Source organism: Actinomycetospora sp. (genome assembly GCF_036497585.1).
Taxonomy (GTDB): domain Bacteria; phylum Actinomycetota; class Actinomycetes; order Mycobacteriales; family Pseudonocardiaceae; genus Actinomycetospora.
Genome location: NZ_DASXJD010000212.1, coordinates 1 through 52152, shown reverse-complemented (window position 1 = coordinate 52152; position 52152 = coordinate 1). Strand labels below are relative to the sequence as shown.

The following is a 52152-nucleotide window of genomic DNA, read 5'->3' as shown; positions in this document are numbered from 1 at the left end:
TGGTGGAAGGTCCAGGCGACCTGCACCTCGGTGTCCGACAGACGCGCGATCGCCAGCCTCAGCAGCGGGGCGGTGCTCAGATCCATGCCGGCGGCACGGTCCTCGTCGAGCAGCCGCGCCAGCTCGTCGGGCCGCGCGGCCGCCGGCAGCTCCGTCCAGTCGAGGTGGCGCACCGGCACGGTGGCCGTTCGGTGCACGACCTGCACCGGCTCGTCGACGCCCTCCCAGGCGATCGACGTACGCAGCACCGGGGTGCGGTCGACCACCTGCTGCCAGGCCGCCGCCAGCGTCCGCGGGTCACGGACCCCGTCGAGGATGAACGTGGCCTGTTCGAGGTAGACGCCCTGATCGGCCTGGGCCAAGCCGTGGAACACCATCCCGGCCTGCATGGGCGTGAGCGGGTAGATGTCGTCGACGTCGCGACCGTCGCCGGCGAGCCGGTCGACGGTCGCCTGGTCGATGTCGGCGAGGGGGAAGTCGGAGGGCGTGCGGCCCCCGGCGCCGGGTCGGGCGCAGTGCTCGACGATCCCGACGAGGGCGGCGACCATCTGGGCGGCCAACCGCCGGATCGTGGCGTCGGCGTGCACGCCCGCGGCGTAGGACCAGCTGATCTCCAGGCGGCGGTGCTCGACGCGGGCCAGCACGTCGAGGGCGTGGGAGCGGCCGGCCCGCGGGTCCGCGTCCCCGCCCAGCCCGCCGGGGGTCCCGGCGAGCAGGCCCCCGTCGTCGGGAGAGGCCCAGTCGAACTGGCCGAGGTAGTTGAAGCTGATCTGCGGCCCCGGGTGGTCGGCGAGCCCGCTGGTCGGGGTGAGGTAGCGCAGCGCCCCGTAGCCCAGGCCGCGGCGGGGCACTGCGCGCAGCTGCTCCTTGACCGCCTTCAGCGCAGCGCCCCACCCGTCCACGGGCCGGTTCCGGTCGAGGGGCGGCAAGTCGAGTGCGACCGGGAACATGCTGGTGAACCAGCCCACCGTGCGGGAGAGGTCGACGTCGTCGAACAGGTCCTCGCGGCCGTGGCCCTCCAGGTCGACGAGCACCCGGTCGTACCCGGTCCAGTCGGCCAGCACCCGACCCAGTGCGGCGAGCAGCACGTCGTTGATCTGGGTGCGGTAGACCGCCGGCACCGCCTGCAGCAGCGCGGAGGTCTGCTGTTCGTCCAGCGCCACGGTGACCGAGTGCTCGTTGCCGGTCGCCTCCGCGGCACCGTCGACCGGCAGGCTCGGGTCAGCACCGTCGACGATCCCGGTCCAGTAGTCGCGCTCGTCGTCGAACCCGCCGCCGGCGGCGTGCTCGGTCAACCGCAACGCCCAGTCCCGGAACGAGGTCGTCTTGATCCCGAGCCGCACCGGGTCGCCCCCGGCGGCCTGGCGGTACGCCGTGACCAGGTCCTCCACCAGGATCCGCCAGGACACCCCGTCCACCACCAGGTGGTGGACCGCGAGGAACAGCACCGGGCGGCGGGCGCCACCCAGGTCGAACAGCGCCGCCGCGAGCAGCGGGGGGTGACCGAGGTCGAACCCGCCGTACACCTCCTCGGTGACCTGCCGGATGCGCGCGTCCTTCCCGGTCGGGTCCAGCCCCGACAGGTCGTGCCGGCGCAGCACGTCCACCGGCTCGACCGGCCCGTTCTCCTGTCGCCACTGCCCGCCGGCCCTGTCGGCCCCGTCGGCCCCGTCGGCCCTGTCGAACCGCATCCGCAACGCGTCGTGCTGCGCGATCACCGCGGCCACCGCCGTGGCCAGCGCGGCCTCGTCGAGGTCCTCGACCAGTTCCACCAGCAGCGATTGGGTGAACCGCTGCGGGCTGCCCGGGGCGGACGCGAAGAACCACCGCTGGATCGGGGTCAGCGGCACCGCACCGGTCACCGGGCCCTGCTCGACCGACTTCGGCGCCGCCCGTGTCAGGCCGGAGACCAGCGCGCCCACGGTCTGATGCCGGAAGACGTCCCGTGGCATCACGTCCAGTCCCGCCCGCCGGGCCCGGGACACCATCTGGATGCTGAGGATCGAGTCGCCGCCGAGTCCGAAGAAGTTGTCTTCCACGCCGACCCGGTCCACCCCGAGCACCGCCGCCCAGATCTCGGCCAGGGTCTGCTCGGCCTCGCTCCGCGGGGCCACGTAATCGGTGTGCGCTGCCTCCACCGGCTCCGGGGCGGGCAGCGCGCGCCGGTCCACCTTCCCATTCGCGCTCAGCGGGAATCCGTCCAGCACGACGAACACCGACGGCACCATGTAATCCGGCAGGCTCACCCTCGCGAGCTGACGCAGCGCCGCCGGGCTCACCTCCGTCCCGGCCACCGGCACGACGTAGGCCACCAGTCGCTTGACTCCTGGCTGGTCGTCGCGGGCGAGCACCGCCACCTGGGCCAGGTCCGGGTGCGCCCCCAGGGCGGACTCGATCTCGCCGAGCTCGACGCGGAACCCGCGGATCTTCACCTGCTCATCGGCCCGCCCGACGAATTCGACGGTCCCGTCGCCGGTCCACCGCACGACGTCGCCGGTGTCGTACATCTGCGAGCCCGGCTCGCCGAACGGGTTGGCGACGAACCGCTCCGCGGTCAACCCCGGCCGGCCCAGGTAGCCGCGGGCCAGCCCGGCCCCGGCGATGAACAGCTCGCCGGGCACGCGGGGCGGCACCGGCTGCAGGTCCTGGTCCAGCACGTAGACCTGCATGTTGTCCAGCGGGCCGCCGATCGGCACCACGTCGGGTACCGGTCCCGCCCCCGACATCCGGTACGACGTGGCGAACGTGGTCGTCTCGGTCGGCCCGTAGCCGTCGACCACCACCAGCTCCGGGCAGGCCTCCAGCACCCGGCGGACCGCGGTCGCAGGCACCACGTCCCCGCCGGTCCAGACCTCGCGCACGCCCGCGAGGCACTCCGGCGCGTCCTGTGCCACGACCCGGAACAGCCCAGCGGTCAACCACAGCGCGGTCACCCGGTGCCGGGAGATCGCCCGACCCAGCGTGTCGACGTCCAGGTCCCCCGGCGGGAGCACGACGACCCGGCCACCGCGCAGCAGCGGCACCCACAGCTCGTAGGTCGAGGCGTCGAAGGCCAGCGGCGAGTGCAGCAACACCCGCCGGTGCGCGGTGTCGTCGAAGCGCCGGTCGAAGGCCAGCGCCACCGCGTCCCGGTGGCGCACCGCCACCCCCTTGGGCATGCCGGTCGAGCCAGACGTGTACTCGGCGTAGACGAGATTGTCCGGGTGCACGTCGGGCACGGGGGAACCCGGCTCGTCGGCCGGCGGTGCGGCGGCGTCCACCACGACGAGCTGCCCCGGGTGGGCGGCCCTGGCGGTCGACTCCCAGCTCAGATCGGTCAGCAGCACCGCGGCTTCGGCCTCAGCCAGCACCAGCCGCATCCGGTCGACCGGGGCGCGCAGGTCAAGCGGCAGGTAGGCCCCACCGGCCCTGGCCACGGCCAGCACGGCCACCACGAGCCCAGCGGAGCGGTCCAACAGCACGCCGACCCGGTCCTCGAGGCCCACCCCGAGCCGGATCAGATGGTGCGCCAATCGGTCCACCCGGGCATCCAGCTCGGCGTAGGACAACTCCACGTCCCCGTCCACGACCGCGGTTGCACCCGGGGTGCGGCGCACCTGCTCGGCGAACAGGCTCGCCACCGTGCCGGCGGGGACGTCGTGCTCCGTGTCGTTCCAGGCCGCCACGACTTGACGCCGCTGTGCCTCGCTCAGCATCGGCACCTCGGCGATCGGGCGATCCGGGCCCGCGGCCAGGCCGTCCAGCAGCATCTCGAGATGCCCGGCCACCCGCTCGACCGTGTCGAGGTCGAACAGGGCGGGGTCGTAGTCGATCATCACCGACAGCCGGTCGCCGGGCGACACCACCACGCCGAGCGGGTAGTGCATCGGCTGGACGTCGTGCATCTCGCGGATCGCCATGCCGTGCGCCGCAATGGCCTCGTCGTCGAACGGGTAGTTCTCGACCACGAGGATGCTGTCGAACAGGTTCGCGCCGGCGGGCACCCCGCTCCAGGCCTGCAGCTGGGCCAGTGATGCGGCGTCGAACGGGCGCGACTCGGCCTGCTCGGCCTGCAGGCCCCGCAGCCACGCCACCACGCCGTCTCGGCTCGGCACGCTGACCCGCGTCGGCACCGTGTTGATGAACAGCCCGACCGTCGACTCCACGCCGGGCAGATCGGCCGGGCGGCCCGACACCGTGGTCCCGAAGACCACGTCGCGCTCGCCGCTGTAGCGAGCGAGTAGTAGCGCCCACGCCCCCTGCAGAACGGTGCTCAGCGTCAACCCACTGGATTGGGCGAACTCGCGGAGCCGGGTGGACTGCTCGGCCGACAGCACCCGCCGCACAGTGTCGCCGGGCGCGCGTTGCCCCTCGACCGGTTGCCGGTCGTAGGGCAGCGGGGTGGGCGAGGAGACCCCGTCGAGCACCCCTCGCCAGTACCGCTCCGTCTCGGCGGAGTCGCGTTCGCCGAGCCACTGCACGTAGTCGCGGAACGGGCGCCGTACGACCGGCGTCAGCTCCTGGCCGCCGACCATCGCGGCGTACCGCTCGCACACCTCCCCGAACACGTGGGCCGAGCTCCACCCGTCGAGCAGCACGTGGTGGAAGGTCCACAGCAGCAGGATCTCGTCGCCGGGCAGCGCCGCGACCGTCAGTCGCAGCAGGGGGGCCTCGGTCAGGTCGAACGCCTCGGCGCGGTCGGTGGCGAGCAGCGCGCGCGACCTCTCCCGCCACTGCGCCTCGGGCAGGCCGGTCCAGTCCTCGTGGCGCACCGGGACGGCGACGCCGCGCTGCACCACCTGCAGCGGTTCGTCGACGCTCTGCCAGACCATGCGGCTGCGCAGCATCGGGGTGCGGTCGACCACGTGCTGCCAGGCGACGCCCAGCGCCTCGGGGTCGGCGACCCCGGACAGCCGCAGCTGCACCTGGTTGAGATAGACCCCGGAGATGCCGTCGACGAGGCCGTGGAACAGCATGCCGGCCTGCGTCGGCGTGAGCGGGTAGATGTCCTCGACGCAGCGGCCGTCTCCGACGAGGCGGTCCACGCCTGCCTGGTCGAGGCGGGCCAGGGGGAAGTCGGATGGGGTGCGGCCCCCGGCCCCGGGTGCGGCGCAGTGCCCGATGATTGCGCGCAGCGCGGAGAGCATCTGCTCGGCCAGGCTGCGGACGGTGGTCTCGTCGTGAACGCCGGCGGAGTAGTTCCAGTCGATCTCCAGGCAGCCGTGCTCGACCCGGCCGACCACGTCGAGCAGGTGCGCCCGGCGGGCCGCGGGGTGGGCATTCCCGGCCAGTCCGCCGCGCAGCCCGCGCAACAGGCCGTCGTCGTCGCCGGTGGACCAGTCGAACTGGCCGAGGTAGTTGAAGCTGATCTGCGGGGTCGGCCCGTCGGCGACGCGGCCAGCCTCCGTGAGGTAGCGCAGCGCGCCGTAGCCCAGGCCGCGGCGCGGCACCGCGCGCAGCTGCTCCTTGACCGCCTTCAGCGTCGCCCCCCAGTCGTCACCGGACAGGACGTCGAGCGCGATGGGGAACATCGTGGTGAACCACCCCACGGTGCGGGACAGGTCCACGTCGTCGAAGAGGTCCTCGCGGCCGTGGCCCTCCAGGTCGACCAGCACCTGGTCGCGTCCGGTCCACTGGCCGAGCACCCGGCCCAGCGCGGCGAGCAGGACGTCGTTGATCTGGGTGCGGAAGGCCCCTGGCACGTCCTGCAGCAGCGCCCTGGTCAGGTCCGGGTCGAGGTGGACAGTGACGGAGCGTTCCGAGGCGGTCGTGCTGGGACCGTCACCGTCGGTGGGCAGGGCAGGGTCGGCGGCGGCTTGCCCCGTCCAGTGGCCGAGCTCGTCGTCGAATCCCCCGGCGCGGGCGTGCTCGCAGAGGCGCATCGCCCAGTCCCGGAATGCGGTGCTCTTGACTCCGAGCTCCACCGGCCGGCCGCGGAGCGCCTGCCGGTACGCGCTGTCCAGGTCCTCCAGCAGGATCCGCCAGGACACCCCGTCCACCACCAGGTGGTGGATCGCCAGCAGCAGCACCGGGCGGCGGGCGGTCCCCAGGTCGAACAGCGCCGCAGCCAGCAACGGAGGCCGGCTCAGGTCGAAACCCGCGTGCACGTCGTCGGTGACCTGCCGGACGCACGCGGCCTGCCCGTCAGGATCCAGCGTGGACAGGTGGTGTCGGCGCAGCAGATCCACCGGCTCGACCGGCGCGTTGTCCTGGTACCAGCGCCCGTCGCGATGCTCGAAGCGCATCCGCAGCGCGTCGTGGTGCTCGACCACGGCGGCCAACGCAGTCACCAGCGCGGCCTCGTCGAGCTGCTCCACCAGCTCCACCGTGATCGTCTGGTCGACCTGCTCCGGGTACGCCGGCTGCGTCGCGAACAGCCAGTGCTGGATCGGGGTCAGCGGCACCGCGCCGGTCACCGGGCCCTGCTCGTCCGCCCGGGGCACCGCCTCGGCTGTCGTCGCGACCAGCGCGGCCACCGTCGGATGGTGGAACACGTCACGGGGCATCAGGTCCAGCCCCGCCTGCCGGGCGCGGGATACCATCTGGATGCTGAGGATCGAGTCGCCGCCGAGCTCGAAGAAGTTGTCCTCGACGCCCACCCGGTCCACCCGGAGCACGTCGGCGAGGATTCCGGCCAGCACCTGCTCGGCCGCACTCCGCGGGGCGACGTACCCCCGGCCCACGACCGTGGTCACATCCGGGGCGGGCAACGCCCGCCGATCCAACTTCCCGTTCGAATTCAGTGGGAACGTCCCCAGCACGACGAACGCCGAAGGCACCATGTAGTCGGGCAGGACATCCGTCAGATGCGCCCGCAGGGCCGCGACGTCGACCCCGTCGCCCGCCGGCACCACGTAGGCCACCAGCCGCTTGTGCCCGGAGTCCTCCGCGCGCGCGACCGCAACGGCCTCGGCGACGGCCTCGTGGGCCAGCAGCGCCGCCTCGACCTCGCCCAGTTCGATACGAAACCCGCGGATCTTCACCTGGTGGTCGGCACGGCCCAGGTACTGCAGCTCGCCGGCGGTGCTCCACCGCACGACGTCCCCGGTGCGGTACATCCGGCACCCGGGCTCGTCGAACGGGTTCGCCACGAATCGCTCGGCCGTGAGGCCGGGGCGGTTGAGGTAGCCCCTCGCCAGGCCGGCGCCGCCCAGATACAGCTCGCCGGGTACACCGGGTGGCACCAGCCGCCGCGAATCGTCGAGCACGTAGGCCCGCGTGTTCGTGATCGGCCGCCCGATCGGCGGTGTCTGCGCCGGGTCGGTGCCGTCGGACTGCCAGGCGGTCGCATACACCGTGGCCTCGGTCGGCCCGTAGATGTTGGCGAGCCGGCTACCCGGGATGGCCGCCTGGATCTCGCGCACTGCGCGTGCCGAGAGCCCCTCGCCGGCCAGCACCACGTTCTGCGCCGCCACCGCCACGGCGCCCTGGGCCAGGACCTGGGCCAAGGCTGACGGCACGGCACTGACCAGGCTCGCCGCCCACCGACCGGCTCGCGGTTCGGCCAACGTGAGCAGGTCCCGGACCACCTCGATGCTGCCGCCGAGCATCAGCGGGCAGAAGATCTCGAACACCGAGACGTCGAAGTTCAACGACGTCGACGCCACCACCCGCGACAGTGCTGAGGCACCGACGTCCGAGGCCGCCCAGCGCACGAGATTCACCACGTTCTGGTGAGCGACCACGACGCCCTTGGGCCGCCCGGTCGACCCCGAGGTGTAGATCATGTACGCGGGGTGGGCCGGCGACAGCGGGCACGCCCGGTCGGTGTCGACCACGTCGTTGCCCGGGAGACCGGCCAACGCCTCGGTGGTCTGCACGGCGTCCAGGACCAGCCGGGCCACTCCCGGCACCGCGGGCACCCGCTCGCTCAACTCGCTCGTGGTCACCACGAGCACCGGCCCGGCGTCCTCCAACAGGAACGCGATGCGCTCCGCCGGATAGGCCGGGTCGATCGGCAGGTAAGCCGCCCCCGCCTTCACCACCGCGAGCAAGGCCACGATCGTCTGCGCCGACCGGGACAGCGCCAACGCCACGAACCGCTCTGGTCCGGCCCCACACTCGATCAGCAGCCGGGCCAGCCGGTTCGCTCCGTCGTTCAGCTCGGCATACGACAGCTCGACACCCTGGAAGACCACCGCCACGGCGTCCGGTGTCCGCTCCACCTGCGCCTCGAACAGCTCCGGCAGGGTGGACGGAGCGACGGCGAGGTCCGTCTGGTTCCACTCCACGAGTACCCGGTGCCGCTCGGCCTCGCCGAGCAGATCGATCTGACCCACCGCGATCGTGGGCTCGGTGGCGATCGCGCTCAGCACGTGGACCAGGTGATCCGCCAACCGCTCGATCGTGGCGGCATCGAACAGGGCCGGGTCGTAACCCAGCTCGATCGACAGCTGCCCGGCCGGAGACACCATCACGCTGAGCGGATAGTTGGTGGTCTCGATGGCCTGCAGCTCGCGCAACCGCAGGCCGCGCGCCGCCGCGGCGTCGTCGGTCATCGGGTAGTTCTCGAAGATCACGATGCTGTCGAACAGGTTGATCCCGCCGGGGACGCCGCTCCAGGCCTGCAACTGCGTCAGCGGGAGATGCTCGAAGCGCCGGGCCTCGACCTGGGCGGCCTGCAGTTCCCGCAGCCAGTCCCAGACAGGGGCGGCGTCGTCGACCTCGGCCCGAACCGGCAGCGCGTTGATGAAGATCCCCGCGATGTCGTCCACCCCGGGCAAGTCGCCCGGGCGCCCGGACACCGTGGCACCGAAACAGACGTCCCGGCGGCCGCTGTACCGCGACAGGACCAGCGCCCACGCTCCCTGCACGACGGTGTTGACCGTGACGCCGTGCCGCTGGGCGACCGCCCGGAGCCGGTCGAACTCCTCGGTGCCCCACTCGACCGCGATCCGCTGCGCGGACCGTGTGGTGTGCGACTGGGTCGGCAGCCGGTCGTAGGGCAACGGTGTGGGCGAGTCGACGTCTCCGAGTACCCCTCGCCAGTACTGTTCGGCTTCGCGGTCGTCCTGGCCCGCCAGCCACTCGAGGTAGTTCCGGAACGGAGGCCTGGCGACCGGTTCGGGCGACCGCCCCTGGGCGAGCGCGGCGTGGCAGGCGCTGACGTCGGAGAGCACCTGGAACACGCTCCACCCGTCGAGCAGCACGTGATGGAAGGTCCACACCACCTGGACCTCGGTGTCCGACAGGCGGGCCACCACCAGGCGCAGCAGCGGAACGGCGCCCAGGTCGAGGCCGGCGGCGCGGTCCTCGGCGAGCAGCCGCATCAACTGGTCTCGCCGCACGTCCTCGGACAGCCGTGTCCAGTCGAGGTAGCGCAGCGGCATGTCGACGGTCCGGTGCACGACCTGCAGCGGCTGGCCGACACCTTCCCAGACCACGCGGCTGCGCAGCACCGGTGTCCGGTTGACCACCTGCTGCCAGGCTGCCCCGAGCATCCGTGGGTCGCGGACGCCGTCGAGCACGAACGTCGCCTGCTGGAAGTAGACGCCCTGATCGCCCTGGGACAACCCGTGGAACAGGATTCCGGTCTGCATCGGTGTGAGGGGGTAGATGTCCTCCACCGCGCGCCCGTCTCCCACCAGCAGGTCCACCGTGGACTGGTCGAGGCAGGCCAGGGGGTAGTCGGAGGGGGTCCGGCCTCCGGCGCTGGGTTGGGAGCAGTGCTCGACGACGCCGCGCAGCGCGGCGAGCAGCTGCTCGGCCAGCGTGCTGATGGTCTCGTGTCGATGCAGGTGTTCGGAGTAGTACCAGGTGATCTCCAGGCACCGGTGCTCGACCCGGCCCACCACCTCCAGCACGTGCGCGCGGGGCGCCTCCGGGCTGACGTCCGCCTCCAGTCCGCCCAGCGAGTGCAGCAGACGGCCGTCCCCGGTGGGTGCCCCGTCGAACTGACCGAGGTAGTTGAAGCTGACCTGGGGGACGATGTCGTCCGCGGGATCGAGGCTGCCGGTGAGGTAGCGCAGCGCTCCGTGGCCGATGCCGCGCCGGGGCACGGCGCGCAGCTGTTCCTTCACCGACTTCAGCGTGGTTTCCCACCCGGCACCCGCGGGCACGTCGAGGGCGACCGGGAACACGGTGGTGAACCAGCCCACGGTGCGGGAGAGGTCGACGTCGTCGAAGATCTCCTCGCGGCCGTGGCCCTCCAGGTCGACGAGCAGCCGGTCGCGTCCCGTCCGCTGGCCGAGCACCCGGGCGAGCGCCGCGAGCAGGACGTCGTTGACCTGGGTCTGGTAGACCCCCGGCACCCGCTGCAACAGCGCGGCGGTCTCCTGCTCATCGAGGTGTGCGGTCAGTGAACGGCACGCGGAGACGGTGTTGGGGCCGGCACCGTCCAGCGGCACCGTGGGGTCTCCGCCCTGACCGACCCGCAGCCAGTGGTCGAGCTCGTCGTCGAACCCGCCGGCTGCGGCGTACTCGGTCAGGCGTGAGGCCCAGTCCCGGAAGGAGGTCGACTTCGGCCCGAGATGGACGGCGTCGCCTCGTGCCGCCTGGCCGTAGGCGGAGTCCAGGTCCTCGAGCAGGATCCGCCAGGACACCCCGTCGACCACGAGGTGGTGCGCCGCCAGGAACAGGACGGGCCGCTGCCCGGGTCCGAGGTCGAACAGCACCGCCCGCAGCAGCGGGGGCCGGCCGAGGTCGAAGCTCGCGTGAACCTCCGAGCACGTCGCGGCCATGCTCGCGGCCCGGTCGCCAGGCTCGGCGCCCGACAGGTCGTACACGCCCAGCACGTCGGCCGGCTCGCACGGCGCGTTGTCCTGCCGCCACCCCTCGTCGAGGTGCTCGAAGCGCATCCGCAGCGCGTCGTGGTGCTCGATGACCGAAGCGAGCGCGGCGCGCAGGGCCGCCCGGTCGAGGTCCTCGCTCAGCTGACCGGTCACCGACTGGTCGAAGCGCTCGGGACCCGCGGCGTGGTTGGCGAGGAACCAGTGCTGGATCGGGGTCAGCGGCACGGCGCCCGTCACGGGGCCCTGTCCGACGCGCTCGCCGGTCGCCTCGACGAGGATCGGGGCCAACGACGCGACGGTCTGGTGCCGGAAGACGTCCCGCGACGTCAGGCGGAAGCCGGCCTGCCGGGCTCGGGACACCACCTGGATGCTCAGGATCGAGTCGCCGCCGAGTGCGAAGAAGTTGTCCTCGACGCCCACCGGGTCCACGCCGAGGACCTCGGCCCAGATCCGGGTCAGGGCCCGCTCGGTCTCGGTGCGCGGCGCCACGTAGCCGGCCCCCACCGCGACCCCGGGGTCCGGGGCGGGCAGCGCTCGTCGGTCGAGCTTCCCGTTCGGACTCAGCGGGAGCTCGCCCAGGGTCACGAACGCCGACGGCACCATGTAGTCCGGCAGCGACCCGGCCAGCAGCTCCCGCAGTTCAGCGGCCGCCGGCGGGACGGTGCCGCCGGCGGGGACGACGTAGGCCACCAACCGGGTGGCATCGGGCCGGTCGCCACGGGCGACGACCAGCGCCCTGGCGACACCTGGATGCTGGACCAGCCTGGCCTCGATCTCGCCGGGCTCGATCCGGAACCCGCGGATCTTGAGCTGCTCGTCGGCACGGCCTCCGAACTCCAACTGCCCGTCGGCGGTCCAACGGACGACGTCCCCGGTCCGGTACATCCGTGACCCCGGCTCGGCGAACGGGCAGGCGATGAACCGTTCGGCGGTCAGCCCCGGCCGGTTGAGGTATCCGCGAGCGAGCCCGACCCCCGAGATGTACAGCTCCCCTGTGACGCCCGTCGGTACCGGGCGCAGGGCCCCGTCGAGCACGAAGGCCCGCGTGTTCCAGATCGGTCGACCGATCGCCGGGGTGCCACCCGGGGCCAGCGGCTCGCTCCAGGTCGAAACGACCGTGCACTCGGTCGGGCCGTACGAGTTGATCATCCGGCGACCCGGGGCCCACCGGTCGACCAGCTCGGCCGAACACGCGTCCCCTCCCACGATCACCGTCCGGAAGTCCGGGAGCCCGGTCCGCGCCACGTCCTCGGCCACGGTGGCCAGGGCGGCCGGCGGAATCAACGCGTGGGTCACCCGCTGCCCGGCGAGGACCTCGGTCAGCTGCTCACCCACCAGCGGGCCCGGCGGGGGCACGACCAACGCCGCGCCCACCGGCAACGCCATGCACAGCTCCAGCACCGACGCATCGAAGCTCGGCGAGGAGAACTGCAGCACCCGGTCCCCCGCCCGCACCGCGTAGCGCTCCACCTCTGCCGCGGAGAAGCTCGCCAGCCCGGTGTGCGAGACGACGACCCCCTTCGGTCGCCCGGTCGAGCCCGACGTGTAGATCACGTACGCGGGGTGTTCCACCTGGAGCGTCGACCTGAGATCCCCGCCGGTCGGGGCGCGGTACGGCATCCGGTCGACGACGGCCCGCGTGCCCGGATCGTCCAGGGTCAGTACCGGGGTGCCCGCCGGGCCGGGCAGCCCCGGTGCCACCTCGGTCGTGGTGAGCACCGCGACCGGGTTCGCGTCGGCCAGCATGAACGCGATCCGCTCCGAGGGATACGCCGGATCCACCGGCAGGAAGGCAGCCCCCGCCTTGAGCACCGCCAGTTGAGCCACCACGATCTCGACCGAGCGTGGCAACACCAGCGCGACCACCCGCTCCGGCCCGGCTCCCCGCGCGATCAGCAGGTGGGCCAGGCGGTTGGCGCGGGCCTCCAGCTGTGCGTAGGTCAAGGCCCCACCGTCGAACAGCAGCGCGGGAAGGTCCGCCGCACGGGCCACCTGTGCTTCGAACATCGTCGACAGGGTCGCCGGAGTCACGGGGCGGTCGGTCTCGTTCCACTCCACCAGCACCTGGTGCCGCTCGGCCTCATCGAGCAGCGGAAGCTCGGCAAGCAGGCGATTCGGCTCGGTCGCGATGGCCGCCAGCAACACCTCCAGGTGGCGGGCCATCCGCTCGACCGTGCCGCGGTCGAACAGGTCGCTGTTGTACTCGATCACGAGGCTCAGGGCGTCGTCCCGCGGCACGAACTCCACGACGACGTCGAACCGGGCCGACGGGCGGGGCAGGTCGTGCTCGACGATCCGCAGGCCAGCGGTCTCCCGGGGCCGCACCATCTCGTTCTGGAGCACGACCATGGCCTGCACCAGCGGCGTGCGGCTGGGGTCACGCTCCGGACGGAGCACCTCGACGAGGCGGTCGAACGGGAGCTCGTCGTGGACGAACGCCTCCAACACGGTCTCCTTGACCTCGTCAAGGAAGGTCCCGAAGAGCCGGGTCGGCTCCACCCGGGAGCGCAGCACGAGCGTGTTCACGAAGAACCCCACCAGGTTCTCCAGCTCGGCCCGGTCCCGACCGGAGGTCACGGTGCCGACGGCGATGTCCCGGTCCCTGGTGTAGCGGGACAGCAGCACCTGCACGGCCGCGACGAGGGTCATGAACAGCGTGGCCCCGTGCGCCTGCCCCACCCGAGTCACGCCTCGGACCAGCTCGGCGGGCAGGTCGTGATGGTGCACGCCGCCCGCGGTGGTGCGGACGGGGGGCCGCGGCCGGTCGGTCGGCAGGTCGAGGAGGTCCAGGTCGGCGAGCTGGGATCGCCAGTACTCCAGGTGCTGCTCCATCGCCGGGCCCGTCACCAGCTCCCGGTGCCAGACCGCGAAGTCCGGGTACTGGATCGGCAGCTCAGGTAGCTCGACCGCGGTCCGGTCGACAGCTGCCGCGTACATCGCGGCCAGTTCGTCCACCAGGATCCGGACCGACCAGCCGTCGGTGACGACATGGTGCTGACTGAGGAGCAGCACGTGCTCGTCCGCGGCGAGCCGCACCAGCACCGCCCTCGTCAGCGGACCCTGCCGCAGGTCGAACGGGCGGGCGAGCTCTGTGGTGAGGGCCTCCTCCAGTGCGTCGTTGCGGTCGGCCGGGTTCGTCCCAGACAGGTCAACGGTGTCGAACGGGATCTCCCCGTCCGGCGCGACGATCTGAATCCCGCGCCCGTCGAGGGTGTCGAACGTCGTCCGCAGGGACTCGTGCCGGGCGACGAGGGCCTGCAGCGCGTGATGCAGCGCGTCCGGGTGGAGGTCTCCGGAGAGCCGAAGCCCGATCCCGGTGTTGTACTCGGTTCCCCCGGCGCTTAGGTCGTCGTGCACCCAGAGCCGCTGCTGGGCGGGGGACAGCGGCAACGGCCGCACACGCGGGACGCGCGGTATCCGCCCAACCGAGCCGGCGCGCGCAGGGGCAGGCAACGCCTCCGCGATCCGCGCGACGGTCCGCAGGTCGAACACCGTCCGGGCGGGCAGGGGCACCCCGAAGACCTCTCGGACGCGTGACAGCACCCGGACGTTGAGAATCGACTCGCCGCCGAGTTCGAAGAAGTCGTCCTCGACCCCGACCCGCTCCAGGTCGAGGACCTCGGCCCAGATGTCGGCCAGCGCCCGCTCGGCGTCGGTGCGGGGCGCGGTGGCTTCGGGCCCGACCACGGCCGTGACCTCCGGTGCCGGCAATGCGCGCCGGTCCACCTTCCCGTTGGGGCTCAGCGGCACGACGTCGAGCGTCACGAAGGCCGCGGGCACCATGAAGTCCGGCACCGCAGCCGCCACGTGCGCCCGCATGTCAGGGGGATTCAGCGTCCGGCCCGGCGCCGGCACCAGGTACGCCACCAGCCGCTTCACGCCGGGGCGGTCCTCGCGAGCGATCACTACGGCGTCGCCGACCTCGGGGTGCCGCCGGAGCAGGCTCTCGATCTCGCCCGGCTCGACGCGGAACCCGCGGATCTTCACCTGCTCGTCGGCGCGCCCGACGAACTCCAGCTCGCTGTTCTCCCCCCATCGGACCAGGTCCCCGGTGCGATACATCCGCGAGCCCGGGCCGCCGAACGGGTCGGCCACGAACCGCTCTGCGGTCAGCCCGGGGCGGGCCAGATAGCCCCGGGCGAGCCCGATCCCGGCGACGTACAGCTCGCCCGCGACGCCCACCGGCACGGGGCGCAGGCGGTCGTCGAGCACGTGAACCCGGGTGTTCCAGATGGGGCGGCCGATCGGTGGGGACCCGCCGGGTACGAGGGGTCGGCTCCAAGTCGAGACCACCGTGCACTCGGTCGGACCGTAGGAGTTGATCATGCGTCGACCCGGCGCCCACCGCTCGACCAGCGCGGCCGGGCAGGCGTCACCACCCACGATCACGGTGTGGAACTCCGGCAGTGCCGACCTCGCTGTCTCCGCCGGCACCGTGGCGAGCGCCGCCGGCGGGATCAGCGCATGCGTCACCCGCTGCCCGGCGAGCACCTGGGCGAGCTGATCACCCAGCAGCGGGCCCTGCGGCGGCACGACAAGAGCCGCGCCCACGAGGACCGACATGCACAGCTCCAGGACCGAGGCGTCGAAGCTCGGTGAGGAGAACTGCAGGACGCGGTCGCCCGGCCGCACTGAGTACCGGACCACCTCGGCGGCCGAGAAGCTCGCGAGGCCGGTGTGGGACACGACCACGCCCTTGGGGCGTCCGGTTGAGCCGGACGTGTAGATGACGTAGGCCGGATGCTGCACCAGCAGCGGCGAGACCCGGTCCGCGTCGACCGGCGAACGGTCTGATGTTCCGTCCGCGGCGGACACGACGCTCGGATCGTCAAGCACCAGCACCGGGATGTCCTCGACGCCGGCGAGGACCGAGGCGACATCACGGCGGGTCAGCAACAGCCCCGGGCGGGCATCGGCCAGCATGACGGCGATCCGCTCCGCCGGGTACGCCGGATCGATCGGTAGGAAGGCCGCCCCCGCCTTCATCGCCGCCAACTGGGCGACGACGATGTCCACCGACCGTGGCAGGGCAAGCGCCACGATCCCTTCCGGGCCCGCCCCCCACCCGATCAGGAGATGGGCCAGCCGGTTGGCTTGGGCGTCCAGTTCCGCATAGGTGATCGCCGCGCCGTCGACGAGCACGGCCGGCAGGTTCGGAGTCCTCGCCACCTGGGCTTCGAACAGGTCAGGAAAGGTGGCCGGAGCGACGTTGCGGCCGGTGTCGTTCCACGCCACGTCCCGGTGCCGCTCGGCCTCGCCCACCGAGCCGATCCCGTCCAGAGGCACGTCGGGGTGGGAGGCGCCGGTACGCTGGCCGAGCACCCGCGCGCCGTCGAGGGGTTCCTCGCCGTCCGGGAAGACCGTCGATCCGCGTGACACCATCAACTGTCAAACCTTTCGCGGCACAGTTCGCCGCCAGTGGGCAGGGAGGACATCCAGATCAGGAGGTACCGTCAGGCGACCTGCTGGACAGCATGTCCCGACCGGCGAACGAGACGGCCATTGATCTGAATTCCGTCGATCATTCCGGTGTGCCGATCTGCCGTGAAACGGCCGCCGACCACGTGCCGCCCCGAGCTGGGGTCCGCGAAGGTGAACGTCAGACCGTCGTGGCACGTCAGCAGGGCGACGTCGCCGTCAACGACGAGGCGCAGGTCCCCGTCCTCGCCGCGGGTGACCGCATACTCGAGGTCGCCATTGGCGTACTCGCCGATGCAGTTCTGTGGAGGTTCGATCGGCGGTCCCTGGGAGGCCCACACCCGGGGGCCGATCGGGATGTCCTGACTCAGCTCGCCAAGAAGGTCCTGCCACAGGACCATTCCGATGTTCGCGTTGCTGGTGAGCGCCACGATCCGCTCACCTACCGGGTCGACCCGTAAGTGACAGGACGTGCCGTCCGCATTGCCGTCGTGGCCGACCCAGTCGGTGGCCCCCTCGTGGAAGACGGCCAGACCCGCGCCCCATCCGTCGGCAAGTCCGAACGGATCGGCGCCGGAGACCGCCCGCCGCATCTCCTGGGCACACTCCGCCGGGAGCAGGTCGGGGACGCCCCGGCCGACATGCATCAGCCCGAGGGAGACCAGATCGACAGCGCTCACCGCCAGCGCCCCGGCTGGCGCCTCGGCCGATGCCAGTGATTGGCGCACGGGGCGGGTCCTTCCGACGGCCGTGTTCACCGAGTGACCGCTGGCGACCGGGCGGCCGGTCTCTTTCCACTGCGGTCCGGCAATGAAGGCGGGGTCCACTCCGAGGGGCCGAAGCAAGATCGACTCCATGGCCGCGCCCCAACTCATCCCGGTGATCTTCTCGATCAACAGGCCGGCCAGGATGTAACCGGCGTTCGAATACGAAAAGCCGCCGCCCGGTGGTAGCACCCGCTCCTGACGGCGACAGTGGTCCAGGACGTAGCGCCGCAGCGAAGCGGCGACCACGTCCTCGGAGTCAGGGCCGGAAGCGAGACCGCTGGTGTGGCTCAGCACCTGACGAAGGGTGAGCTGGTCGCCCCACCCGACCAGCTCGGACAGGTGCTCGACCAATGGTGCATCGAGCTCCACGTCCCCGTCCGCAACAAGGATCATGGAAAGGGTCGCGGTGAAGACCTTGCTGATCGACCCGATGGGGAACGCGGTCTCTGGACTGACGGGGCGTCCGCCTCCATGCTCCAGCTCACCGAACTCGGCGGTGACGGTACTGCCGTTTCGGTGCACCGCGAGTTGGACACCGGGGATCCGGTGGCGCCGAGCCAGGTCTTGGAGCGTTTCGGCGAGGTCGCCCGCCGCACCGGGCGCCCGCTGGCCGCGGTCCGATGCCCGTCCCGGGCCACAGCCGAGCGTGCTGCCTCGGAGTCGGACGCGCCCGTCCGGCCGCGACGCCTCAGTGAGGATGCTGGCACTGCCCTCTGCCATGTCACTCCCTGTTACGCTCACTCACTCCCCGACAATCCCGGTCCGGGCAGGAACGATAGGTACGGGCGCCCGCAGCGACCTTTGGGTTCGCTTAGCGATCCCCCACCGCGACTGTCGGAGGTCTCGCCGCGAATCGCTCCCGTTCGGGCGTGACCTGCGACTTCCCGAAGCCAACGTCCATCACCAAAGATCCTTGCTGGCCTGCGGCATAGGTCAGGTAGACCGCGGCGGGTCTCGAGCCGCGAACCGCCCGCCCCTCGTTTCGAGCAGCCGGTCCGGTCTCGGCTTCCCCAGCGAGCTGCCCGACCCTGTGGTGGGCCTACCTCCGGCGCCGCCAGCCGCAAGGTCACGAACTGCGACTGGCGTGCTAACCGGGGCCGCGCCCAGCCCCACCAGGCATGCCGTGGTTGGCTTCCAGCTTCTGGGCAGGCCGCACACGGGACCCGCGGTCAGTGTGGCGACCGCCACCACCTGCTAGCGATCCTTGGTCGCTAGGCCGAGATCAGTTGACCTCTCGCGACCACATCTGTAGCCGCAGGTCATCCCTGAAGGAGCGGGGTCGGTCAACCCCGTCGAATTGGGTTCTTGATCTTGTTTTTGCGATCTCCGGCGGGGTGCGGGCGCGCCTGTAGCCGGCGTCGGGGTCAAGGATCGATCGGAGATCGACCGCGTCAGCGGCCAGAGGTCCTTGAGGTCGACGTCGGTGAGCGCACGATGTTCACCGCGGACGAGCGAAAGATCGAGGTGTCAAGGCTCCTGGAGAGTGATCGGGGACGAGGCTGGGTGCGTGGCTCCATCGCCGGTGGCCCGGCAACACGACATGGCCCCCGGTGGGGCTCTGTCGGTGTCATCCCTTCGCCCCGCAAGGAGGGCATGGAGTGCTGCGACAGGTGCGGCCGGTCGGGGTCAATCAGAGAGGGCGACCACGCCGAGCCCGGCGGACTCGGGGGTCATGACCTGCGGCGACCCGCGACCGACCACGTATGAGCCATCAGCCGGCGCGGGAGCTGGGCAGGCAGCGGATGTCGCGATCACGTAGCCCGTAGAACACCATCCCGATCAGCTTGCGGGCCGCGGCGACGGTGGCGATGTTGCGCCCGCGGCGCGCGGCGACCCGCTCCTTGAGCTGCTCGCCAGCCTCGGTCATCCGCACCAACACCGACCCACGCCGATGGACGTCGATCCCGACGACCTGGCGTCCCTCATACACTTCCGACACGGGGCCTCCCCAACTCACGGACGCAGCCCCCCGAGAATCACTCGGGAGCCACGAGGAGCGGGAGGCCCCGCTCCTTCATCGCATCAGGTCTGCTGTCGTTGCGCTGTGGTACAGGCGTCAAAGAAGGGAGTCCCCCATGAAGCCGGCCCGCGAGCAGCAAACTTGACTCGATCTCCCGACTTCCTCGTGGCTAGCTTGGCTAGCGCCGCTCGAGAGCTCGGTCACCCGGACGCCCGCCCGCAACACCGACAGTAAGGGTATCCGCGGATCCCGCGACCCGGTTGGCACTAGCGCCACTCGACCGAAAGCGTTGCAATAGCCGCCTCATGAGCGGCCGAATAGGGGACTAAATCGGCTCGAGCACCGGGGTCTGGATCTGAGATCTGATTCGCGCGACAGCGGAGGTGGGCCGTTCGGACGTACTCACTTGCAACACTCGGACGCTGGCCCGACAACCGCGGCGGGGCTAGCTTTCTTTGGCAGGGGGGATGCAGATGCTGCATTGTTATAATTCGGTTGCTGGAGAGCAACCTCGACGAGGCGAGGACCACTTTGCCTACGGCGCCAACGCCTAGCATCGGAAGCGTCGCCGATTCACCGGCTCTCCTTCGCATTCCTTCTCTGCAGCGACCGTCGGTGGAGGCACGACTAGACCTCGCCACCGAGCGCCCGATCTGTCTGGTCACCGGGTCGGCCGGGTGGGGCAAGACGACGGCGGTCAGGATGTGGGCGCGCGGGAGGCCGGCGGCGTGGGTTTCGGCCCGCGACCACCGGCTCTCGTCTCGCCGGCTGCTGCCGAGCCTGGCGGGGGCCTTGGATCCGTTCGTGCCGGCACCGCGGGGCGACCTGGTGACCGGGGCGTCGGGCGATGAGCCACCGGCTTGGGACCATGTCGTGGATCTGGTTCGATGGCTTGAGGCCGGTCTGCGCGATGACGTCGTGCTCGTCGTGGACGATCTGGTGGAGTTGTCTTCGGATGTGAGTGCGGTTCACCTTCTCGGCGCGCTGTGTCAGCTGCTGCCCGAGCGTCTCCATCTGGTTCTGCTCACTCGGAGCGAGCCACCTCTGCACCTGGAGCGGCTGCACGGGCAGGGTCTGATCGCCGAGATCGACGCGACCCAGCTGGCGTTCGGGGTCGAGGAGATCGGGGAGCTGTTGCGGGTCGCGATGGGCGAGGATTGCCCGGGGCTCGCCGCGCAGCTCTTCGAGCAGACCGGGGGGTGGCCCGCCGCGGTCTGTCGAACGGTCGAGGTCCTTGGTGGCGCATCGCTGGAGGAGGGGCGCCGTGCGGCGCTGCGGGTGACCGCCCCGGGCCAGCGGTTCCGGATCTTCCTGGGCGGGGAGGTGATCGGCGCGGAATCGGAGCGGGTTCGCGAGCTGCTGAGTCGTCTCGCCGTGCTGGGGACGGTCGAGCCTCCGGCCGAACCCGCGCTCGGGGTCGCGGACGCGGACGGCCAGCTCACCGAGCTGGCTCGCCGGGGGCTCGTGCGGCAGCCCGACCCGCCGGGCGTGGGCTGGTCGCTGATCCCGGTGCTGGGTCGGTTCATCGCCAGCGAGCTGGAGCACTCGCCGGCCGAACACGAGTTCGTGCACCGTCAGGTCGCACAGCTGTCGGCCAACCAGAACTCATACGCCCGGGTCCTGCGGCTACTACTGGCCGCGAACGACTACGAGGGCTGTGTCACCGCCCTGGCCGAGCACGGATTCGCCCTGCTGAACGGCGGGCAGATCGACGTCGTGCTCGAGGTCGTCGAGCAGTTGCCGTTGCGCTATCTCGATGACCGCCGAGTACAGCTGGTGCTGGGACGCGGCCGACAGCTCAAGGGCCAATGGGCCCGAGCGTTGGAGTGCTTCAGGCGCGCTCAGGACGACAGTGATGAGCTCGACCCCCAGCTTGCCTGGAGTATGGGTCTGGTGGCCTACAGCGTCGGCGACTTCGCCGACGTGCTGGCCTTCTGCCGCCGCGGTCGCCTCGGCACCGGAGACGTCGCAGACGAGTCGCGGCTGTTGTCGATGGCCGCGAGCGCCAGCCGGATGATGGGGGATTACGAGCGATCGCGGGCGCAGCTAGAGCGCGCGCTCGTGCTCGCCGAGCGGTGTCACGACCCGGCGGCCTGGGCGGATGCGTACGGCGTGCGCGCCATGCTGGCGGCGGCCGATGGCGACCGACGGCGGGCGGAGTCCTACAGCATCGCGGGGATGGAGGCGGCCGAGGCAGCTGGCGACCTCCCGCAAACCCATCGGTTGCGCGTCCTGCGGGCGTTCCACCTCGTCGAGCAGGGGCGCGCGGCGGATGCCCTCGCCCAGGTCGAGACTGCGGCAGCGGTCGCGGAGCTGTGCGCCGAGGCGCGCCTCACCGCGCACACGCTCGCCGTCCGCGGCGTGGCGAAGGCCCGCCTGGGTCGGCTCGCCGAGGGGGTGGACGACCTGTCGTCCGCGCGAGACCAGTTCGAGCAGGTCGGCTCGCGCTTCCTGGCCTGGCCGCTGTGCGCACTAGGGGACGTGTATCGGCTGCGCGGCCAACTGGCGCGCGCCCGCGCCGCCTACGAGGAAGCCATCGGCATCGCCGAGCCTGCCCGCGACGTGTTGGTCCTCGCGTCCGCGCTCGCCGGCCTGGCGCGGGTGCGGGCGATAGACGACGTCTCCTTGGCTCGTGACCTCGCGAAGCAGGCCGTGGCGCTGGGCGAAGGGCTGCGCGAGATACCCTCCCTGCTCGCACGCGGGTGGGTCGAGCTGTCGGCGGGGTGCCGGGATGCGGCGACCAGGTACGCGGCCCGTGCCGCCGCCGCCGCCCGCATGCGGGGTGAGCAGCCGGGGTTGGCCGAGGCCCTCACCCTCAACGTCCTCGCCTCGGAGAGCCCCGCCTCTCACGTCGGTCTGCTCACCGAGGCGATCGAGATGTGGCGCTGCGCCGGCTGCCGGATCGAAGAAGGCATCGCCCGACTCGTCGCAGCCCGCCTCACCGGCGCCCTCGGCGACAGTGCTGTCGAGCTCTCGGCACAGGCTTTGCGCGACCAGGGCGTGAGCCTCGGACCCGCGCCGGCCGCAGGCCCGCTGGCTGCGCTCGTCCGGACGGGCCCAATCGTGTCCATCCGAGCGCTCGGGGTATTCCAGATCTACCGCGATGGGGAGGCCATCCCCAAGGCAGCGTGGCAGTCCAAGAAGGCCCGCGACCTGCTCAAGATCCTGGTGGCGTGGCGTCGGCCGGTGCGGCGCGAGCAGCTCATGGAGTTGCTGTGGCCGGGTGTGGCACGCGCCACGGCCGCGCCGCGGTTGTCGGTGCTCCTCTCGATCGTTCGCGACGTGCTCGCTCCCGGCGCGGCGCCCACCGACGACGGCCCGCTCGCCAGCGACGACAACGTGGTCTGGCTGGTCAATGTTGTCGTCGACGTCGAGGTCTTCCTCGCCCGGGCCCAGGCCGCCCGCACCCAACACCAACGAGGCGCCGGTGACCCGCTCACCGCGCTCGCCGACGCCGAAGCCCTCTGCACCGGCAGCTTCCTCGAGGACGACCCCTACCAGGACTGGGCCGCCCAGGTGTCCGACGAACTGCAGGAGATGCACGTCTTCCTTCTGCGAGCTCTCGTGGAGCGGTTGCGGGATCACAACGACGTCGACGGCGTGAGCTACTATGCGCTCCGGTTGCTCGAGCACGACCCCTTCGACGAACAGATTCATCTGGATCTCATCCATGCGCTGCTCCGCGCTGGTCGATTCGGTGACGCCCGCCGCCGCTACGCAACCTACGTCCGCCAGATGGCAGAGATTTCCATCGAGCCACGCCCGTTTCCGAAGGCACGATTGAACCCCGAGCGCCCCGCGGTGGCCCAGGCTAAGCCTGGCTCTTCGGACACCGCGATCACCAGTCGATTCGGTCGACCCAGAGGCACCTCGTAACGACCCGGATCCCCCAGAGGGTCTGCACACGCCCGTCGCTCTTCTCGCCTCTCTGGTCGGCGCCACGTGGTCTGTGGCGCCACTCCCGCACCGACTCGTTCGCCGTCGTCTCCGACCCGGTCATCCCACCGCTGCGGGTCTGGGCCGGCGCCCTACTCCGCGTCCGCGCCGAGGTCACCGCGCTGGCCCTGGTCGTGGTCGGGCTGTCGCTGCTGCACCGGCTGCTGCCGTGGGCCGCGGTGATCGCCGTCGTCGTCCTGGTCGGGGTCGTCCTGCTCGGTGTCCCGGCCGCCCGGCACCCCGTGACCCACCGCGCCCAGGCGGTGATCACTCGCCACGAGCTGCGCGCGAAGCTGGTCGAGGCCCGCTGTTGGAACGCCTCGGGGCAGCTGCCTTGGCTGCTGTGGTCGCGGCCCTCGCCGGTCGGGGAGACCGTGTGGCTCCTACTCCCGCCCGGCCTCTCCCCCGCCGACGTGGTCGACGAGGCCGACACCAGCGCCTCCGGCTGCTGGGCCCGCGCCGCCCGCGTCGCCCCGGCCCGCTCGAACTCCGCGCTGATCCGGGTCGAGGTGTTCCGCCGCGACCCGCTCACCGCGCCGTGATCCGCTCCGCGCTCGCCGACTACGACCACCGCCACGGCCACCCGAAGCCGCGCGGGACCACGCTCGTGACCCGGTCGACTCGACGCTGCACACCGTCGGCTCCCGCTTCCGCCACCCACGGCGCGAACGGCCGGCCCCCGCAGCCCGAACCGCTCGGCGACCCCGACCACGACCTCGTCACCGCCGCCCAACGCGCTACAGCGCAGGACGACGACGCTTCCGCTGCGGACCCGGTGATCCCGCTGCCGCGCACGACACTGGTGCGCAGCGAGGGAGCGCAGGACGCCCCCGCTGAGCCCACCGTGGTGGCTGGCCGAGGCGGGGACTGGTCGGACTATGTCTGAGCCGACCCGCCCGCTGCGCCACCTCGCCCGCCTCGTCGCCCACCTTCAGGCTGCCACCGCGAACCGGCCACGCCCCGACGGCGAGGAACGCGGTCCGTCGATCTGGGCGCCGATCCACCTCGGGGTCGACGAGTACGGCCACCAGGTCTCGAACACCCTCGCCTACCGGAACCTGCTCATCGCCGGGGAGCCCGGCGCGGGCAAGTCGGTCGGGCTGAACAACGTCGTCGCCCACGCCGCTACCGCGCTGGTCGCGCGTTCGTCCGAGGAGTTCCCAGGCTGGGGCCGTGTGGTGATCTTCGCGGCGTCGGCCGCGGCCCGCATCGGGGAGGTGGCCGGCGTGCGGGTCGGTGACATCGACACCGCCTCGTGGACCTGGACGGTCCGCCGACAGACCACCCCCTCCCCCGGAGGGCTCGTGGACAACTGCACGAAGGGCGAGCGGGCCCGCAAGGTGCCGCTCATCGTCGAAGTCCGGGAGCTGGTCACCGCTCGGCTGGCCGCCATCGGCGGCGACCCGGATGCTCGACTGTTCACCGGGCCCCGGGGTGGGCGGATCACCACGGCGATCCTGCAGGATGCCACGCACTGGGAGGAGGTCGTGACCGCGCTCGGGTTCGAGCACCTGCGCCGCCACGATCTGCGGCACACCGGTCTCACGTGGATAGCGGACGCCGGGGTCCCGGTCCATCACCTCCGCAAGATCGCCGGACACGGCTCCCTTACGACCACCCAGCGGTACCTGCACCCGGACCACGACGCCGTCCTCGGCGCAGGCGAACTGCTGACCAACTACCTGCGCGGGTCCCAAAGTGGTCCCAAGCTCCGGGCGGTGTGATCACCCATGATCGTGGTGCAGACAGACGAAAGCCCCGCTGACCTGCGTCAACGGGGCTCTGTCGGTGTGTCGGGACGACAGGATTCGAACCTGCGACCCCTTGACCCCCAGTCAAGTGCGCTACCAAGCTGCGCCACGTCCCGAACCGCTGCCCGACCGCTGCAGCGTCCCGCACACTACCCCACGCCGCCGCCCGGGCCGCTTGCCGGGTCGCGGCCGGAGAGCTTGAGCAACCGGTCCAGCCCGGAGGCCTCCTGGGCGTCCGGGAGGGGGGTCCCGAAGGGGCCGCCGGACATGCCGGAGAACTGCTCGACGAAGGGCAGGCAGACCTCGACGTCCTCCGGGATCACCGTGAAGGGCGCGCCGATGGCGGTCGCGAGGTCCCAGCCGTGGAGCACCACCTCGTCGAGCGCGACGACGCCGAGGGCCGCGCGCGGCATCGTCATGCCGCCCGCCTCGTCCTGGCCCTCCCAGGCCTCGGGCTTGCGCCACGCGTCCGAGAGGTCGGCGAAGGACTCGGCGAGCAGCTCGCGCCAGCCCTCCGGCAGCCCCGACGCCGGCGGCTCCCCCGTCAGCTCTTCACGGCGGGCGACCGCCGCGAAGTGCGCGGTGAAGCCCGCCATGTGCTCGATCAGGGAGCGGACCTCCCAGGCGTGGCAGGGGGTCGGCAGGTCGAGGTGCTCGTCGGTCACCAGGGCGACGACGCGGGCGGCCGCCGCGGTCGCGGGGAAGAAGTCGTGCACGCGGTCCTCCTGTGGTGCGGGGCACATCGTCCCCCGAGTCTCCCGGTTTCCCTGCCGTCGCGGCCCATCCGTCGGGATCTCCGACGAGAACAGGGACGCCCGGGGATGTGACCCGTCACCCTGTTGAGGAAGACTACGGCCCGTCCGTTACCCGAAGCGGAGGTCCGCCATGACCTGTTCGGCCGGTGTCTGGCCGTTCTCGGGGCGGGACTCGGAACTGGACACGGTCACGCGCGCCCTCCGGCGCCACGGCGTCGTGGTGATCGCGGGGAAGGCCGGGGTCGGGAAGAGCCGGCTCGCGCGCGAGCTCGTCGGCCGCGCCGCGGACGGCGCCGGGTCCGGGATCGTCGTCGGGACCGAGTCCGCACGCGACGTGCCGCTGGGCGCCTTCGCGCCCTGGCTCGAGGTCGACGGGCCGCGGGCCTCCGACGTCTCGGCCATCCAGCGCGCGACCGACACCCTCGAGGCCCACGGGACGTCGTTCGTCCTGCGCGTCGACGACGCGCACCTGCTCGACGGGGTGTCCGCCACTGTCCTGCACCACCTGGCCCTCCGGCGCGCCGTCCGCCTCGTCGTCACGGTCCGGACCGGTGAGCCCGCTCCCGATGCGGTCACCGCGCTGTGGAAGGACGACCTGGCCGAGCGGATCGAGCTCGGCCCGCTCGACGAGGGCCAGACGCGGGCGCTCGTGCGCGCGGTGCTCGGCGGCCCCGTCGAGGCCGCGGCCGAGCACCGCCTCTACACCAGCAGCGGCGGCAACGTCCTCTGGCTGCGCCACCTCGTGGACGCCGAGCGGGCGGCGGGCCGCCTCGTCCGCCACGTCGACACCTGGACGCTCGACCGGCAACCGTCGATCTCCCCCGCCCTCGACGAGCTGGTCGCCGCCCGCCTCGGGCGGCTCTCCGACGACGAGCGGCGCGCGCTCGAGCTCCTCGCGCTCGGCGAGCCGCTCGGGCTGTCGCTGATGCACCGCTTCACCTCTCCCGAGGCCGTCGAGGCGCTCGCGGAACGCGCGCTCGTCGGCCTGGAGCAGGACGGGTTGCGCAGCGAGCTGCGGCTCGCCCACCCCCTCTACGGCGAGGTGCTCCGGGCCCGGATGAGCCCGGTGCGCTCGCGGCGCCTGCGCAGCGAGCTGTCGGAGGCGCTGAAGGCCACCGGCGGCCGACGCTCGGGGGACGAGCTGCGCCGGGCCGTGCTCGCCCTGGGCGGCGACGCGGCGCCGGACCCGGAGATGCTGCTCAAGGCGGCGTCGCAGGCCGCGTCCCTGACCGACGTGGAGCTCGCCGAACGGCTGTTCCGGGCCGCCCGCGACGTCGGGGCCGGGTTCGGGGCGCACATCGGCCTCGCGCAGATCCTGACGTGGCTGATGCGGCCCGACGAGGCCGAGGCCGAGCTCGCGGCCGCCACCGCGGCGGCGGCCGACGACGACGAGCGGGCGCAGGCGGCCGCTACCCGCTTCTCCCTCCTGCACTTCGTCCTGGGCCGTCCCGACGACGGGCGGGCGGTCCTGGACCAGGCCGAGCAGAACACGGGCTCCGCCGCCGCGCGCACCACGCTCACCGCCGCCCGAGCCATCGCGGCGATGGCCGAGAACCGGCTCGAGGACGCCCGCGCGGCGGCGTCGCGGGTGCTCACCGCGCCCGACACCCCGCCGATGGCGCTGATCTGGGCCTGCTGGGCCGAGGGGCTGCGCCGCGCCGTCTCCGGGGTGGGGCAGCCGGTCGGCCCGCTCGTGCGCGCCGGCATCGAGGCCGCCCGGCACACCGCGGAGGCTGCCACGTGGCAGATGAACCTGGGCTACGCCGAGGTCCTCGACGCGGCCCTGTGCGCGGAGTTCGACCGGGCGCGGAGCCGGGTGGACTGGCTGCGCGAGCAGCCCGGGCCGTTCGCGCCCCCCTTCGTCGCCCTCTACGAGGGCCGGATCGCGCTGGAGACGGGTCGGCCCGCGACCGCCGTGGCGCACATGGACAGCGTCCTGCCGTACTTCCCCGGCGCCGGCGGCGGCTGGACGCGGATGCTCCACACCATCGTCGCGGAGGGACGGGCGATGCTCGGCGACGCCGAGGGCGCCCGCGCCGCCCTGGCCCGCGCCGACGAGGCGGCACACCCCGGAGTGCTGGTGTTCGACGCCGAGCTGGAGCTGGCCCGCGGCCTGCTCTGCGCCGCGGACGGGCGGCTCGCGGAAGCCATCGCGCGCGCGAACGGCGCGGCCGCCCAGGCGCGCGCCGTCGGCCAGTTCGCCACCGAAGTGCTGGCCCGGCACACCGCCGTCAGCTTCGGGGACCGCACCCAGCCCGCCCGCCTCGCCGAGCTCGCCCGCGTCGTCGAGGGTCGGCGCGTCGGCGCCGCCCACGCCCACGCGCTCGCGCTCGCCCGCCGCGACGTCGACGGGTTGGTCGCCGTCTCCCGCGACCTCGAGGACCTCGAGCTGACGGTGTTCGCCGCGGAGGCCGCCGCCCAGGCCGCCGTCATCGCCCGCGAGGCCGGCCGCACCACCGACGCGGCCGCAGCCGGGAGCCGGGCCGCCGACCTCGCGGAACGGTGCGAGAACGCCCGCACCCCGGCCCTGGTCGCGTCGGTCTCCCCGTTGCGCGTCAGTGATCGGGAGCGCGAGGTGATCCACCAGGCCGCGAGGGGGCTCACCAACCGGCAGATCGCCGACCAGCTCCACGTCTCGGTGCGCACCGTCGAGAGCCACATCTACCGGGCCTGCAGCAGGCTCGGCCTGAACGACCGGACGGCGCTCATCGACGCGCTTATCCCCCCGCGGCTGCGCGAGAACTCCCCGGAATTGCAGTAGCCGCTACTGCTGCCCTCGCCGACCCCGCGTTCGGAGGATGTGCGGGTCGGGGTGGCGGGCCGGAGGTGCAGCGATGGAACAGCGTCAACGGCGACCGCTGCCGCCAACCCGGGAGGTCCCGCTCCCCCGGTCCGCCGCCGGCGTCACCTCCGTGGCCGAGACCGGGGACGGCCACGTCGTCGAACGCGTCGTGGGCGCCGACGGCAGCACCACCCAGCGCGACACCGCCCCGGACGGCAGCTGGACGCTCACCACCGACGACGGCCACGGGACGACGGTCGACGGCTACGGCGCGGCCGACGGGTCGCACTCGATGACGACCAACCACGCCGACGGGTCCTACGACTACGTCCACGACGACGGGTCCGGCGCGATCGTGCTCGTCCACCGGTCTCCCGACGGCACGTTCACGCAGTCCTACCGCCTGGCCGACGGCTCCTGGTACACGATCGCCGACCACCCGGACGGCAGCTTCACCGAGTCCGGCACCGACCTGATCGTCTGAGTATCGCCGCCGGCGTCAGGAACGCTTGCGCTTCTCCCGGACCCGCATGTTGATCTGCACCGGCGTGCCGGTCAGCGGGAACGTCTCGCGCAGCTTGCGCTCGAGGAACCGGCGGTAGCCGGCCTCGAGGAAGCCCGAGGTGAACAGCACGAACGTCGGCGGCCGGTTCTGGGCCTGCGTCGCGTAGAGGATCTTGGGCTGCTTCCCGCCGCGCACCGGCGGCGGCGTGGCGGCGACGACGTCGGCGAGCCACTGGTTGAGCTGCCCGGTCGGCACCCGGCGGTCCCAGTTCTCCAGCGCGGTGCGCATCGCCGGAGCGAGCTTCTGCACGGCGCGGCCGGTGCGCGCGGAGATGTTGACCCGCTCGACCCAGGGGAAGCGGACCAGCGCCCGCTCCAGCTCGCGCTTCATCGCGTGGCGGCGGTCCTCGTCGACGAGGTCCCACTTGTTCATCGCGAGCACCAACGCCCGGCCGGCCTCGACCACCTGCGAGGCCACCCGCAGGTCCTGCTCGGCGATCGGCTCGGACGCATCGAGCAGCAGCACCGTCACCTCGGCGGCCTCGATCGCCGCCTTGGTGCGCAGGCTCGCGTAGTACTCCATCCCGGAGGCCTGGTTGACCTTGCGCCGCAGGCCCGCGGTGTCGACGAGCTGCCAGGTCTCGCCGTCGATCTCGACGAACGAGTCGACGGGGTCGGTCGTGGTCCCAGCGGTGGCGTCGACGACGGCGCGGTTCTCGCCGGTGAGCTGGTTGAGCAGGCTGGACTTGCCGACGTTGGGCTTGCCGACGAGCGCCACGCGCCGCGGTCCGCCCTCGAGGTCGACGTCGTCGCGCGGAGACGTGGGCAGCACGTCGAGCACGGCGTCGAGCAGGTCGCCCGAGCCGCGGCCGTGCAGCCCCGACACCGGGTGGGGCTCGCCGAGCCCGAGACGCCAGAGCGCGGGGAGCTCGCTCATGCCGCGCTCGTCGTCGACCTTCGTCGCCGCGAGCAGCACGGGACGGTCGGAGCGGCGCAGCACCCGGGCGGCGGCCTCGTCGACGGCGGTCGAGCCGACCTGGCCGTCGACGACGAGCAGGATCGCGTCGGCGGTGCGCATCGCGGTCTCGGCCTGGGCGGAGATCGCGGCCTGCATGCCCTTGGCGTCCGGGACCCAGCCGCCGGTGTCGACGAGGGTGAACCGGCGGCCGTTCCAGAGCGCGTCGTAGGTGACCCGGTCCCGGGTCACCCCGGGCACGTCCTGCACGACCGCCTCGCGGCGGCCGATGATGCGGTTGACCAACGTCGACTTGCCGACGTTGGGTCGCCCGACGACGGCGAGCACCGGTTGCGCCGGGCGCTCCTCGCCGAGGTCGTTCGGTACTGCCTCCTCCGCACCCAGATCGGCGGGGAGTTCCTGCGTCACGTTCATCCTCCGTTCGGGGGCCCTCCGCCGACCTGCGCCAGCGCGGGGGTGAGCATGCCGCGCTCGGCGGCGAGGTCCTCGAGACGGTCGAGCACGCCGTCGACGTCGAGCGCCGAGGTGTCGACCTCGACGGCGTCGGGCGCCGCACGCAGCGGGGACGACACGCGCGAGGAGTCCAGGCGGTCGCGGCGGGCGAGGTCGGCGCCGGTCGAGGTGGCGTCGGCGGCGCGGCCGGCCGAGGTGTCCTCGACGGTGCGCCGGTCGGCGCGGACGGTGTCCGAGGCGGTCAGGTAGATCTTCAGGGGCGCGTCGGGGACGACGACGGTGCCGATGTCGCGGCCCTCGACGACGATCCCGGCGCCCTCGGCGACCGTCGCGGCGACGATGCGGCGCTGCTCGGCCACCAGGTGCTCGCGCACCTTCGTCAGCGCGGAGACGGCCGAGACGTTGCGGGTGACCTCGGTGCCGCGGATCTCGGCGCCGACGTCCTCCCCGGCCAGCAGCACCCGCGGCTCGGCGGGATCGGTGGACATCACCAGGGCGGCCCGGACGGCGACCGCCACGGCCTCGTCGTTCCCGTCGGCGTCGGTGCGGGCGGCGTCGAGCGGCAGCCCGGCGCGCATCACCGCGAGCGTGGCGGCGCGGTACATGGCACCGGTGTCGAGGTAGCGGGCGCCGAGGCGCAGCGCCAGCCCGCGGGCCGTGGTGGACTTGCCGGTGCCGGAGGGTCCGTCGACCGCCACCACTCCTGCGAGCACCATCTCCGGCCGGTCCACGGCACGCCTCCCAGCGGTCCTCGACGTCGTCCTCACCCGTCCGGAAGACCATTGTGCCTTACGGCTACAGGCCGACCGCCTTGTACAGGGAGCCGACCTCGTCACGCCCCAGCTTGCGCAGCGTGCCGGCGCGCTGGTTGCCGAGGTGCACATCGCCGACGGCGGTGCGCACCAGCCGCTCCACCGGCTTGTCGACCGCCTCGAAGATGCGGCGAACGATCCGGTTCCGGCCCTCGTGCAGCACCACCTCGACCATGACCCGCGAGCCGGACCGGTCGATCACCCGGAAGCTGTCGACAGCGGCCGGGCCGTCGTCGAGCTCGACCCCGGCGCGCAGCTGCCGGCCGAGGTCCTTCGCGATGGGCGTACGGATCTCGACGAGGTAGGTCTTGGGGACCTCGTACGACGGGTGCGTGAGCCGGTTGGCCAGCTCGCCGTCGTTGGTGAGCAGCAGCAGCCCCTCGGTGGCGGCGTCGAGGCGCCCGACGTGGAACAGGCCCTTCGTGCCCGACGCCTTCTCGAGCACGACGTCCCCGACGCAGCGACGACCCTTCTCGTCCCACATCGTCGAGAGCATCCCCTCGGGCTTGTTCAGCGCGAGGTGCACGGTCTCGGCGTCGGTGACGACCCGGCTGCCGTCGACGTGGATCACGTTCACCAGCGGGTCGACGCGCCGGCCCATCTCCTTGACGACCTCGCCGTCGACCTCCACCCGACCCTGGCGCATCAGGATCTCTGCCTGCCGCCGCGAGGCCACCCCGGCCTCCGCGAGCACCTTCTGCAGGCGGATTCCCTGCTCACCCTCGGTCACGAGGCTCCAGGGTAGTCGGTCAGCCGTGCCGGACCTCGTGGTCGGTGAGCTCGCGGGTGTGGAGGCGCCAGTACTGCTCGGCGATGTCGTCGGGGTCGTAGGCGGTGCCGGGCTCCACGGGCCCGCCGACCGTCACCGACGCGACGTGGACCCGGTCCTGCCACGCCGAGAGCAGCTCCACGAGGCCGCGCACCCCGATCTTGCCCAGCGAGAGGCTGGTCAGGGCCGGGTCCGGCGTCGGCATCCCGGAGGTGATCACGAAGGTGCCGCCCGGCATCGTCGGGAGGAGCTGGCCCGCCGTCGTGATCGCCCCGACGACGTTGACGGCGTAGGTCGCCAGCATCGTCGCCTGGTCCAGCTCCCCCGGCTCGTCCTGCCGGATGACCGCGGCGTTGTAGACGACGACGTCGGGCGTGCCGTGGGTCCCGACGACGGCCCGGAGCGCGTCGCGCAGCGCGGGCTCGTCGGTGACGTCGGCGGGGCGGCTCCAGGTGGTGGCGCCGGGCCCGAGGGCGTCGACGGCGGCGTCGAGGGTCTCCTGCCGGCGGGCGAGCATCCCGACGGCGAACCCCTCCCCGGCGAACCGGCGGGCCACGGCGGTCCCGATCCCCGGGCCGACCCCGACGATGATGAGGCTGGGCACGGGTCTCCTCACAGCTCGTCGATGTCGTCCACCTCGGGCAGTAGCGGCGCGATCGGGGGCAGCTCGTCGAGCGAGGACAGGCCCAGGCGCTCGAGGAAGAGCTCCGTGGTCCGGTAGAGCGTGCCGCCGGTGGACGCGTCCAGGCCCGCCTCGACGATGAGCCCCCGCGCGGAGAGCGTCCGCATCACGCCGTCGACGTTGACCCCGCGCACCGCGGCCACCCGCGAGCGCGTCACCGGCTGCCGGTACGCGACGACGGCGAGGGTCTCCAGCGCCGCGCGGGTCAGCCGGGCCCGCTGCCCGTCGAGCACGAAGCGCTCGACCCAGGGCGCGAAGCGGGCCCGCGACGCGTAGCGCCAGCCCTCGTCGGTCACCCGCAGCTCGAACCCGCGGTCCCCGTAGGACGCCGCCAGCCGCTCGAGCGCGGCGGTCACCCGGACCACCGCCTCCTCCAGCACCTCCGCGAGCTGGCCCGCGGGCACCGGCGCGTCGACGACCATGAGCACGGCCTCGATCGCGGCGTCCAGCTCGGCGTCGTCGGTGAGGGCCGGCAGGTCCTCGTCCGGGGAGCTCACCGGGCCTCGTCGAACGAGGGGGCTGGGTCGAGCGCCGCGCTCCCCCGGTCGTCGGAGTCCGGCGCCCAGCGCACCGCGAGCTCGGCGAACGCCTCGTCCTGGTCGAGCGCGACCTGGCGCGACCGGTACATCTCCAGCACCCCGAGGAACCGCCCGACGACCTCGACGCCGTGCGCCGCGTCCGCGCACAGCTGCGCGAACGTGAGCCGGCCGGCGTCGCGCAGCCGGCCCGTCATGATCTCGACCTGCTCGGGCACCGAGACCGACGGCGCGTGCAGGTGGTCCAGCCCGACCGTCGGGGGCGGCACCGGGCGGAACACCGCCGCCGCGACCTCGGCGAACCCGGCGGCGTCGACCCCGAGGTCGACCGGCGGCAGCAGCGCGGCCAGCTCCTCGGGCAGCGACACCGCGCGGGGATAGCGCCGCCGCGCCGAGCCCTCGAGCTCACGGAAGAGCGCCGCGACCTGCTGATAGGCCCGGTACTGCAGCAGCCGCGCGAACAGCACGTCACGGGCCTCGAGCAGCGCGAGGTCCTCCTCGTCCTCGACCTCGGCGGCGGGCAGCAGCCGGGCCGCCTTGAGGTCGAGCAGCGTCGCGGCGACGACGAGGAAGCCGGTCGTCTCCTCGAGGTCGGTCGCGCCGCCGAGCGAGGCGGTGTAGGCGATGAAGTCGTCGGTCACCCGGTGCAGCGCGACCTCGGTGACGTCGAGCTCGTGTCGCCCGATCAGCTGCAGGAGCAGGTCGAACGGCCCGGTGAAGTTCTCCAGGGTGACCTGGAACCCCGTCCGTTCCTCGTGGCGGTCGGGAGCGAGCGTCACCGGGAGATGACCTCGCGGGCCAGGGCGCGGTAGGCCTCCGCGCCCGCCGACTTCGAGGCCCACCGGGTGATCGGCTCCCCGGCCACCGTCGTCTCCGGGAAGCGCACGGTGCGGTTGATGACGGTGTCGAACACCAGCTCGCCGAACGCCTCCACGACGCGGGCCATCACCTCGCGGGTGTGCAGGGTGCGCGGGTCGTACATGGTGGCCAGGATGCCGGTGATCTCCAGCTTGGGGTTCAGCCGGTCCTGCACCTTCTCGATGGTGTCCATGAGCAGCGCCACCCCGCGCAGCGAGAAGAACTCGCACTCGAGGGGGATGAGCACGCCGTCGGCGCAGGCCAGCGCGTTCACCGTCAGCAGGCCGAGCGAGGGCTGGCAGTCCACGAGCACGTAGTCGTACCGCTCGGTGGCCGGGGCGATCGTCCGGCCGAGGGTCTGCTCGCGCCCGACCTCGGTGACCAGCTGCACCTCGGCGGCCGACAGGTCGATGTTCGACGGCAGCAGGTCGAGGCCCTCGACGCTCGTGGGGCGGATGACGTCATCGATCGTGACCGACCGCTCCATGATCAGGTTGTAGATCGTGGTGTCGAGCTCGTGCGGCTGCACGCCGAGGCCCACCGACAGCGCACCCTGCGGGTCGAAGTCGACCAGGAGCACCCGCCGGCCGTACTCCGCCAGCGCCGCGCCCAGGTTGATCGTCGAGGTCGTCTTCCCGACCCCGCCCTTCTGGTTGCACATCGCCAGCACGGTGGCCGGACCGTGGGAGCCCAGGGGCGCCGGCTCCGGGATCGTCCGACGGGGCCGCACCGCGGGGTCCGCCCCGTCGGCGGTGCCGCCCCCGCCCGCCGTCTCGGGACGGCCCTGCTCGGGCGGCCCCATGTGCAGGGAGTCGGCGTCGAAGAGTGGTGCCGACATGCCCGAGCTCCTCCCCGTCTCGACCCCGGCCACCGCCCTCCGCGTCGCGGCAGGCTGCGGCCGTCGTCGCCGATCAGGCTAGGAGGCGCGTCCTACGGGAGCCATCACGACTCGCCGGGTGTGGCGAGATCGCCACCTGGGCAACCGCAGCGATGACCAGCGCCATGGAGGACATCGCGGGGGCTCCACCGCGCTCGGTGCTGGGTCGGGCACTCGGCGTGCTCGCCGCGTTCTCCGACGCCTCCCCCGAGCTCGCCCTGGGCGACATCGTCGCCGCCACGTCGCTGCCCCCGGCCACCGCCCACCGCATCGTCGCCGAGCTGGTCGCGTGGGGCGCGCTCGAGCGGATCGGGCGCGGCCGGTACCGGATCGGGATGCGGCTGTGGCGCGTCGGCGCGCTCGCCCCGACCGCGCGGACGCTGCGGGAAGCGGCGCTCCCCGCGATGCAGGACCTCGCGGCGGCCACCGGGCACGTCGTCCACCTGGTGGTCCTCGACGGGCACCGGGCCCTGTTCGTCGAACGGCTCGCGGGCCAGGAGAACGGCACGGTGCGCTCCCGGGTCGGCCGCGACATGCCGCTGCACGCCAGCGGCCCCGGGAAGGTGCTGCTGGCCCACGCCGGGCCGGCGCTGGTGGACCAGGTCCTCGCCCGGGGGCTCCCCCGGCTCGCGCCCGGCACGATCACCGACCCGGCCGCGCTGCGCGAGGCCCTCGACGTCGTGCGCCGGACCGGCTACTGCCTCTCCCACGAGGAGATGACCGAGGGCATGGCCTCGGTGGCCACCCCGGTCGTCGACGCCACGGACCGGGTGGTGGCCTCCCTCGCCGTCGTCGTCCCGGCGTCGAACCCGCTGCCACCGTTCGTGCCCGCCGCGCGGATGGCCGCGACCGCCGCGTCGCGGCGGCTCGGTCGTCGGGACGATCGACAGGGCCCCGGATTCCACTGAGTGCGAGGAGCCGCTGACCCCGCGACCTCACCGCCGCCATACTCCGGCGCACGGGGCGTGACGACGAGGTCACCCCCGTCGGGAGGTGCCTCATGTCCGGACCATCCACATCGGCTGCCCCGGCCTCCGGCTGGGTGCGCGGGCTCTGCTGGTCCGCGGTCGCGCTGGAGGGCTACGACCTCGTCGTCCTCGGCGTTGTCATCCCCGTCCTGCTCCGCGACCCCTCGTGGGGGCTGACCGCCGCCGAGGCGTCGGTGGTGGCGACGGTCGGGCTGGTCGGGGTGATGGTGGGAGCGCTCGCCGTCGGGCCGGTGTCGGACCTGGTCGGGCGCCGCCGCACCCTCGTCGCCACCATCGTCGTGTTCTCCGTCCTCAGCCTGGCCTGCGCGGCCGCGCCGGGCCCCGCGTGGCTGGGTGTGCTGCGCTTCCTCGCCGGGATCGGGCTGGGCGGGGTGCTGCCGGTGGCGCTCGCGATGGTCGCCGAGCACGCCCCGCCCCGCCGCGGCAACGCCGCCACGACGATCATGATGACCGGCTACCACGTGGGCGCGGTCGCGGCCTCGCTGCTCGGGATCTGGCTGATCGCGCGCCTCGGCTGGCCGGTGATGTTCGCGCTCGGCGCCGTGCCGGCCCTCGTCCTGGTGCCCCTGATCCTGCGGCGGTTGCCGCGCGATCCCGCCCCGGCGCGCGCCGAGGCCCCCGTCGCCGCCGACCGGCCCCGGACGAGCCCCGTGCGCGAGCTCTTCCGCGACGGCCGCGGCCGCGCGACGATCGCGTTCTGGGTGGCCTCCTTCATGGGGCTGCTGCTCGTCTACGGCCTGAACACGTGGCTCCCCGAGATCATGCGCAGCGCCGGCTACCCGCTGGGCGCCGCGCTCGCGCTGCTGCTGACCCTCAACGTCGGCGCGGTGATCGGGCTGCTCGTCGGCGGGCCCGTCGCCGACCGGATCGGCGTGCGGACCGCGACGATCACCTGGTTCGCCCTCGGCGCGGTGTTCCTGGCCCTGCTCTCGATCCGCCTGCCCGGGCTCGGCGTCTACGCCGTCGTCCTGCTCTCGGGGATCTTCGTGTTCTCCGCGCAGGTGCTCGTCTACGCCTGGGTCGGGCGGTACTACCCGACCGCGGCCCGCGGGACGGCGCTCGGGGCGGCCAGCGGCGTCGGGCGCCTCGGCGCCATCACCGGCCCGGCCCTCGGCGGCGCCCTGCTCGCTGCGGGGCTCGCGAACCCGTGGGGGTTCTACGCGTTCGCGCTGGTGGCGGCCCTGGGCGCGGTCGCCGTCCTCGGGGTGGGCCGGTCCGGCGCCGAGGTCCCCGAACCGGCGCCGGTGGACACGGCGCCAGCGGGCCACCGCACCACCAGCTGACCCCCGTCCCCGACCCCCGAGGAGGCCCGGTGGAGCACGTGGACCCCGCGCCCGACGCGGCCCGCACGGTGCGCGACGCGACCTTCGACGTGCTGCGCCGGCGAGGCCTCGACCGGATCTTCGCCAACCCGGGCTCCACCGAGATCCGCCTGCTGACCGACCTGCCCGACGACCTCGACTTCGTCCTCGCGCTGCACGAGGGCTCGGTCGTCGGCCTCGCCACCGGGTACGCGACGGCGACCGACCGGCCCGCGGCGGTGGTCCTGCACACGACGGCGGGTCTGGGCAACGCCGTCGGCGCGCTCGCCACCGCGCGGGTGAACCGGACGCCGCTGGTGGTGATCGTCGGGCAGCAGGACCGCCGCCACCTCGCCTCCCGGCCCTTCCTGGCCGGCGACCTCGAGGGTCTGGCGGGCTCGTACCCGGTGTGGACGACCGCGCCGGCGCGCCCCCAGGACGTGCCCGGCGCCCTGGACCGGGCCTTCCACGAGGCGCAGAGCGGGCGCGGCCCGGCGGTGGTCGCCGTGCCGAGCGACGACTGGGACGCCCCGGCCGACCCCCGGGTGCTGCCGAGCCCCGGCGTCGTGCGACGCGGCCACGCGCCGGACCCCGCGGCCGTCGCGGAGCTCGCCGGGCTCGTCGCCGCCGCACGCCGTCCCGCGCTCGTCGTCGGCGCCGACGCCGACACGCCCGCGGCCTGGGCGGCCCTCGTGGCGCTGGCCGAGCAGCTCGGCGCGCCGGTGTGGCAGGAGGCGTTCGCGGCGCGGGCGGGCTTCCCCCAGGACCACCGGCTCTTCGCCGGCCACCTGCCCCCGGAGCGGGCCGAGCTGCGCTCGACGCTCGCCGCCCACGACGTCCTGCTCGTCGTCGGGGCGCCGGTCTTCCGGCAGTACCAGTTCTCCCCCGGCGAGCTCGTGGCGCCCGGCACGACGATCGCGCTGGTGACCGACGACGCCGAGGACCTCCACCACAGCCGCGCCGACCTCGCGCTGCTCGCCGACCCGGCCCGGACCGTGACGGCGCTGACGGCCACCCTCCCTGCTGCCCCCCTTCCGCACGTCGGGAACCCTCGGCCGGGTAGGGCGACCGAATCCTCCCCTCGCGAGGCTCCGCTCGACGCGCCCGCCGTCTTCACCGCGCTCGCCGCCCGGCTACCGGCCGACGCCGTCGTCGTCGAGGAGACACCGTCGTCGCGACCCGACCTGCACCGGCTGGTCCCGGCCCGCGCGCCGCTCGGGTTCCTCTCCGCCGCGCAGGGCGGGCTGGGGTTCGGGGTGCCGGCGGCGATCGGGGTCCGGATGGGCGAACCGACCCGCCCGGTGGTGGCCGTCGTCGGCGACGGCTCGACGCTCTACGGGGTGCAGGCGCTCTGGTCGGCGGCGCACTACGGCGTCGGCGTCCTCGTGCTCGTCATGGACAACGGCCGCTACGCGATCATGGACCGGCTCGCCGCCGAGGCGGGCGGCAAGGCGCCGTGGCCCGGGTTCGCGGAGGTCGACGTGGCCGGGCTCGCGACCGCGCTCGGCTGCCCGGCCCGGCGGGTCACCACGCACGGCGAGCTGACGACGCTCCTCGACGACGTCGTGCCCGGGCTCGCCGACCGCGACACCCCGGTCGTCGCGGTCTGCACGCTGCGCGACTGACCCGAGCGGGCCCACGCCGGGTCACGTCCACGTGACGGCCGTGGGTCTCCGTCGGCGGGGCTCGTCACCGTCTCGTGAACGTCCCGCGACATCCCTTCAGCCCACCGGGGCCCGCGTGGCTGACCCGGCTCTCTCGACGACGGCGTCGCGCTGCTCCTCCCGGCGGCCTCCCCGCCGCAGCGCGACGTCCCGCCCGGGGATCCCGCGCTCGAGACGGCCCGCGCCGCCACCCTCGGACTCACCTGCGTGGCCGGGATCGCCGGCGCGCCCGCCGTGTCGATCCCGCTGTGCTGCGTCGACGGCGCCCCGGTCGGGCTCTCCGCGGTGGCCGCGCCGGGCGCGGATCTCCCCCTGGTGCGCTTCGCGAAGGTGAGCAGTAATCCGTGTCAGGGGGCGGATTAGTCACGGGGGCGGAGCCCACCTCGCCCGCGGGTGGGAGGTCGCGAACACCTCGCGCAGCGTGTCCACCGTGACCAGCGTGTAGATCTGCGTCGTCGTCACCGACGCGTGCCCCAGCAGCTCCTGCACCACGCGCAGGTCCGCCCCGCCGTCGAGCAGGTGGGTCGCGAACGAGTGCCGCAACGTGTGCGGCGAGATCGCCTGGGTGATGCCCGCCCGCTCGGCCGCCTCGCGCAGCACGTTCCACGCGCTCTGCCGGGACAGCCGCGCCCCGCGGGCGTTGAGGAAGAGCGCCGGGGTGCCCCGCCCGCGCACCGCGAACCCGGGCCGCGCCCGCACCCGGTAGGCCTCGAGCGCGGCCAGCGCCGGCCGCCCGATCGGCACCAGGCGCTGCTTGCCGCCCTTGCCGGTGAGCACGACGGTGCGCTGCTCGGCGTCCACGTCGTCGACGTCGAGGTCGGTGACCTCGGTGATGCGCGCGCCGGTGGAGTAGAGCAGCTCGAGCAGCGCCCGGTCGCGGACCCCGCGCGGGTCGTCCTCCGGCGGCGCGGTCAACAGCCGCTCGACCGTGGCGACGTCGAGCGCCTTCGGCAGCCGCTTGGCCGCCGCGGGCGGGTGGACGTCGGCGGCGACGTCGCGCCCGACGATCCCCTCGGCCAGCGCGAACCGGTGCAGCCCGCGCACGGCGACGACGGCCCGCGAGGCCGACGACGCGGCCAGCGGCGGGTGCTCGTCGTCGCCGCGGCGCAGCGCGACGAGGAACGCCCCGACGTCGGTCTCGGCGACGTCGGAGAGCTCGTCCCGCCCGGTCCGCGCGAGGTGCTCGACGTAGCGACCCAGGTCCCGGCGGTAGTTCGAGAGCGTGTGCGGGGACATGCCGCGCTCGACGTCGAGGTGGTCGAGGTAGGTCGCGACGACCTCCGCCGGGTCCACCCCTCAGCCCTGACGACGCCGGGCGAGGTCGGTGGGCCGGTCGACCCACGGGGCGTCGACCGGGCGCGGGGTGAACCGCCCGGCGGCGACCTCGGCGGCCGCGAAGACCCCGGCGATGCAGGGCCCGTTGACGAGGTCGCCCGACATCGCGCCGGTCACCAGGTCGGGCAGCGGCACCCGCCGGATCACCAGGTCGGCCTCCTCGTCGTCGGCGGCCGCGGGGCGGTCGACGTCGTGCAGGCCGCGGGCGAGGTAGACCCGCACCGACTCGTCGGCGAAGCCCGGGCAGCCGACGACGTCGACGAGCGTCGACCAGTCGTCGGCGGCGATCCCGACCTCCTCGACCAGCTCGCGCTTCGCCGCCTCCACCGGTTCCTCGTCGGTCCCCCCGTCGAGCAGCCCGGCCGGCATCTCCCAGATGCGGCGCCCGATCGCGGGCCGGTACTGGTAGATCATGACGAGGCGGTCCTCGTCGTCGAGGGCGGCGACCGCGACCGCGCCGAAGTGCTCGACCTTCTCCCGGGTGGCGATCCGCCCGCCTGGCATGCGGACCTTCTCACCGCGCAGCGCGAAGATCGCGCCCTCGTAGAGCGTCTCGGACGAGATGACCTCGAACGTGTGCGACGGCCGGCCGCGGTGCGGGTCGACCAGCGTATCCGGGGTGTGCGGGGCCTGCGGGGCGGGTCCCGACGGTTCCGTGGTCACCTCGACGCCGTCTCGTGGACGCGGAGACCGCCGGCCCCGGCGCCGTCGAGGTCGGTGCCGACGACCTCCGGGGTCCCGTCGGTCGCGGTGTCGTCCCGGTCCTGCTCGTCCTGCCCCGGCCCGAACAGCCGCGACGACGCGTCGTGGCGCAGCGCCGCGGCGACGAACGCCGCGAACAGCGGGTGCGCCCGCGTCGGGCGCGACTTGAGCTCCGGGTGGGCCTGGGTTCCGACGAAGAACGGGTGCGCCGAGCGCGGCAGCTCGACGAACTCGACGAGCGTCCCCTCCGGCGAGGTCCCGGAGAACACCAGCCCGGCCTCGGCGAGCCGGTCGCGGTAGGCGTTGTTGACCTCGTAGCGGTGGCGGTGCCGCTCGGAGACCCGGCCGGTGCCGTAGGCGGCGCGGGTGATCGTGTCCGGCGCGAGTACCGCGGGGTAGGCGCCGAGGCGCATGGTGCCGCCCATGTCGCGCTCGCCGGCGACGACGTCGGTCTGCTCGGCCATCGTCGAGATCACCGGGTGGGGGGTGGACGGGTCGAACTCCGCGGAGTTCGCGTCCTCGATCCCGGCGAGCGCGCGGGCGGCGTGGATGACCATGCACTGCAGGCCGAGGCAGAGCCCCAGCGCGGGGATGCCGTGCCGGCGGGCGTGGTCGAGCGCGCCGATCTTGCCCTCGATGCCGCGGATGCCGAACCCACCGGGCACGAGCACCCCGTGAACCCCGGCCAGCGCCGCCGCAGCGCCGGACGCACTCGCGCATTCGTCCGAGGGCACCCACCGCATCTCGACCTTGGCGCGGTGGGCGAACCCGCCGGCCCGGACCGCCTCGGTGACCGAGAGGTAGGCGTCGGGCAGGTCGACGTACTTCCCGACGACGGCGATGGTCACCGTCTCCGAGGGCTGGTGCACGCGGTCGAGCAGGTCGCCCCACACCGTCCAGTCGACGTCGCGGAACGGCAGCCCGAGCCGGCGCACCACGTAGGCGTCGAGGCCCTCGGAGTGCAGCACCTTGGGGATGTCGTAGATCGACGGGGCGTCGGGGCAGGCGACCACGCCGTCGTCCTCGACGTCGCACATCAGGGAGATCTTGCGGGTCATCTCCTCGGGGATGTGCCGGTCCGCGCGCAGCACGAGCCCGTCGGGCTGGATACCGATGTTGCGCAGCGCCGCGACCGAGTGCTGGGTCGGCTTGGTCTTCAGCTCCCCGGACGGCGCGAGGAACGGCACCAGCGACACGTGCAGGAAGAAGCAGTTGTCGCGGCCGATCTCGTGGCGCAGCTGCCGGGCGGCCTCGAGGAAGGGCAGCGACTCGATGTCGCCGACGGTGCCGCCGATCTCGGTGATGACGACGTCCGGCGCGCCATCCCGGGTCGAGCTCCGCTCCGCTGCGTCTCCCTGCCCCTCCTCGCCCCCGTCCCGCATCGCCAGCACCCGCGACTTGATCTCGTCGGTGATGTGCGGGATGACCTGCACGGTGTCGCCGAGGTACTCGCCGCGGCGCTCCTTGGCGATGACGTCGGAGTAGACTTGGCCGGTGGTGACGTTCGCGCGCGCGTTGAGGTCGCGGTCGAGGAAGCGCTCGTAGTGCCCGATGTCGAGATCGGTCTCGGCGCCGTCCTCGGTCACGAACACCTCGCCGTGCTGGAACGGGTTCATCGTGCCGGGGTCGACGTTGAGGTACGGGTCGAGCTTCTGCATCGTCACCCGCAGCCCGCGGCTGGTGAGCAGCTGACCGAGGCTCGACGCGGTCAGGCCCTTGCCGAGCGAGGAGGCGACGCCGCCGGTCACGAAGACGTGCTTCGTGGTGCGCGGATGCTGCATCAGGAGATCCCTCCGATCGCGGCGCGGCCACCGCGCGTCAGGAGGAGGGGGTCGATCCGGGAGTATCGGGCGTTCGGGCACCGGTCCACGGGACCCCACCGTAACACCGGGCGCACCGTGACCAGGCCCGACTCCCACGGCGCGCCCGGGCGCCCGATCAGGCGGGCGCCGCCCCCGCCGCGCCCTTGCCCGCCGTGCCGACCGCCGGGCTCGGCAGGGCTGCCGCCCCGGGCGCGGTGCCGTAGCTTCCGACCCCGCCGTGGGCCTGCTCGCCGGCGGCCAGGACCGCGGCGATCCGGCCGGCCGTCGTCCCGATCCCGTCGACCGTCGACACCCCGGCCAGGCCGTGGTCGGCGCGCACCGCGGTGACCTCGCCGGAGGCGGCTCGGGAGGCGACGACGGTGCCGGCGCCCCCGGCGTGCACGGCGCCGGCCAGGTGCGCCAGGGTGCTCGCGCGCCCGGCCGAGTCGGGGGCCGGGCCCGCGCCGTCGCCGGTGACGACGAGCGCCAGCTGGGCGGGGGCGGGCGCCGCGCCGGGAGCGAGGAACCCGCCGTCGGCGAGCGCGGTGAACGCCGTCCCGACCTCGGCGGGGCTGCTCGACGGGCCCCGCCCGGTGGTCACCAGCGACCCCAGCAGCGTCCCGGCGAGGGTGCCGGCGTCGGTGGTGGACGGGAGCTGGACCCCGGCCGGCAGGACCCGGGTGACGAGGGTGCGCAGCGCGTCGGCCCGGTCGGGGGCGAGCGCGGCGTCGGTGAGGCCGAGCCGGCCGGTGACATGGCCGCCGGCCTGCGCGACCAGGCCGGACACCGCGTCGAGGTCGGCGGGGGCGGCGTCCGGCGCCGCCAGGAGGACGACGCTGCGGTCCGCGAGCCGCCCGGAGAGCAGGGCCGGGGCCGCGGCGGCGAGCGCGCGGTCGGACTGCGTCTGCGCGGCCCGGGCCGCGTCGCGGTCGGTGCGCAGGGTGCCGAGCTGCCCGGAGAGGTCGGCGCGGTCGCTGCGCAGGGCGCCGAGCACCGGCTGCGAGAGCGAGGACGCCCCGAGCACGATGCCCAGGCCGAGGGCGAGCAGCACCGCGCACACCGACACCACGTGGTAGCGGAAGGCGATCATCCGACGACGCTCCGGTAGACGTCGGTCAGCCACGCCCCGATCGCGCGGCCCACGGTCTCGAGGAGCAGCAGCAGCGAGGGGCCCGCCCCGAGCGCGACGGCGGCGACCACCGCGGCCGCGAGGACCGACGCGAGCAGCAGCGCGAGCACGGTGGCCGACCCGCGGGAGCGGTGCAGCGCGGCGACCGCGGGGGCGTCGACCAGCGTCGTTCCCAGCCGCAGCCGGGTCAGGAACGTCGAGGGGATCGACCCGGAGCGCCCGCGGTCGAGGAAGCCGCCGAGGCTCGCGTCGAACCCGACCGCCACGACGAGCGACGCGCCGTGGGCGTGCGCGAGGAGCAGCGCCATGTCCTCGGGGTTCGCCGAGGAGGCGAACGGAACGGGGTCGACGCCGAGGTCCTGCAGCCGGGCGAGACCGGCGACGTGGCCGTCGCTGTCGGCGGGCACGACGACGTCGGTGGCGCGCCGGGCGAGCCCCGGGTCCAGCTCGGCGACGGTGCCGAGCACCACCGCCGGGGCGTGCCCGGCCTCCCGCAGCGCGGCCGCGCCCTCGCCGACCCCGACGAGCACCGGCTTGTGCTCGCGCAGGTAGCCCGCGATCGACCGGAGCTCGGGCAGCGCGTCGGAGCCGCCGGCCACGACGACGACGTGGCGCTCGCGCATCGTCGTCGCGACCGCGGGCACGCCGAGCCCGTCGACGAGCAGGCCCCGCTCCCGGCCGAGGAACTCGCTGGTGTTCGCGGAGAAGGCCTCGAGCTGGGCGGCCATGCCCCCGCGGGCCTCGTCGAGCAGGTCGGCGACGGTGTCGCGGTCCTGGGCGAACCCGCGCAGCACCTCGCGGTCCCCGACGTGGACCGCGCCGTCGTGCAGCCGGACCGGCGCGCCGTCGGCGAGATCGCTGAACACCCCGGGCCCGCAGTCGTCGACCAGCGTGACCCCGGCCTCGACGAGGATCTCCGGGCCGAGGTTCGGGTACCGCCCCGAGATCGACGGCGCCGCGTTGACCACGCCGACCACCCCGGCGTCGAGCAGTGCCGTGGCCGTCGCGCGGTCGAGGTCGACCTGGTCGATCACGGCGACGTCACCCGGCCCGAGCCGGCGCAGGTACGCCGGGCCCGCGCCTCCCGCACTGCCACGCCCCAGCCGGGCCGTGCCGCTGACGCCGGGCGGCGCCTCCGTGGTGCGCGCTCCCCGAGCTGGCCATCGCATGGCCCGATGGTCGCTGCCGACCCCGCCGACGCCACGACGCCACGCCGACGGAACCCTTCTGTCTCACCCGGCTCGGTGTCCCCATCCGTCCCACGGGTACCGCCGCTGGGCCGGTCGGCGGGCGTGCTCAGCCCGCAGCCTCGGCGCGCTGCCTCAGCCCGCCCGGCGCCCGGAGCGGCGCTCGCCGCGCTGCCGGACCTTGGTGACCCCCTTCGTGATCGGCGTCGGCGGCGGGCCGCCGCAATTGTCCTCCGCCGCCGCGGCCAGCAGCTCCTCGGCGTGGGCCCGGCCGGTCTCGGTCTCCTCGGTGCCGGCGAGCATCCGGGCGAGCTCCACGACCCGCTCCGAGTCGTCGAGGCTGCGCACCGAGCTGCGGGTCACGCCCTCGTCCTGGTTCGCCGCCGCGCCCTTGTCGACCACGAGCTGCCGGTCGGCGTACGCGGCGACCTGGGCGAGGTGGGTGACGACGACGACCTGGTGGGTCTCGGCGAGCCTCGCGAGCCGCCGCCCGATCTCGACGGCCGCGTGCCCGCCGACCCCGGCGTCTACCTCGTCGAACACCAGCGTCGGCACGGTGTCGGCGCCCGCGAGCACCACCTCGACGGCCAGCATCACCCGGGAGAGCTCGCCGCCCGAGGCGCCCTTGGCGATCGGCAGCGGCGGCGCCCCGGCGTGCGGGGCGAGCAGCAGCTCCACGTCGTCGACGCCGTCGGGCCCGGCGACGACACGCCCGGCGCCCGGCACGTCGAGCCCGGCTGGGTCCGCAGGGCCGGCGTCCTTCTGCCCCACCACGACGGTGACCGCCGCGGCGGCCATCGCCAGCCCGTCGAGCTCGGCGGTGACGGCACCCGCGAGCCGCTCGGCGGCCTCGGTGCGGACCGCGGTGAGCGCGGCCGCCCGCTCGGCCAGCTCGCCCGCGAGCCGGTCGGCCTCCGCGGCGAGCGCGGCCAGGGCCTCGTCCGAGACGTCGAGGGACGCCAGCCGCTCGCGGGCGGTCTGCGCCCAGGCGAGCACGCCGTCGACGTCGGCGGCGTACTTGCGGGTGAGTCCCTTCAGGGCGGCCTGGCGCTCGAGCACGCGCGCGAGGCGTTCCGGGTCGGCCTCGAGCCCGTCGAGGTAGCCCGAGAGCTCGGCGGCGACGTCGGTGAGCAGCGTCGACGCCTCGGCGAGCCGGGGCTCGAGCGCGGTCAGCCGCGGGTCCTCGGTGCCCGAGAGCGAGCGCCGGGCCTCGCCGACCATGGCGGTGGCGTCGGGCTCGTCGCCGGTGCCGTCGGGCGGGCCCGCGACGGCGGCGAGCGCGGTGAGGGCGGCCGAGCGCAGGTCGTCCACGTCGGCCAGGCGGCCGGCCTCGGCGACGAGCTCGGCGTCCTCCCCCGGCTGCGGGTCGAGCGCCTCGATCTCGGTGAGGCCGTGGCGCAGCAGGTCGGCCTCGCGGGCCATCTCCCGGGTGTGCTCGCGGCGCTCGGCGAGCTCGGTGACCGCGGTCCGCCACCGCGCGCGGGTGTCGCGGTAACGCGCGAGGGCCTCCACGGCGGCCGTCCCGGCGAACCGGTCGAGCACCGCGCGCTGCTCGGCGGGCCGCAGCAGCCGCAGCGCCTCGTGCTGGCCGTGGACGGCGAGCGAGGCGTCGGCGACGTCGGAGAGCACCCCGAGGGGCACCGACCTCCCGCCGAGGTGCGCCCGCGACCGGCCGTCCGCGGAGACGGTGCGGGCCGCGATGAGCGACCCGTCGTCGTCGAGGGCGGCGCCCGCGTCGCGGGCGATGCCGGCGGCGTCCCGCGCCCCGGCCCCCGCTGCCTCGTCGTCCTCGGCAGCGGGCTCGGGTTCGGCCTCGGGCAGGACGTAGCGCCCCTCGACGACCGCGCGGGACGCCCCGCGGCGCACGCGCGAGGAGTCCGCGCGTCCGCCGCCCAGGAGGTGCAGCCCGGTGATCACCATGGTCTTCCCGGCGCCGGTCTCGCCGGTGACCGCGGTGAGCCCCGGATGCAGCTCCAGCGTGGCGTCCTCGATCACGCCGAGGCCCTGGATTCTCAGCTCGGAGAGCACGGCCGTCACCATAACGACGGGGTCCGACACCCGGGGCCGAACACGCCGATCCGAGTCGAACACATGGTCGAACGGTGGGTCGGCCTCGGTGAGCGGAGCGGGGGCCGTCCTTCCGGTCAGTCGCCCCGCCGGCCGCGCCAGCCCTGCACCGGCAGCTCGAACTTGCGCACCAGCCGGTCGGTGAACGGCTGGCTGCGCAGCCGCACCAGCAGCACCGGCGTCGTCCCCCGCACGATCTCCACCCGCGCGCCGGGCGGCAGGTCCATCGTCCGGCGCCCGTCGCACACCAGCACCCCGGAGTCCCCGCGCAGCGACACCTCCAGCGCCACCCGCGACTCCGGGGACACCACGAGCGGCCGGGCGAACAGCGCGTGCGCGTTCGAGGGGACCAGCAGCATCGCCTGCACCTCGGGCCACACCACTGGCCCGCCCGCCGAGTAGGCGTAGGCGGTGGATCCGGTCGGGGTCGCGCACAGCACCCCGTCGCAGGCGAACTCCGACACCGGCCGGTCGTCGACCTCGAGCACGACGTCGAGCAGCTTCGCCCAGTTCGTCTTCTCGACGATGGCCTCGTTGAGCGCCCAGGTCCGGCCCAGCTCCTGGCCGTCGGAGCGCGCGACGACGTCCACCGTCATCCGCTCCTCGACGCGGTAGGTCGCTGCGACCACGGCGTCGATGACCTCGTCGACGTCGTCGAGGTCGGCCTCGGCGAGGAACCCGACCCGCCCGAGGTTGATGCCGAGCAGCGGCACCCGGGCCGCGCGGGCGAGCTCCGCGGCCCGCAGCAGCGTCCCGTCGCCGCCGAGCACGATGACGATCTCCGCGCCGTTGGCCGCGTCGTCGTCGGGGTCGATGCGGATCGGACGCTCGTCGGGCGGCAGGTCGTCGAAGAGGTGCGCGTCGGTGGAGTACTCGTCGGGCATCACCCGCAGCGTGAAGCCGGCGGCGTGCAGCCGGGACGCGACGGTCGAGGCCACCTTCCGCGTCGCCTCCCGGCCGGTGTGGACGACGAGGAGCGCGTCCCGGGCCACGGTGTCTCCCGTCATGTGGGGCCTTCCTGCACGGCACGGGCTACCCGCTCGGCGTCGTCGGGCGTCGGGTCGGTGCCGCGCCGCAGCCGCAGGAAGTACTCGACGTTGCCCGACGGTCCGGGCAGCGGGCTGGCCGTGACGTCGACGAGCCCGAGGCCGCGCTCCCGGGCCGCCGCGACGACGCCCTCCACCGCCTCGGCGCGCAGCGCCGGATCGCGCACCACCCCGCCGTGGCCAAGGCGGTCCTTCCCCACCTCGAACTGCGGCTTCACCATCGGCAGCAGCTCGCCGCCCTCGGCCAGGCACGCCGCCAGCGCGTCGAGCACGAGCCGCAGCGAGATGAATGACAGGTCGGCGACCACGAGGTCGACGGGCCCGCCGATCGCCTCCGGGGTCAGGGCGCGGACGTTCGTGCGGTCGAGGACGGTCACCCGGTCGTCGGTGCGCAGCGACCACACCAGCTGGCCGTACCCGACGTCGGCCGCCACCACCTCGCGCGCCCCGCGGCGCAGCAGCACGTCGGTGAAGCCGCCGGTGGAGGCGCCCGCGTCCAGGCAGCGCTTCCCCTCCACGGCGACGTCGCCGAACGCCTCGAGGGCCCCGAGCAGCTTGTGCGCGCCGCGGCTGGCCCAGTCGTCCACGGTGCCGTCGGGTTCCGGAGCGACGACGACGGCGGCCGCGGTCTCGACCGCGGTCGCGGGCTTGTGGGCGACGGTGCCGCCGACGGTCACGCGGCCGTCGGCGATGAGGGCCGCGGCCTGCTCCCGGGAGCGGGCCAGCCCGCGCCGGACCAGCTCGGCGTCGAGGCGCAGCCGGCGGCTCGTCGTGCGGGCCACCGGGTCAGCCCCGGTCGACGTCGGCGAGCACGGTGACCAGCGCGTCGTGCAGCTCGGTGAAGCGGTCGGCGTGCGCCGCGGCGTCGAACCCGGCGCCGCGGTCGTGCTCGGCCGGGTCGCCGGGCGCGTCGTCCCCGTCGAGGTCCGCGTCGAGGTCCGAGACGGCGGCCGCGGCCGCGCGCAGCCGCGTCAACGGGTCCGGTCCGTCGTGATCCACGCCGACCACGCTAACCGCTCGCGGCGCGGGGCAGCGCGAGCGCGGTCACGACGGCGTCCGCGGCCGCGTCGCACGGGCGCACCGCGGGCCCGCCGTCGGCGCCCGACGACCACCACGCCCGGCAGAGCGCCCGCAGCCCCGCGAGCTGCGCGGACCGGTCGTCCGCGGGGTCGGGGTCGGTGTCCGGCGCGGTCAGCTCGAGCGCCCCGTCGGCGACCTCGACCCGCCACCCGTTCTCCGCGTCGACCCGGACCGCGTCGAGGTCGGCGAGGACGCCGAGGTCGGCACCGAGGTGGGTGGGGCGCTGGTCGGTCGGGGCGTCGAGGACGTCGGCGGGGGTCGAGATGCCGGTGAGCACCAGCAGGGTGTCGGCCTCGACGGCGTGACCGCCGGCCACGTCGGTGTCGAGCCGGTCCCCGACCACCAGCGGCGTGGACGCCCCGGCCCGCTCGACGGCCTGGCGCAGCAGCGGCGCGGCCGGCTTGCCCGCGACCTGCGGCTCCCGGCCGGTGGCCGTGCGCAGGGCCGCGACCATCGAGCCGTTGCCGAGCACGATGCCCCGGTCGCTGGGCAGCGTCGGGTCGACGTTGCAGGCCACCCACGTCGCGCCGTGCCCGAGGGCGAGCGAGGCCTCGGCGAGGATGCGCCACCCGGTGTCGGGGTTGTGGCCCTGCACGACGGCGACCGGCTGGTCGTCCGCCGAGCGCACCGGCTCCAGGCCGACCTGCCGCAGCTCGTCGGCCAGGGCCTCCGTGCCGACCACCAGCACCTTCGACCCGGAGTCGACCTGCTGCGCCAGGACGGCCGCGCCGGCCTGGGCGCTCGTGACGACGTCGTCGGTGGTGAGGGTCAGCCCCAGCCGGGCGAGGTGCTCGCTCACCTCGGCCGGCGACCGCGAGGCGTTGTTGGTGACGTAGGAGACCGCCACGCCCCGCTCCCGCGCGGCCTCGAGGGCCTCCACCGCGCCGGGGATGGCGTCGGGACCGGCGTAGACGGTGCCGTCGAGGTCGACCAGCAGCGCGTCGTACCGCGTCATGGGGTCGCGTCCTCCGGGGCGTCGGCGGGGGCCTCGTCCGGGTCCGCTACGGCGTCATCGGGGTCGGCCTCGTGGGCGTCGGCCTCGTGGGCGTCGGCCTCGTCGGACGTGGCCTCGTCGGACGTGGCCTCGTCGGTCGTGGCCTCGTCGGTCGTGGCCTCCTCGCTCGTGGCCTCGTCGGTCGTGGCCTCGTCGGTCGTGGCCTCGTCGGTCATGGCCTCGTCGATGGCCGCCTCGTCGTCGGCGACGGCGTCGTCGGGGGCCGCACCGCTGCCGTCCGCCTCGTCCGCAGCGGCGTCGTCCGCGACGGCCTCGGCGTCCTCCAGCTCGCCCGGCGGGACGTCGACGCCGGCCGCGACGAGCGCCGCCCGCTCCTCCGCGTCGGTCTCGCCGTCGGCGTCGGTCTGCGCGGCGTCGAGGAACGCGCGCACCGCGTCGTCGCGACGGTCGGCGCCGAGCAGCGCCTCGCCGTACGCGTAGAACAGGCGCGGCGTCCACGGGTCCTCACGACGGACGTCGAGCTCCGGGACCTGCAGTCCGACCACCGCGGCGGCGTGCTCGCCGAGGTCGCGGCGCGCGCCCGAGGTGACGATCAGCAGCTCCATGGCCTCGTCGCGCGGCAGGTCCGCCGACTCCGGGCTGCGCGCGATCTCCAGCGCGCGCTCCGGGCGACCCAGTGCCCGCTCGGCGTCGGCCATGACCGCGACGTGCGGGGCACCGCCCATGCGCCGGCTCGCCCGCAGCTCGGAGAGGGCCTCCGCCCACTCCCCGGCGTGGTAGGCCGCCAGCCCGGACGCCTCGCGCACGACCGCGACCCGGGACGCCCGGTGCCGCGCGAACCGGGCGTGCACGAGCGCGGCCTGCGGGTCGTCGTCGATGAGCTCCCCGACGGCGACGAGGTGGCGGGCCACGTTGTCGGCCAGGTCCTTCGGCAGGCCCCGCAGGTCGCGCCGGACCTCCTGGTCGAGCAGGTCCGGCGTCACGTCGTCGGGCAGCGCCGGCTCGACGGGACGCGGGACGGCGTCCTGGTGCCGGCGCACCGGACGGTCCTCGGACCGCGGACGCCCCTGTGCCGGCTCGGCGCCGGCGACCCGCCGGTCACGACGGTCGTCCGCGCCGCGAGGACCACGGCGGTCCCCGCTCCGGGAGCGGTCGTCACGGGTCCGCGAGTGAGAGCCGCCCCGGTCGTCCCGACGCCCGGGCGAGCGCCCGGCGTCGTCGGATCGCCGGCCGCCGCGAGGGTCGTCGCGGCCCCCCTGCCGGCGGTCGGCGGACCCACGGTCGCCGCCCGGTCCGCTCCGGCGGTCGTCGCGGGGGGCACCGCGGTCGGCGCGGGGCCGACCCCGGTCGTCGTCGCGAGGCCGGTCCCCCCGGGGTCGGTCGTCACGAGGCCGGTCGTCGCGGGACCGATCGTCACGGGGCCGGTCATTGCGCGACCGCTCCTCACAGGGCCGATCTGCCTTACCGCGATCGTCTCGCGGCCGGTCACCGCGGGGCCGGTCATCACGAGGACGGTCATCACGGGGGCGATCGGTGCGAGGGCGGTCGTCCCGGGGGCGGTCAGCCCGCCCTCGGTCGTCCCGGCCGTGGTCGTCCCGTGCCCGGTCACCTCGAGGGCGGTCGTACCCGGGGCGGTCACCGCGTCCCCGGTCCTCCCGGCGCGCCGGGTCCCGGCGGTCGCCCCCGCCCCGCGCCTCCTCGCCGCGCCGTCCGTCGTCGTCCCGCCCGCCCCGGCCGACGGTGTCGCGCGTACCGCGCCCGCGCTCGTCCGGGGGGCCGCCGCGGTACCCGCCCGCGCGCTCACCGCCGCGACGGGGGCCACGATCACCCTCGCCGCGGGTCCGGTCACCGCCGAACGAGTCGGGTCGTCCCCCGCCACCGCCTCCGCGGCCTCCGGCAGCATCGCGCCGCCGGTCGGCGGAGCCGCCGGACCTGCCGCGATCGTCCCGCGGCCCGTTGCGCTCGCCGCCGCGGGGCCCGCCGCCGGCGGACCCGTTACGGGACTCGCCGGCGCGCTGTCCACCGCCCGGCCGCGAGTCGTGTCGCGTCGGGGACGAGCGGTCGGGTCGGCCGTCCTGGGGGTCCACGGTCACCGATCGTCCTCCTGACACGACGAAACGGGGCAGGACGCAACGGTCCTGCCCCGATGTGTCGCGCGGCCTGCGGTGGGCCGCGCTGTTCGCTCTCGAGATGTCACACGGCTCGTAGCGGGGGTGGTTGGGTGTTCCGGCGGTGTCCTACTCTCCCACGACCTGGCGGTCGCAGTACCATCGGCGCTGGAGGGCTTAGCTTCCGGGTTCGGGATGGGTCCGGGCGTTTCCCCTCCGCTGTGGCCACCGGAACACCGAAC

General features: G+C 73.9%; 31 protein-coding genes, 1 tRNA gene and 1 rRNA gene. 9 read left to right on the top strand and 24 right to left on the bottom strand.

Annotation, left to right across the window (positions count from 1 at the left end; translation table 11 throughout):
- The 3 genes from VGH76_RS21220 to VGH76_RS21210 form a co-directional block, all read right to left on the bottom strand.
- Positions 1 to 16091, bottom strand: a 16091-nt coding sequence (locus tag VGH76_RS21220) for a non-ribosomal peptide synthase/polyketide synthase (protein ID WP_331558701.1), incomplete at its 3' end; no start/stop codon positions are given.
- A 71-nt stretch (positions 16092 to 16162) separates the two neighbouring features.
- Entirely contained in the window at positions 16163 to 17614 is a 1452-nt protein-coding gene (locus VGH76_RS21215; RefSeq protein ID WP_331558700.1) for a serine hydrolase domain-containing protein, read from the bottom strand.
- A 991-nt stretch (positions 17615 to 18605) separates the two neighbouring features.
- Complete coding sequence (locus tag VGH76_RS21210) at positions 18606 to 18833, bottom strand: hypothetical protein (RefSeq protein ID WP_331558699.1); 228 nt, start codon at positions 18831 to 18833, stop codon at positions 18606 to 18608.
- Positions 18834 to 19469: 636 nt separating this feature from the next.
- Between VGH76_RS21210 and VGH76_RS21205 the strand changes: the two genes are divergently transcribed.
- The 3 genes from VGH76_RS21205 to VGH76_RS21195 all read left to right on the top strand — a co-directional run bounded on the left by VGH76_RS21205 (position 19470) and on the right by VGH76_RS21195 (position 24514).
- Complete coding sequence (locus VGH76_RS21205; protein WP_331558698.1) at positions 19470 to 22730, top strand: BTAD domain-containing putative transcriptional regulator; 3261 nt, start codon at positions 19470 to 19472, stop codon at positions 22728 to 22730.
- Between the two features lie 194 nt (positions 22731 to 22924).
- A complete protein-coding gene (locus VGH76_RS21200; protein WP_331558697.1) occupies positions 22925 to 23332 on the top strand; it encodes a hypothetical protein in 408 nt (135 codons plus the stop codon).
- 336 nt (positions 23333 to 23668) lie between these two features.
- On the top strand, positions 23669 to 24514 hold the full coding sequence (locus VGH76_RS21195) for a tyrosine-type recombinase/integrase (protein ID WP_414637773.1): 846 nt from the start codon (positions 23669 to 23671) through the stop codon (positions 24512 to 24514).
- A 69-nt stretch (positions 24515 to 24583) separates the two neighbouring features.
- Here the strand turns inward: VGH76_RS21195 and VGH76_RS21190 are convergent.
- Both VGH76_RS21190 and VGH76_RS21185 read right to left on the bottom strand, forming a co-directional pair.
- A tRNA-Pro gene (locus VGH76_RS21190) sits at positions 24584 to 24657 on the bottom strand.
- A 33-nt stretch (positions 24658 to 24690) separates the two neighbouring features.
- The gene (locus VGH76_RS21185) at positions 24691 to 25257 is read right to left on the bottom strand and encodes a TIGR03086 family metal-binding protein (protein ID WP_331558696.1); all 567 of its coding nucleotides are present in this window, start codon (positions 25255 to 25257) and stop codon (positions 24691 to 24693) included.
- Between the two features lie 169 nt (positions 25258 to 25426).
- Here VGH76_RS21185 and VGH76_RS21180 point away from each other — a divergent pair, with 169 nt between their 5' ends.
- Positions 25427 to 28057 (top strand): helix-turn-helix transcriptional regulator, encoded by a 2631-nt coding sequence (locus VGH76_RS21180; protein ID WP_331558695.1) that lies wholly within the window; start codon positions 25427 to 25429, stop codon positions 28055 to 28057.
- Between the two features lie 151 nt (positions 28058 to 28208).
- On the top strand, positions 28209 to 28562 hold the full coding sequence (locus VGH76_RS21175; RefSeq protein ID WP_331558694.1) for a hypothetical protein: 354 nt from the start codon (positions 28209 to 28211) through the stop codon (positions 28560 to 28562).
- A gap of 15 nt (positions 28563 to 28577) precedes the next feature.
- Here VGH76_RS21175 and der read toward each other — a convergent pair whose 3' ends face one another.
- The 7 genes from der to VGH76_RS21140 all read right to left on the bottom strand — a co-directional run bounded on the left by der (position 28578) and on the right by VGH76_RS21140 (position 34506).
- Positions 28578 to 29942 (bottom strand): ribosome biogenesis GTPase Der, encoded by a 1365-nt coding sequence (gene der / locus VGH76_RS21170; RefSeq protein WP_331558704.1) that lies wholly within the window; start codon positions 29940 to 29942, stop codon positions 28578 to 28580.
- Between the two features lie 26 nt (positions 29943 to 29968).
- Entirely contained in the window at positions 29969 to 30727 is a 759-nt protein-coding gene (gene cmk, locus VGH76_RS21165; protein WP_331558703.1) for a (d)CMP kinase, read from the bottom strand.
- Between the two features lie 79 nt (positions 30728 to 30806).
- Positions 30807 to 31553: a pseudouridine synthase gene (locus VGH76_RS21160; protein WP_331558693.1), complete on the bottom strand. Its 747-nt coding sequence runs from the start codon at positions 31551 to 31553 to the stop codon at positions 30807 to 30809.
- Positions 31554 to 31572: 19 nt separating this feature from the next.
- A complete protein-coding gene (locus tag VGH76_RS21155; protein ID WP_331558692.1) occupies positions 31573 to 32196 on the bottom strand; it encodes an SDR family oxidoreductase in 624 nt (207 codons plus the stop codon).
- 8 nt (positions 32197 to 32204) lie between these two features.
- On the bottom strand, positions 32205 to 32771 hold the full coding sequence (gene scpB, locus VGH76_RS21150; protein ID WP_331558691.1) for an SMC-Scp complex subunit ScpB: 567 nt from the start codon (positions 32769 to 32771) through the stop codon (positions 32205 to 32207).
- The gene (locus VGH76_RS21145) at positions 32768 to 33589 is read right to left on the bottom strand and encodes a segregation and condensation protein A (RefSeq protein WP_331558690.1); all 822 of its coding nucleotides are present in this window, start codon (positions 33587 to 33589) and stop codon (positions 32768 to 32770) included. Before VGH76_RS21145 ends, scpB begins: the two co-directional genes overlap by 4 nt.
- The gene (locus VGH76_RS21140; protein ID WP_331558689.1) at positions 33586 to 34506 is read right to left on the bottom strand and encodes a ParA family protein; all 921 of its coding nucleotides are present in this window, start codon (positions 34504 to 34506) and stop codon (positions 33586 to 33588) included. The genes VGH76_RS21145 and VGH76_RS21140 overlap by 4 nt, the downstream gene beginning before the upstream one ends.
- A 152-nt stretch (positions 34507 to 34658) precedes the next feature.
- Here VGH76_RS21140 and VGH76_RS21135 point away from each other — a divergent pair, with 152 nt between their 5' ends.
- The 4 genes from VGH76_RS21135 to VGH76_RS21120 all read left to right on the top strand — a co-directional run bounded on the left by VGH76_RS21135 (position 34659) and on the right by VGH76_RS21120 (position 38862).
- A complete protein-coding gene (locus VGH76_RS21135) occupies positions 34659 to 35453 on the top strand; it encodes an IclR family transcriptional regulator (protein WP_331558688.1) in 795 nt (264 codons plus the stop codon).
- Positions 35454 to 35545: 92 nt separating this feature from the next.
- Positions 35546 to 36817: an aromatic acid/H+ symport family MFS transporter gene (locus VGH76_RS21130; RefSeq protein ID WP_331558687.1), complete on the top strand. Its 1272-nt coding sequence runs from the start codon at positions 35546 to 35548 to the stop codon at positions 36815 to 36817.
- Positions 36818 to 36846: 29 nt separating this feature from the next.
- Positions 36847 to 38460, top strand: a complete 1614-nt coding sequence (locus VGH76_RS21125; protein ID WP_331558686.1) for a thiamine pyrophosphate-binding protein — start codon at positions 36847 to 36849, stop codon at positions 38458 to 38460.
- Positions 38461 to 38706: 246 nt separating this feature from the next.
- Complete coding sequence (locus tag VGH76_RS21120) at positions 38707 to 38862, top strand: hypothetical protein (protein ID WP_331558685.1); 156 nt, start codon at positions 38707 to 38709, stop codon at positions 38860 to 38862.
- On the opposite strand, the gene xerD is transcribed toward VGH76_RS21120, so the two are convergent.
- From xerD to rrf, 12 genes are all read right to left on the bottom strand, one after another.
- Positions 38863 to 39792 (bottom strand): site-specific tyrosine recombinase XerD, encoded by a 930-nt coding sequence (gene xerD / locus VGH76_RS21115; RefSeq protein WP_331558684.1) that lies wholly within the window; start codon positions 39790 to 39792, stop codon positions 38863 to 38865.
- 3 nt (positions 39793 to 39795) lie between these two features.
- Positions 39796 to 40443, bottom strand: coding sequence for an NUDIX domain-containing protein (locus tag VGH76_RS21110; RefSeq protein ID WP_414637774.1), 648 nt, complete (start codon positions 40441 to 40443; stop codon positions 39796 to 39798).
- 50 nt (positions 40444 to 40493) lie between these two features.
- Entirely contained in the window at positions 40494 to 42317 is a 1824-nt protein-coding gene (locus VGH76_RS21105; protein WP_414637771.1) for a CTP synthase, read from the bottom strand.
- A gap of 157 nt (positions 42318 to 42474) precedes the next feature.
- Positions 42475 to 43428: a copper transporter gene (locus VGH76_RS21100; protein WP_331558682.1), complete on the bottom strand. Its 954-nt coding sequence runs from the start codon at positions 43426 to 43428 to the stop codon at positions 42475 to 42477.
- Positions 43425 to 44636: a putative cytokinetic ring protein SteA gene (gene steA, locus VGH76_RS21095; protein WP_331558681.1), complete on the bottom strand. Its 1212-nt coding sequence runs from the start codon at positions 44634 to 44636 to the stop codon at positions 43425 to 43427. The genes VGH76_RS21100 and steA overlap by 4 nt, the downstream gene beginning before the upstream one ends.
- A gap of 153 nt (positions 44637 to 44789) precedes the next feature.
- Positions 44790 to 46682, bottom strand: a complete 1893-nt coding sequence (recN, locus tag VGH76_RS21090) for a DNA repair protein RecN (protein WP_331558680.1) — start codon at positions 46680 to 46682, stop codon at positions 44790 to 44792.
- A gap of 116 nt (positions 46683 to 46798) precedes the next feature.
- Entirely contained in the window at positions 46799 to 47728 is a 930-nt protein-coding gene (locus VGH76_RS21085) for an NAD kinase (protein WP_331558679.1), read from the bottom strand.
- A complete protein-coding gene (locus VGH76_RS21080) occupies positions 47725 to 48549 on the bottom strand; it encodes a TlyA family RNA methyltransferase (protein WP_331558678.1) in 825 nt (274 codons plus the stop codon). The genes VGH76_RS21085 and VGH76_RS21080 overlap by 4 nt, the downstream gene beginning before the upstream one ends.
- Before the next feature lie 4 nt (positions 48550 to 48553).
- A complete protein-coding gene (locus VGH76_RS21075) occupies positions 48554 to 48766 on the bottom strand; it encodes a hypothetical protein (protein WP_331558677.1) in 213 nt (70 codons plus the stop codon).
- 10 nt (positions 48767 to 48776) lie between these two features.
- Positions 48777 to 49802 carry an HAD-IIA family hydrolase gene (locus VGH76_RS21070; RefSeq protein WP_331558676.1) on the bottom strand — a complete coding sequence of 342 codons (1026 nt, stop codon included), beginning with the start codon at positions 49800 to 49802 and terminating at the stop codon, positions 48777 to 48779.
- Complete coding sequence (locus tag VGH76_RS21065) at positions 49799 to 50842, bottom strand: hypothetical protein (protein ID WP_331558675.1); 1044 nt, start codon at positions 50840 to 50842, stop codon at positions 49799 to 49801. The genes VGH76_RS21070 and VGH76_RS21065 overlap by 4 nt, the downstream gene beginning before the upstream one ends.
- A gap of 1184 nt (positions 50843 to 52026) precedes the next feature.
- Positions 52027 to 52143 (bottom strand): 5S ribosomal RNA (gene rrf, locus VGH76_RS21060).
- Between the last annotated feature and the right edge of the window lie 9 nt (positions 52144 to 52152).

Excerpts from the sequence above, each read along its gene's own strand:
- VGH76_RS21105 (WP_414637771.1), bottom strand. The coding sequence starts at position 42,317 with ATGCAGCATCCGCGCACCACGAAGCACGTCTTCGTGACCGGCGGCGTC.
- cmk (WP_331558703.1), bottom strand. The coding sequence starts at position 30,727 with ATGGTGCTCGCAGGAGTGGTGGCGGTCGACGGACCCTCCGGCACCGGC.
- VGH76_RS21180 (WP_331558695.1), top strand. The coding sequence starts at position 25,427 with ATGACCTGTTCGGCCGGTGTCTGGCCGTTCTCGGGGCGGGACTCGGAA.
- VGH76_RS21140 (WP_331558689.1), bottom strand. The coding sequence starts at position 34,506 with ATGTCGGCACCACTCTTCGACGCCGACTCCCTGCACATGGGGCCGCCC.
- steA (WP_331558681.1), bottom strand. The coding sequence starts at position 44,636 with ATGCGATGGCCAGCTCGGGGAGCGCGCACCACGGAGGCGCCGCCCGGC.
- VGH76_RS21195 (WP_414637773.1), top strand. The coding sequence starts at position 23,669 with ATGTCTGAGCCGACCCGCCCGCTGCGCCACCTCGCCCGCCTCGTCGCC.
- VGH76_RS21135 (WP_331558688.1), top strand. The coding sequence starts at position 34,659 with ATGACCAGCGCCATGGAGGACATCGCGGGGGCTCCACCGCGCTCGGTG.
- VGH76_RS21070 (WP_331558676.1), bottom strand. The coding sequence starts at position 49,802 with ATGACGCGGTACGACGCGCTGCTGGTCGACCTCGACGGCACCGTCTAC.
- VGH76_RS21100 (WP_331558682.1), bottom strand. The coding sequence starts at position 43,428 with ATGATCGCCTTCCGCTACCACGTGGTGTCGGTGTGCGCGGTGCTGCTC.
- VGH76_RS21085 (WP_331558679.1), bottom strand. The coding sequence starts at position 47,728 with ATGACGGGAGACACCGTGGCCCGGGACGCGCTCCTCGTCGTCCACACC.
- VGH76_RS21215 (WP_331558700.1), bottom strand. The coding sequence starts at position 17,614 with ATGGCAGAGGGCAGTGCCAGCATCCTCACTGAGGCGTCGCGGCCGGAC.
- VGH76_RS21130 (WP_331558687.1), top strand. The coding sequence starts at position 35,546 with ATGTCCGGACCATCCACATCGGCTGCCCCGGCCTCCGGCTGGGTGCGC.